At 58.5% G+C, this 57,671-nt stretch carries 42 protein-coding genes and 1 pseudogene (2 of these 43 cut by a window edge); 23 read left to right on the top strand and 20 right to left on the bottom strand.

What is annotated here, in order from left to right; translation table 11 throughout:
• The 4 genes from PQR42_RS33095 to PQR42_RS33080 all read right to left on the bottom strand — a co-directional run.
• Positions 1 to 2,070: the 5' portion of a DUF4214 domain-containing protein gene (locus PQR42_RS33095; RefSeq protein WP_408494672.1), read on the bottom strand. Its footprint begins 1,077 nt before the window's first position; the window shows 2,070 of its 3,147 coding nt (coding positions 1-2,070); its start codon is at positions 2,068 to 2,070; its stop codon lies beyond the left edge, outside the window.
• 1,967 nt (positions 2,071 to 4,037) lie between these two features.
• On the bottom strand, positions 4,038 to 5,435 hold the full coding sequence (locus PQR42_RS33090) for a TolC family outer membrane protein (RefSeq protein WP_408494670.1): 1,398 nt from the start codon (positions 5,433 to 5,435) through the stop codon (positions 4,038 to 4,040).
• Positions 5,436 to 5,508: 73 nt separating this feature from the next.
• Positions 5,509 to 6,873: an HlyD family type I secretion periplasmic adaptor subunit gene (locus PQR42_RS33085; RefSeq protein ID WP_408494668.1), complete on the bottom strand. Its 1,365-nt coding sequence runs from the start codon at positions 6,871 to 6,873 to the stop codon at positions 5,509 to 5,511.
• A 14-nt stretch (positions 6,874 to 6,887) separates the two neighbouring features.
• Complete coding sequence (locus PQR42_RS33080) at positions 6,888 to 8,684, bottom strand: type I secretion system permease/ATPase (RefSeq protein ID WP_408494666.1); 1,797 nt, start codon at positions 8,682 to 8,684, stop codon at positions 6,888 to 6,890.
• A 210-nt stretch (positions 8,685 to 8,894) separates the two neighbouring features.
• On the opposite strand from PQR42_RS33080, the gene PQR42_RS33075 reads away from it, so the two are divergent.
• The 6 genes from PQR42_RS33075 to PQR42_RS33050 are packed head-to-tail and all read left to right on the top strand — an operon-like array spanning position 8,895 to position 16,945.
• Complete coding sequence (locus PQR42_RS33075) at positions 8,895 to 10,100, top strand: glycosyltransferase family 4 protein (protein ID WP_408494664.1); 1,206 nt, start codon at positions 8,895 to 8,897, stop codon at positions 10,098 to 10,100.
• Positions 10,030 to 10,926, top strand: coding sequence for an ABC transporter permease (locus tag PQR42_RS33070; protein WP_408494663.1), 897 nt, complete (start codon positions 10,030 to 10,032; stop codon positions 10,924 to 10,926). Before PQR42_RS33075 ends, PQR42_RS33070 begins: the two co-directional genes overlap by 71 nt.
• 26 nt (positions 10,927 to 10,952) lie before the next feature.
• On the top strand, positions 10,953 to 12,176 hold the full coding sequence (locus PQR42_RS33065) for an ABC transporter ATP-binding protein (RefSeq protein WP_408494661.1): 1,224 nt from the start codon (positions 10,953 to 10,955) through the stop codon (positions 12,174 to 12,176).
• Positions 12,173 to 13,477: a methyltransferase domain-containing protein gene (locus PQR42_RS33060; RefSeq protein WP_408494659.1), complete on the top strand. Its 1,305-nt coding sequence runs from the start codon at positions 12,173 to 12,175 to the stop codon at positions 13,475 to 13,477. Before PQR42_RS33065 ends, PQR42_RS33060 begins: the two co-directional genes overlap by 4 nt.
• A complete protein-coding gene (locus PQR42_RS33055) occupies positions 13,474 to 14,505 on the top strand; it encodes a glycosyltransferase family 4 protein (RefSeq protein WP_408494657.1) in 1,032 nt (343 codons plus the stop codon). Before PQR42_RS33060 ends, PQR42_RS33055 begins: the two co-directional genes overlap by 4 nt.
• A complete protein-coding gene (locus PQR42_RS33050) occupies positions 14,432 to 16,945 on the top strand; it encodes a glycosyltransferase family 4 protein (RefSeq protein ID WP_408494655.1) in 2,514 nt (837 codons plus the stop codon). The genes PQR42_RS33055 and PQR42_RS33050 overlap by 74 nt, the downstream gene beginning before the upstream one ends.
• 59 nt (positions 16,946 to 17,004) lie before the next feature.
• On the opposite strand, the gene PQR42_RS33045 is transcribed toward PQR42_RS33050, so the two are convergent.
• The 4 genes from PQR42_RS33045 to PQR42_RS33030 form a co-directional block, all read right to left on the bottom strand.
• Complete coding sequence (locus PQR42_RS33045; RefSeq protein WP_408494653.1) at positions 17,005 to 17,232, bottom strand: hypothetical protein; 228 nt, start codon at positions 17,230 to 17,232, stop codon at positions 17,005 to 17,007.
• Between the two features lie 71 nt (positions 17,233 to 17,303).
• A complete protein-coding gene (locus tag PQR42_RS33040; protein ID WP_408494651.1) occupies positions 17,304 to 18,620 on the bottom strand; it encodes a tetratricopeptide repeat protein in 1,317 nt (438 codons plus the stop codon).
• A complete protein-coding gene (locus tag PQR42_RS33035) occupies positions 18,607 to 20,472 on the bottom strand; it encodes a CHASE2 domain-containing protein (RefSeq protein WP_408494649.1) in 1,866 nt (621 codons plus the stop codon). Before PQR42_RS33035 ends, PQR42_RS33040 begins: the two co-directional genes overlap by 14 nt.
• Positions 20,460 to 21,734, bottom strand: coding sequence for a FecR family protein (locus PQR42_RS33030; RefSeq protein ID WP_408494647.1), 1,275 nt, complete (start codon positions 21,732 to 21,734; stop codon positions 20,460 to 20,462). The genes PQR42_RS33035 and PQR42_RS33030 overlap by 13 nt, the downstream gene beginning before the upstream one ends.
• A gap of 249 nt (positions 21,735 to 21,983) precedes the next feature.
• Between PQR42_RS33030 and PQR42_RS33025 the strand changes: the two genes are divergently transcribed.
• The 5 genes from PQR42_RS33025 to PQR42_RS33005 all read left to right on the top strand — a co-directional run bounded on the left by PQR42_RS33025 (position 21,984) and on the right by PQR42_RS33005 (position 27,272).
• On the top strand, positions 21,984 to 22,841 hold the full coding sequence (locus tag PQR42_RS33025) for a Crp/Fnr family transcriptional regulator (RefSeq protein ID WP_408494645.1): 858 nt from the start codon (positions 21,984 to 21,986) through the stop codon (positions 22,839 to 22,841).
• Complete coding sequence (locus PQR42_RS33020; protein WP_408494643.1) at positions 22,841 to 24,061, top strand: glycosyltransferase; 1,221 nt, start codon at positions 22,841 to 22,843, stop codon at positions 24,059 to 24,061. The genes PQR42_RS33025 and PQR42_RS33020 overlap by 1 nt, the downstream gene beginning before the upstream one ends.
• The gene (locus PQR42_RS33015; RefSeq protein ID WP_408494641.1) at positions 24,061 to 25,632 is read left to right on the top strand and encodes a mannose-1-phosphate guanylyltransferase/mannose-6-phosphate isomerase; all 1,572 of its coding nucleotides are present in this window, start codon (positions 24,061 to 24,063) and stop codon (positions 25,630 to 25,632) included. The genes PQR42_RS33020 and PQR42_RS33015 overlap by 1 nt, the downstream gene beginning before the upstream one ends.
• A 189-nt stretch (positions 25,633 to 25,821) precedes the next feature.
• Positions 25,822 to 26,574 (top strand): hypothetical protein, encoded by a 753-nt coding sequence (locus PQR42_RS33010; RefSeq protein ID WP_408494639.1) that lies wholly within the window; start codon positions 25,822 to 25,824, stop codon positions 26,572 to 26,574.
• A gap of 44 nt (positions 26,575 to 26,618) precedes the next feature.
• A complete protein-coding gene (locus PQR42_RS33005; protein ID WP_408494637.1) occupies positions 26,619 to 27,272 on the top strand; it encodes a hypothetical protein in 654 nt (217 codons plus the stop codon).
• Between the two features lie 250 nt (positions 27,273 to 27,522).
• On the opposite strand, the gene PQR42_RS33000 is transcribed toward PQR42_RS33005, so the two are convergent.
• From PQR42_RS33000 to PQR42_RS32975, 6 genes are all read right to left on the bottom strand, one after another.
• Positions 27,523 to 28,755, bottom strand: a complete 1,233-nt coding sequence (locus PQR42_RS33000) for a porin (RefSeq protein ID WP_408494635.1) — start codon at positions 28,753 to 28,755, stop codon at positions 27,523 to 27,525.
• A gap of 176 nt (positions 28,756 to 28,931) precedes the next feature.
• Positions 28,932 to 30,149, bottom strand: coding sequence for a tricarballylate utilization 4Fe-4S protein TcuB (gene tcuB / locus PQR42_RS32995; RefSeq protein ID WP_408494633.1), 1,218 nt, complete (start codon positions 30,147 to 30,149; stop codon positions 28,932 to 28,934).
• Entirely contained in the window at positions 30,136 to 31,563 is a 1,428-nt protein-coding gene (gene tcuA, locus PQR42_RS32990; RefSeq protein ID WP_408494631.1) for an FAD-dependent tricarballylate dehydrogenase TcuA, read from the bottom strand. Before tcuA ends, tcuB begins: the two co-directional genes overlap by 14 nt.
• A gap of 78 nt (positions 31,564 to 31,641) precedes the next feature.
• Complete coding sequence (locus PQR42_RS32985; protein WP_408494629.1) at positions 31,642 to 32,568, bottom strand: LysR family transcriptional regulator; 927 nt, start codon at positions 32,566 to 32,568, stop codon at positions 31,642 to 31,644.
• Between the two features lie 290 nt (positions 32,569 to 32,858).
• Entirely contained in the window at positions 32,859 to 34,226 is a 1,368-nt protein-coding gene (locus PQR42_RS32980; protein WP_408494627.1) for an MFS transporter, read from the bottom strand.
• Between the two features lie 331 nt (positions 34,227 to 34,557).
• On the bottom strand, positions 34,558 to 35,466 hold the full coding sequence (locus PQR42_RS32975; RefSeq protein WP_408494625.1) for a polysaccharide deacetylase family protein: 909 nt from the start codon (positions 35,464 to 35,466) through the stop codon (positions 34,558 to 34,560).
• 132 nt (positions 35,467 to 35,598) lie between these two features.
• Between PQR42_RS32975 and PQR42_RS32970 the strand changes: the two genes are divergently transcribed.
• The 9 genes from PQR42_RS32970 (at position 35,599) to PQR42_RS32930 (ending at position 45,179) form a co-directional block, all read left to right on the top strand.
• Positions 35,599 to 36,471, top strand: a complete 873-nt coding sequence (locus PQR42_RS32970) for an FAD binding domain-containing protein (RefSeq protein ID WP_408494623.1) — start codon at positions 35,599 to 35,601, stop codon at positions 36,469 to 36,471.
• 17 nt (positions 36,472 to 36,488) lie between these two features.
• Positions 36,489 to 36,974: a (2Fe-2S)-binding protein gene (locus tag PQR42_RS32965; RefSeq protein ID WP_408494621.1), complete on the top strand. Its 486-nt coding sequence runs from the start codon at positions 36,489 to 36,491 to the stop codon at positions 36,972 to 36,974.
• Positions 36,971 to 39,394 (top strand): xanthine dehydrogenase family protein molybdopterin-binding subunit, encoded by a 2,424-nt coding sequence (locus PQR42_RS32960; RefSeq protein WP_408494619.1) that lies wholly within the window; start codon positions 36,971 to 36,973, stop codon positions 39,392 to 39,394. Before PQR42_RS32965 ends, PQR42_RS32960 begins: the two co-directional genes overlap by 4 nt.
• Positions 39,391 to 40,218 (top strand): SRPBCC family protein, encoded by an 828-nt coding sequence (locus PQR42_RS32955; RefSeq protein ID WP_408494617.1) that lies wholly within the window; start codon positions 39,391 to 39,393, stop codon positions 40,216 to 40,218. Before PQR42_RS32960 ends, PQR42_RS32955 begins: the two co-directional genes overlap by 4 nt.
• Positions 40,219 to 40,287: 69 nt before the next feature.
• Positions 40,288 to 41,931, top strand: a complete 1,644-nt coding sequence (locus PQR42_RS32950) for a class I adenylate-forming enzyme family protein (RefSeq protein WP_408494615.1) — start codon at positions 40,288 to 40,290, stop codon at positions 41,929 to 41,931.
• Complete coding sequence (locus PQR42_RS32945) at positions 41,931 to 42,371, top strand: PaaI family thioesterase (protein ID WP_408494613.1); 441 nt, start codon at positions 41,931 to 41,933, stop codon at positions 42,369 to 42,371. Before PQR42_RS32950 ends, PQR42_RS32945 begins: the two co-directional genes overlap by 1 nt.
• Positions 42,372 to 42,389: 18 nt before the next feature.
• Entirely contained in the window at positions 42,390 to 43,385 is a 996-nt protein-coding gene (locus PQR42_RS32940; RefSeq protein WP_408494611.1) for an NADPH:quinone oxidoreductase family protein, read from the top strand.
• Positions 43,386 to 43,517: 132 nt separating this feature from the next.
• On the top strand, positions 43,518 to 44,429 hold the full coding sequence (locus PQR42_RS32935) for a helix-turn-helix domain-containing protein (RefSeq protein ID WP_408494609.1): 912 nt from the start codon (positions 43,518 to 43,520) through the stop codon (positions 44,427 to 44,429).
• A 51-nt stretch (positions 44,430 to 44,480) separates the two neighbouring features.
• On the top strand, positions 44,481 to 45,179 hold the full coding sequence (locus PQR42_RS32930) for a class II aldolase/adducin family protein (protein WP_408494607.1): 699 nt from the start codon (positions 44,481 to 44,483) through the stop codon (positions 45,177 to 45,179).
• 148 nt (positions 45,180 to 45,327) lie between these two features.
• Here the strand turns inward: PQR42_RS32930 and PQR42_RS45795 are convergent.
• From PQR42_RS45795 to PQR42_RS32910, 5 genes and pseudogenes are all read right to left on the bottom strand, one after another.
• Positions 45,328 to 45,453: pseudogene (locus PQR42_RS45795) on the bottom strand (IS30 family transposase); the annotation flags it as partial.
• 446 nt (positions 45,454 to 45,899) lie between these two features.
• The gene (locus tag PQR42_RS32925; RefSeq protein ID WP_408494606.1) at positions 45,900 to 47,447 is read right to left on the bottom strand and encodes a methyl-accepting chemotaxis protein; all 1,548 of its coding nucleotides are present in this window, start codon (positions 47,445 to 47,447) and stop codon (positions 45,900 to 45,902) included.
• A gap of 276 nt (positions 47,448 to 47,723) precedes the next feature.
• Positions 47,724 to 49,991, bottom strand: a complete 2,268-nt coding sequence (locus PQR42_RS32920; RefSeq protein WP_408494604.1) for a xanthine dehydrogenase family protein molybdopterin-binding subunit — start codon at positions 49,989 to 49,991, stop codon at positions 47,724 to 47,726.
• Positions 49,988 to 52,822, bottom strand: a complete 2,835-nt coding sequence (locus tag PQR42_RS32915) for a cytochrome c (protein ID WP_408494602.1) — start codon at positions 52,820 to 52,822, stop codon at positions 49,988 to 49,990. The genes PQR42_RS32920 and PQR42_RS32915 overlap by 4 nt, the downstream gene beginning before the upstream one ends.
• Complete coding sequence (locus PQR42_RS32910; protein WP_408494600.1) at positions 52,815 to 53,294, bottom strand: (2Fe-2S)-binding protein; 480 nt, start codon at positions 53,292 to 53,294, stop codon at positions 52,815 to 52,817. The genes PQR42_RS32915 and PQR42_RS32910 overlap by 8 nt, the downstream gene beginning before the upstream one ends.
• A 184-nt stretch (positions 53,295 to 53,478) precedes the next feature.
• Between PQR42_RS32910 and PQR42_RS32905 the strand changes: the two genes are divergently transcribed.
• The 3 genes from PQR42_RS32905 (at position 53,479) to PQR42_RS32895 (ending at position 57,121) form a co-directional block, all read left to right on the top strand.
• Entirely contained in the window at positions 53,479 to 54,396 is a 918-nt protein-coding gene (locus tag PQR42_RS32905) for a LysR substrate-binding domain-containing protein (protein ID WP_408494598.1), read from the top strand.
• Between the two features lie 65 nt (positions 54,397 to 54,461).
• Positions 54,462 to 55,748, top strand: a complete 1,287-nt coding sequence (locus PQR42_RS32900; protein ID WP_408494596.1) for an amidase — start codon at positions 54,462 to 54,464, stop codon at positions 55,746 to 55,748.
• A gap of 350 nt (positions 55,749 to 56,098) precedes the next feature.
• On the top strand, positions 56,099 to 57,121 hold the full coding sequence (locus tag PQR42_RS32895; protein ID WP_408494594.1) for an XdhC family protein: 1,023 nt from the start codon (positions 56,099 to 56,101) through the stop codon (positions 57,119 to 57,121).
• 139 nt (positions 57,122 to 57,260) lie between these two features.
• Here the strand turns inward: PQR42_RS32895 and PQR42_RS32890 are convergent, their stop codons facing one another.
• Positions 57,261 to 57,671, bottom strand: partial view of an isochorismatase family protein gene (locus PQR42_RS32890; RefSeq protein ID WP_408494733.1) — the 3' portion only. 249 nt of this gene lie beyond the right edge of the window; the window shows 411 of its 660 coding nt (coding positions 250-660); the start codon falls outside the window, past its right edge — the gene reads right to left on this strand; the stop codon is at positions 57,261 to 57,263.

Below are 57,671 nucleotides of genomic sequence, written 5' to 3'. Positions count from 1 at the left end.
GATGACGTCGGCTGCAGCGGAGCCGTTCACAACGAGGGCACCCGTTTGTCCGCCCGTCGTGATAACAGCGCCTGCCGTGTCAGCAGACACGTCAATCAACGTAACCTTCGATGCGCCGGAAGCCGACGCGTCGATGTTGATAGCGTAGCTGCCCGTCGCGACAACCGACTTGACGGACGGGGTCGCCGACGCCGCGAACGAAACCGAGTCGATAGTGCCGAGCGCGGTGCCTGACGAGTAAATCGACTGAAGACCGCTGTTAGCAGCCACATTCAACGTTTCGAAGCCGTCAACCGTCAGGGCCGTAGCGTTGATAACCGTCGCAGCGTTTGCCGGCAGTGCATTTTGCAAGGTCAGGCCGAGAACGTCGGACGTACCGCTCGAATCTTTCAACGCGAACGTTGCGGTCGCGTCGCTTTGCAGGACCTGGACGTTGGCAGCTTGGCCAGCAGTCATTTTGGAGAAACCAGCGCCGCTAGCGTTTGCCTGCAGCGTGGTGATGCCAGCAACGACAGACGCATCCTGAGTACCTGCAACAGCGTTTTGCAGCACTTCGAAGTTGACGAAGTCAGCGCCGGTCGCGCTGGTCAATGCTGCAGTAGACACGATCAACGTGTCTGTACCAGCACCGCCATCAATAGCGCCAGCAGCAACGGTGTTGGTGAATGCGCCGGTAACGGTAATGGTATCGGCACCTGCACCGCCCTTCAGGGTGAAGCCAGTAGGCGCTGCAGTATTCAGCGTTGCCGTGATGCCGCCCACCGTCAGGCCAGAAGCATCGACCGACTTGATGGTGTTTTCCAGTGCAGCGGTGCCCAGCTTGACCGACGATGCGGCGCCCGAAACCGCTACCGTAGCGCCGGAGGCAAAGTTGCTTGCGCCTGTACCCAGGTCGAGGTTCGAAGCTGCATTGATAGTCAATGCAGTCACGCCCGCCGCGCCCGTGCCCTTAAGGTCAAGGCTCTTAATCGCATTGGCTGCGCCGGTGCTATTAATCACCAGGCTCGTTTCGTTTGCCGTACCAGCGCTTTCATTCAGAACGACAGCGCTGTTCGTGCCGACAACACCATTCGCGAGGTTCAGGGTTGCAGTACCCTTCGAGCCAGCGGCCGCTGCGTAGCCGAAGTTGAGCGTGCCGTTGGCAACCGTACCATTACCGATAATGCCGGCGCTAGCGCCCGAACCCAGGTTGGTAACGACGAGGTCACCCGTACCTTGGTTCGAGTTGACGGCCGTCAAACCAGTGACTTTCGATGCGTCGAGATTCGATGCCGTGGTCGTCGCAGCAGTGTTGCGGATGTTAACCGTCTGAATACCGGAGATTTGAGCACCTGCGGTAGCGTCAGCCGTCGCGGCGGTGTTCGTAACGTTCAACACGTTACCCTTGCCGCTACCCTGGATGACGTCAGCCGACGTCAGCGTGTCGGTATTAGCGTTGGCGCCTGCGGCGGAGAAGCCGTTGATAGCGATATTGCCCGCCGGCGCAAGGGTATCCGCACCCGTAGTGAGCGTGAATGTCTGCGCGACCGTGCCCGTACCGATGTTCGCGATCGTCGTCGACAGAGCTGCGGTTGCCGTAGCTTGCGAAGTCGAGTCGACAACCGATGCGACTGCTGCGCGAGCGTTGCTCACTGCTGCGTTGCCCGAGTAAGCGACTTGACCAGCAACCGACTGGCTCAGCGCTGCGGTGAACGAATCAGCGTAGCCCAGCTTTGCAGTCAGTTCAGTTGCGTCCGTACCGGTTGCGCCGTTGTAGATGTTCAGAGCGACTGAAGCGAGCGTGAATTGACCGCTGACGATGCCATTCACGTAGAAGTTCAGGCCGGTCACGTCAGCAGCACGACCGAACAGCGTTTGATAGATTGCGTTGACTTGCGCGGCCGTGCTCGAGCCGCCATAGAGAGCGGTCGACTCAGCCGAGTTACCGAACGCGTTGATGATCGAATTCAGGTTGCCGTTCGCAGCGGTCAGCTGGTTAACCCAGTATTGCTGACCTGCCGGGTCAGCGGGGCGGCCGTAGTAGGCCAGATATGCTTGTTGTACTTGTTCGGCGTAGGACAATGCGGCCATTTGAACATTCCCAAGAAAAGTTTATCTAAATCACACGTGTGACGCGTCGGCAATTCCATGCTGTGGCAGGAGCCGACTTGCCTGCTACTGGCAATAAGTCCCTAGACCACGGCACCGACAACGCATTGCGGATTTTCCATATCCCGCGCATGCAATGTGTGATGTGGCTCACAAACTCGCAAATACCCAATAAAAGTTGCGCACACAACGTATGAAATAGATCAGCGAACGATTCAGGCGAGGAAATGCAGTCTTCCGGATGGGCCGCACGCCTGAAGAGATAGAGTTGGCAGGGGAAACAAGGCGGCAGAAAAACAGGAGCGCTACCAGTCTGATATGAGTAGATCGGTGCGGTGCTAGAGGGCTCTGACGGTCTAACCGCAGATCAAGCCGACGGGGGGTGCTGCTATGGCCGCTTGTATCCGACAAGGGAGGCAACAATAATGCATCGTGTCACGACAAGGTGTGACGGCTATCACATTTTGGGTGTCTTTGAAATTCTCTCCGCGTCAGCGCATTACTCGGGATCGGCGGGCGCCTTAACATTACTTCGGTCGCCGATGAAGAGAAACAATCTGTCGCCTCGTTCCAGATACCAGCAGCCGACGGGCAACGAGGATGGCTAAGAGACAGCAAAGGCGCATTGGTGCCGGCACTTCGCTTCGGATGTGCACGTCGGGAGCATCCGTCGCAGTATTCTTTATGGTCAAGCGGTTGCACGCCAACGGACAGCACAGCGATTTCATGGTGCGGAAATAAAAAAAACCCACGTGTTGTGTACGTGGGCGCAAAACCTCCGTCCTGCCGAGAGTGCAGACAGGCGACCATCACTACGGTCAGCCGCCATTGAGGTAATCCGAGGCCTTCCGGTTGACCGACCGGGGTGAACGCGGGCCAAAAGGCCCGGGTTCAGTGTTCATAGTAATTCAATGACCCTTTATTCTTTGTGATAGATATCACAGATTGAAGAATTTGCTAGAGACGAAGTCGAAAGGCTCTCACCCGCGGCGAAGTTAACTGCCATGCAAAGCTGAAAAAATGCGCCAGTTACATGCGTCCAGAAGACGTTCCGGGAACGCGATGTGGTCGTCGCAAAGCGATTTAAGGGGAAAGCTGGAAGCCGACGAATGCTGCGTGGCGCAAAGAGCGGCCGCTTAATAAATTCACCTGCGCGACTAGTTACCGACGAGGCCGTAGGCGCCGAGGAGAAAGTGGCTAGGCAGTCCGGATGAGTCTTGCTCCCGAGCGTCTGGCCCAGACGTCGGATCTGCCAGAACCTGTGAGCCGGCTTCGAGCCCATGCTCCTCTAGCACCCAACTGGCGTTGGAGTGTTCCAGTGTACCGGTGAGTTCCCGGACCAGATCCACTATCCGCTCGCATTGCAACAGGTAATGTCGCGTGCTCGATGAGCGGACGCTATCACCTGACTGGCCAGCCACGGAGAACGACAGGCGCACATGGCCCGGCACCGAGGCCGGCTCAATGGTCCAGCCGACAATGCAGCATTGCGGACCGCATCGCTTGCGTGTCGCTCTTTCCTTGGTCTTCGAATGAGATGCCATAGGTCTATTTCAATGAGTGTGCGCAGCAGCAAGCTGACCAACCGCTTAGCTGATGCGCAAGAGGTCTCCTAATTTAGAGCAGATGCCGAAGGAAGACTGTGCGGGCACGCACAATTTCAAGTTAAATGGCAGCGGCTGTCGGCTCAGTAATGCGGCAATGCAAGGTTCCTTGCCGAGGAGGGCGCTTGCATCCGACTGGGGGCTGTAGAAGACGTCGCCTGAGCAGATGAGCCGATAGGCGGCCGGGGAGACCACATCGCCGCAGATCCAGTACACCTGCCGGTGGTGAGTGCGCCGACTCAACAGGCGACTGTCATGCGGTGCCGTCGAGGCATGCCGCACCGGCGAGGCGGTGCCAGAATTCAGCCCAACCCGCGGAAAACTGAGCTGGCAGGGTGTCGATGTTTAGTGTATGAGCGGCATTGACCTTGTAACATTCGCAATCTGGGCAGATGGAACGAACCACTGCGCGATTTCATACAGATCCTGTGGCGTCAGTGTCCCTGCCGCACGTTTGAGTTGCAGTTCGGCCAGCAGGTACTGATAGCGCGCGCGCGCCAGATCCCGCTTGGCCTGATAGAGCTGCTGTGTCGCTGTCAGTACGTCCAGGTTCGTGCGCATGCCGGCCTGCACACTTTTTTGCGTAGCCGTAATCTGCAGGGTGGCGGACTCCACTGCACTCTTGAGCGCATCGATGCGTGTCAGGCTGCTGACGCACACGTTGTACTGCTTGCGTACGTCCAGTAACACCTTGTCGGTTTTGTCCTGCAACTCGAGCTCCGCCCGCTCATAGTTAGCCTGAGCCTGTTGCGACGAGGCCTGCACAAGGCCGCCTGAATACAGCGGTATCGTCACTTCCACGCCGATCGCCTTGGTCAGATAGCGCTGGCCGATGGTCTCCACTGTATTGGACTGGTTCTTGCCGATACTGGCGACCAGATCGACGCGCGGATAAAAGCCCGCCCTTACAATTTTCACCTGTTGCCGCGCGGCCTCCAGAGAGTGCCGTCCGGCGATCAGCTGGGCGTTATTCGCAAGAGCAATATCCCGCCATTCGTCGAAGCTAACGGGCGACGGCAGCGTCGGCCGATAGTTATCCTTCAGCCGGTCAAGACCGGCGATGTCGAGCGAAGCCGGCAGGCCGGTCATTGCTTCGAGTGTATGCGCTGCATTGTCGACAGCGTCGCGCGCGTCGGCTACGTCTGCCTGTGCGAGTTCTGACTTCGACTTCGTCTCCAGGATGTCCGTGCGCGTGCCTTCGCCGTTCCGGAACATCGCCTGGTTGCCGGCGAACTGTTCGTCAAACGCCTTTTTCTGGGCCGTTGCGAGTGATAGCTGCTCCTGTGCAAAGACGGTATCCGTATAGGCGCCCAGCACGCGTACGAGCAGTTCCTGCTTGCGGTCATCGAAGGTCGCATCGCCAGCGAGAGCTGTTGCTTTGCCGTAACGGTAACGCGCTACGCCTTCGAAGTTGATCAGGGATTGCCGCAGTGAAACACCCTCGGAATACGCCCCATAGACCTGGTGGACCGAAACGTCGCCCTGTGGCTGTCCAAAATACGTCGTACCGGTCACATCGCGGTACCTGGAGTAGTTCGCCGACACGTTCGGTAGCAGATATGAGCGGCCAATCGCAACGTTGGCATCATCGGCCTCTTTCTGCTTTGCCGCTGCTGCGAACACCGGATCGTGACCTAGCGCAGCGTCATAGACCTCTGCCAGACCGAGCGCGTGCGCCGTGCACGGTGCGATCAGCGCTGCACTGAACGATATTGCAAGCGCGATAGCATGCAGTTGGGGCACCGTACGGATAATCCGGCGTGAACAGGTGGAGATCGACCTGCGTCCCCTCATGGTTATAAGCACACGTTGCACGTCAGTCCTCCGTCAACGCGGTGTGCGAGCGATCGATGAGCGGCTTGAGCAGATAGCTGAGCATGGAGCGCTGGCCGGCATTGACGAACATCTCAACAGGCATCCCGGGCCTCACGTTCAGATTCCGCAGCAGTTTCATGCCCTGCGGCGTAACCTTCGCGCGAACCCGGTAGTACGGTGCGCCCGTATGGTCATCCACCAGACGGTCTGCCGATACAAAGGTGAGGACGCCCGGTATCTTCGGCGTACTGTTCTGGTTGAAGGCGGTAAACATCATGTCGACCGGCAGACCCTTGTGAACCTTGTCGATCAGGTTGACCTGCAACTGGCCTTCCACTTCGAGCGGCTCGCCGCTGGGCACCACCTCCATCAGCTTCGCGCCTGCTGCGACCGTGCCGCCGTTGGTGAACACGTTCACGCCCACGACCGTTCCGTCGACCGGGGAACGGACCTCGGTGTTGGTGAGTTCGAACTCGCTTTCAGCGAGACGGCTTTTCAGGGCCTCGGTGTCGCGCTGCACCTCGCTGAGCTGGGTGCGGACATCTCTCATGTAGTCTTCCTGCATCTGCGCGATGTGCAGGCGTGCTTCGGCCATCTGGCTTGCCAGCTGTCCAGTGGTGCCGGCCTGTCTGGAGATGTCGCTATTGAGTGCAGCCTCCTGGCGTTCAAGGTCCTGAAGCTTGCTGCGCGGCACATACCCCTCGCTCGTGAGCTGCCGCACACCGGCCAGCTGGTCCTGCAGCGTCTTGCGTTCTGCCAGTTGCTGTACCTGGGAGTCGCTCTGGCCTGCCAGCTGGGCGCGATAGCCCGCAATGTTTTCCACCAGCGCGCCGACAGACGCTTGCAGTGCCAGCCGGCGTGTGATCAGCAGTTGCCGTTGCAGCCTGACGTCATCTTCGGCCTCTTCGTCATGCGCTGCGACACGATCCATCAGCTCGGGCGGAAACGATATTTCTTTCGCGTTCGTCGCTTCCGCGACGAGGCGTGCCTTCGTTGCGAGCTCTGTCAGGTATTGCGAACGGACGGTGGCGGCCTGGGACCTCGTCTGAACGTCGTTCATCCTGACGAGCACCTGGCCTGCCTTCACTTCATCACCGTCCTGCACGAGAATCTCGCGGATGATGCCGCCCGTCGGATGCTGGATTGTCTTGCGGTTGCCGGTCACGACCACCGTACCCTGAACCGCAGTTCCCTTGCTGAGGGGAGCGAAGGACGCCCATAGCAGCGAACCTACGATGCCCACCAGGACGACTGTCCAGCCGAGTTTCACGTATCGCGATTCGTCGACATCAACCACCGGCGGCAATGCAGTGCCGAGCACCTCGACGGCGGGCACCGCCGCCTTCTTGCTTTGAAAATTGAACATGGAAACCCTGCAGATCAGACGGTTGCCTCCGCCGTGTCAGCGGCGGACGGCTGGTGATGTTCGGGCTGGGTCGGTCCCGCGGCGGCAGGTTGTGCAGCTGCCGTCTGGGCAGCAGCCGTGTGTGCCGGAGCGTTCTGCAACGCGGCCAGCACGTGTGCAGTCGGGCCGTACATCCTGAGCTGACCCTCCACCAGGAGCAGCAGCTTGGTGGTCGCCGCAATGATGCTCGTGCGATGGGTGATCAGGACAACTGTCTTGCCCGCGGCCTGCAGACGCTCGATCGCCTGCTTCAGTGCTGCCTCGCCCGTCTCGTCCAGATTCGAGTTCGGCTCATCGAGTACGATAAAAGACGGGTCGCCGTATAACGCGCGGGCCAGTCCGATACGCTGTTTCTGGCCGCCGGACAGTCCGGCTCCCCGGTCACCCACCAGCGTGTCATAGCCCTGTGGCAAACGCAGGATCATCTCGTGAACGGCCGCGAGCTTTGCCGCTTCGATGACCTTGTCAGATTCAATCTGGCCAAAGCGCGCAATGTTTTCGGCGATTGAGCCGCCAAACAGTTCGATGTCCTGCGGCAGGTAACCGATGTGCGGGCCCAGCTGGTCCTTGTCCCACTGGTAGATGTCGGCTCCGTCAAGTCGCACCGTTCCGACAGCTGCGGGCCATACGCCCACCATGAGCCGCGCGAGTGTGGACTTGCCGGAGGCGCTCGGCCCGATTACGCCCACGATGTCGCCCGCGTCGATATTGAACGACAGGCCGTGCACCACAGGCAGACGTGAGCCCGGTGCCGCGGCGCTCACTGCCTCGAGCGTCAGACGACCTGCCGGGGGCGGCAGACTCATGCCGATACGGCGCACCGGGTTGTTCTCAAGCAGCTCGACGAGGCGGTCATATGCACTTCTCGCGCCACTCCACTGACGCCAGACGGAGATCACCATTTCCAGCGGGCCCAGGACCTTGCCCATCAGGATCGAGCCGGCGATCATCATGCCCGGGGACACCTTGCCTTCAATCGCGAGCAGGGCGCCCAGTCCTAGAATCAGCGACTGCAGCGACAGCCGGACAAATTTGGTGACATTGCCGACCATCGCGGCTTTCTCGCTGGCTTCCGCCTGCCGGGCCAGAAACCCGGCGTTCAGTATCGACCAGCGCGACATCAGGTTGGGCAGCATGCCCATGGCTTCGATGACTTCGGCGTTTCGCAGGTTCGCGGTCGCGAGCGAACTCGAGCGGATCGACAGCGCGGTTGCTTCGGCCAGCGGACGGCGCGAGACCCGTTCGTTGGCAATAGCGAGCGCGATGAGAATGACGGATCCCACCAGCGAAAACACGCCGAGCCAGACGTTGAACAGGAAAATGACTGCCAGGTAGATGGGAAACCACGGCGCGTCAAAGAACGCGAACAGTGCGTTGCCCGTCACGAACTGCCGGATCGTGGTCAGATCGTTGAGCGACTGGCCTGCATTGACGCCCTGCTGCTTGAGGTTCGTCTCAAACGCCGCCGTGTACACGCGGCTGTTCAGATGCATGTCGAGCTTGCCGCCCACCCGTATCACGATGAAACTGCGTACGTACTCAAGCACGCTCGAGAACGCATACATGCCCAGCATCATCAGCGTGAGCATCGCGAGTGTGACGCCATTGCGGCTGGGCAGAACACGGTCGTAGACCTGCAGCATGTAGAGCGACGGCACGAGCATCAGCACGTTGATGAGCATGCTGAAGGTCCCCACCGTGCGGAACACACGACGGTAACCCAGCAGCGCCTGAATGATTTCGTTCGACGGTACCCGGACTTTCTTGGTCATTTGCTGTTGCCGCGCTGGCTGATCGCGACACCTCCCGACTGGTCTGCAATTCTGATCTGTTAGCTATTCGACACCGCAGCGTCGGCCCCTTGCGAAGGCGCTCATTCTGATCCATCGAGCCCGGCAAAAATGTGACGGCTGTCACATCAATTCAGGAAAACAAGCCCGATACTTGCGCTGCTTCCAGAATCCCCTCTTTGCAGGCAGCAGATGCTCCAAAATCATAATTCTGACGCGCAGCTCAATATCGCAATGGGAGGGCGTGCCTTGCTTACGCCTCTAACCGGTATTGGGCAATACGCGTCCCATCTCGCCCGCGAATTTGTTCAACGGGGCCATCAGGTGCGGTTTTTCTATGGAACGCACTGGTCTACATCGCGTGAGAAGGGTGCCGTTACATCCTCCGCCGGGGGGGCAGGGGCAAGGTCATGGCGTACGGTGGCCGCGGGGAGCGCCAAGCGCTTTGCGCGCCGGTTCGTTCCCGGCATCTACCGTTTCATGCCGCATGTCGAACAGTACCGCTTTGATTCAGGAATAAGGCGGCAGCGTGTCCCGCAGGTCTATCACGATCCGAACTTCATTCCGTTCCGGTTTCGCGGCCCCACGGTTATTACTGCACATGACGTATCCTGGGTACGCTATCCCGAGTACCATCCGGCACATCGCCTCGCGCTCTTGCGTGCCAACTTTCCGCGCGCTCTCGAGCAGTCCGACAGAATTATCGTGGTATCGGATTTTGTGCGCGATGAACTACAGGCCTGTTTTCCAGTCCCCCGCGATAAAATCAGGGTCGTGCATAACGGTGTCTCGACGCGCTTCCGGCCGCATTCTTCCGATGCGACCTCCGACGTGATGGCACGGTACGGCCTCGTGCATGGCCACTACTTCGCTGCAGTGGGCACGCTCGAGCCGCGCAAGAACCTTCATACTGCGCTCGCAGCACATGCGCGCCTGCCAGTCTCGGTGCGTTGCAAATTCCCGCTGACTCTCATTGGCGTGGAGGGATGGCTGACTGACTCCCTTCACCTCGCGCTGGAGCATGGCCTGCGCGAGGGTTCTGTACGCAGGCTGGGCTATGTATCCGACGATGACATCCCGGTCCTGACTGCGGGCGCACTTGCGATGGTATATCCGTCGGTCTATGAGGGTTTTGGACTACCGGTGGTAGAAGCAATGGCATCCGGCGTCCCGGTGCTGTGTTCGACGGCCCGCGCTTTGCAGGAAGTGGCGGGCGATGCAGCTATCATGCGCGACGCAGCCGATGTCGAGGGCTTTACTGAAGCCATGCAGGCTCTCATCGACGACAGCGCGTTGCGCGAACGGCTGATCTCGGCTGGAAGCGCCCGTGCGCGCAGCTTCAGCTGGCAGCGTACTGCCGACGAAACCCTCGCCGTCTATCGCCAGATCGTCGCCTGAGAACTTCAGACGGGACAGGCGTATGCCCACTTTCAATCTGTTCATGCATACATTAAGAACCAATCTTGCGCATGTGCTGCTCCTCTCGCGCCAGGATCTCATTGACCGGCACCGCGAAAACGCGCTCGGCGCCGCGTGGCTGCTGATACAGCCTTTGACGTTTGTCGTGCTGTTCAGTACCGTGTTTTCCCGCTTCATGCGCACACGGATTGGCGCGGACGCGGATCCCTATCTGTATACGGTTTATCTGATTGGCGGGCTTCTCACATGGAATCTCTTCGCTAACCTGCTGAACCGGCTGACGCCTGTTTACGGCTCAAAGGCGCACCTGATCCGTAAAATCAGCGTCGACCTATGGGTCATGCCGCTTCATATCGTGCTCGCCGAGTGGGCTGTCTACGGCATCACCATGGGTTTTTTCGCCGTCTTCCTGATGATTATCGGTCACCCGATCGGTGTGCAATGGCTGGCACTGCCCGTCATCGCGCTGTTGCTAAGCGCGTTCGCGTACGGGGTTGGCATCATCCTCGGTACCCTCGACGTTTTTATTCCTGACATCAAGAACGTCCTTAACATACTCCTGCAGTTCGGGTTCTGGCTGACACCGGTGGTCTATCTCGCCTCGATCCTGCCGCCTTGGGCCGCAAAGGCGATGCACCTGAGCCCGATCTTCTGGGCCATCGATGCCGTGCACGGCATCATCGTGTGGCATCAGTATCCGCCAGCAAAGGAGCTAATCGGACTCGCTCTGGCCGCGTGCATCAGTCTGCTCGCGAGCCGCCTGCTGCTGGACCGGCTGCAATCGGATTTGAGGGATACGCTGTGACAGGTCGTGTGCAGAGAGGTTCGCCGGTGCTGGAGGTCCAACGGCTATCGAAGCGCTTCAAGATCTACAACCGGACCGCTGACCGCCTTCTAGAAGGCCTTTTCGGAAAGGCGCGGCATCGCGTGCATGTTGCACTTGATGACATTTCGTTTTCGCTCGGTCAGGGCGAGGCGATTGGCGTGCTGGGACAAAACGGTGCGGGCAAGTCCACGCTACTCAAACTGGTGAGCGGTGTGCTGATGCCCGATGCTGGAACGATCGAACGCCGTGGACGCATCGCCGGCCTGCTGGAGCTGGGCACCGGTTTCGACGGCAGTCTGTCGGGTCGCGAAAACATTGCCGTGAACGCAAGACTGATTGGCATGACCAGCGCGGAGATAGAGGAACGATTCGACGCGATCGTTGCTTTTTCCGAGCTGGCCGGCTTCATTGACGCGCCGTTGCGGACCTATTCGTCCGGAATGATCATGCGGCTCGGGTTTGCAGTGGCCATTCACGCGGACCCCGTCTGCTTTATTGTCGACGAGGCACTGGCAGTGGGCGATGCACGCTTCCAGCAGAAATGTCTGAAGCGCATCCGCGAGTTCCGCGATAAGGGTGGCTCAATCCTATACGTGTCTCACGACATCAATTCGGTAAAGCTGCTCTGCGACCGGGCGATTCTGCTCTCGGAGGGCACCATCGCGTACGACGGGTTGCCTGACGAGGCCGCGCAGATCTACTACAGACTGATTGCCGGCATCGATGACGACGCGCCGCAGAAGGAGGAGTCCACGCCCGATTCGTACGGCGCGTTGCGCACGCGCATCCGGAGCGTGGTGCTGTCAAACCGGCTTGGTCCCGCAATGCGCTTTGCATCGGGCGAAGAGATCACTATTGGACTCGAATGCGAGTCAAAACAGACTGCCGCGCTATCCGTCGGGATTCTCATTCGCGACCGCTTTGGTCAGGACGTCTTCGGCACCAATACCGCCCTGCTGCGCGAGGCGGCACACTTTTCGGCTGGCGACCGTGTAAATTGCCACTTCTCGCTGCCGTTGAATTTCGCCCCTGGCAAATATACGGTGACCGTCGCACTGCATTCCGACGATACCCATATTCATGACTGCCAGCACTGGTGGGATGCCGCCGCGGCGTTCGAGATTGCCGGCTTCAGCAACGTGCCCTTTTCCGGACTGTGCTATGTGCCAGTCCGTTTTGAGCAATCCCCGGTACGGGACTTCGTAGAACCCACGTTACAAGAACCATGACCAACGCGGTACTCCAAGATCTGATTGCGCGTGTCAAGGCCGAGGCGGCCGCGCATGCCTCCACTGATGACACAGGCACCACGCTCGCCCCGGATCGTCCGGTCACCGCCTCCGAGCCGGTTCCCGGTGCCGCCGACCTTGCAGGGCGGAATACCATCGAACACCTGCTCGTTGCTGACAACGCGGAGTTTGTGGACGGCGCGTATCGGCTCCTGCTAGCGCGTGAAGCTGATGCAACAGGTCGCACCAATTATGTGGAGCAGCTTGCGCGCGGAATTAGCCGGCTCGTCGTGCTGGCGAGGCTGCGCATGTGTCCGGAGGGGCGCCGCGTTGCAGTGCCGGTGTTGGGGTTAAGTGCCGTCATTGCCGTCGCGGCAGCAGACTGGCTGATGCGACGCGTGGGCCTGGGAGGGCTGGCCCGGCGTGCCGGGCGATATGCTGATGGATTCTATGCGCGCTATGTGCTGAGGCGTTCACTGCCCGCATGGCGGGCCCGCTTTGAAAACACCGTCGGGGTCGTGCTGCGACACGGCCGGCAGGTCGAACAGCTATCGCGGCGCTTGCTCGATTTGCGCGAGGAGCTCATACCGAGGCCCGCAGTGTCGCCAGAAACCATCGACGCCTATTACCTTGCGTTCGAGGATGCCAATCGTGGCACCCGCGAAAGTGTGCTTGCAAAACTCGCCATCTATCAAGACTGGCTTGCGACGGGCGTGCCACGAGCAGATGGCCTGACGCATGAGATCGTGGATATCGGCTGTGGTCGCGGTGAATGGCTGACCTATGTCAGGCAGAACGGCCGCGACGCGATTGGCATTGATGCCAACCGCGTGATGGTCGATGCCTGCTTCGCACAGGGACTGAACGTGCGGTGCACGGACGCACTTACCTTTCTGCGCAGCCTGCCCACAGGCTCGGTCGCCGCCGTTACCGGCTTTCATATCATCGAGCATCTGCCGTTTGACTATCTGTTCGCGCTCGTGCAGGAGAGCTACCGTGTGCTGGTGGAGGGCGGCTCGGTCCTGTTCGAGACACCCAATCCGGAAAACGTGCTGGTAGGCAGCCACACCTTCTATCACGACTTCACGCACCGCAACCCTATCACACCAAGCGCGATCTCGTTCCTGCTGACGTATCACCGCTTTGAGGCGATTGACGTCATTCGAAGCAGCCCTTACCCGGAAGAGGCGAAGGTGCCGGGCAACGATCCCCTTACCGAGCGCGTCAACGGGCATTTGTGCGGTCCGCAGGACTTCGCAGTACTGGGACGCAAGAGAGCAGCAGAAGGGGGCGAAGCGTGAAGATTCTCGTGACGGCCAACCTTGTGCCGTTCATGCACGGGGGCGCTTCCTACCACATCGCCGGTGTGGTGCGAGCGTTACAGCAGGCAGGACATGATGTCGAGCTGTTACGCCTGCCGTTTCGGTTCTCGCCCGAACAGGACATTGTGCGGGCCATGGAACACGCAGCGTCACTTGATTTCGTGCGCCCCAACGGCGTGACGATCGATCAGGTCATCAGCTTGCAGTTCCCAAGCTATGGGGTCGTCCATCCCGATCACCGGGTATGGGTGATGCACCAGCACCGCGCTGTCTACGAACTGTACGACGCCGCGGAGGCCTCCGCGGAACTTACCCGGCTGCGCGGACAGGTGACCGCGTTCGACAATGCGGCACTCTCACGTGCGAATCGCGTGTTCGCCAATTCCCGGCGCGTCGCTGCACGGCTGTCCGATTTCAACCGGATTACCGCGACGCCGCTCTATCATCCGCCGGCGCAGGCTGAGTCATTCCGGCGCGAAGCCGCTCTGCCCTACGTGTTCTTTCCCAGCCGTCTAGAAACTCTCAAGCGTCAGTCGCTACTGATCGAAGCGGCGCAGCGCATGCGCTCGTCGCTGAAGATCGTGCTTGCTGGCGACGGTGGCCAGCGCGAAGCGCTTGCGGCGCTGATCCAGCGCCACGGTGTCGGCGATCGCGTAGCGCTGATCGGCCATGTGACTGAAGCGGAAAAGCGCGCCTTTTACTCGCGCGCGCTGGCCGTTGCGTTTCCGGCTTTCGACGAAGACTACGGATACATCACGCTGGAAGCGATGCTGTCCTCAAAGCCTGTCATCACGTGCACCGACTCGGGCGGCCCGCTTGAGTTCGTTAGCCATGGTGAAACAGGCTGGGTGGAACGACCAGACGCTGACGCACTGGCCAGACGCCTGGACTGGCTCGCGGAGCATCCACGCGAAGCCGCCGAAGCGGGGCTTCGTGGCCGCGAAGCTTACCGGGCGGCGGATATCTCGTGGCATCACGTCGTCGATGCGCTTACCCAACCTCTTTGACCGGTTTTTCATGAGAATTGCCATTGTTGCGCCGAGCCCGGTGCCGTTTGTGATCGGGGGCGCCGAGAACCTGTGGTGGGGGCTGCTCGAGGCGTTTAACGCGCGTCCGGGGAACCAGGCGGACCTGCTTAAGGTTCCGAGCCCCGAGCGAAGCATGGGCGAGCTGCTGGCCAGCTATCGCCACTTCTCGCAGCTCGACCTTGATCATTTCGACCTGGTCATCAGCACCAAGTATCCGGCATGGGCAATCCGGCACCGCAATCACGTCGTGTATCTTCAGCATACGCTGCGCGGACTCTACGACTGTTACCCGCCTGGCATGCCCACGCACTTCGATCAGGGCGACCTGCTCGCGCTCGGCATTCCGGCGCGGATCGTGAGCGCGCTCGCGAACTACCGCGCAGCCGATCTCGAGTTCAAGGATCTGCTCGATGCACTCGACGCCGCCTGGCAGCGCTCGCCGCAGGCACCGTGCTGGGCCTTTCCCGGGCCCGTGACACGCGCGGCTATCCGTCTGCTTGACGCAGTTGCGATGCGGCCGGACAAGATCGTGCGCTACGCTGCGATTTCCCGGGTTGTCGCGGCGCGCGAGGGCTATTTCCCGCCCGGTGTGAAGGTTGCGGTCCATCACCATCCGACCGGTCTCAAAGGTCTTGCATCCGGACCACAGCAGACTCTTTTCAGCGCAAGCCGTCTTGACCAGGCGAAGCGGATCGATCTGCTCATCAAGGCGTATATGCAGAGCGGGGTCGACGTGCCGTTCCGCATTGCTGGCAGCGGCCCCGATGAAGCACGGCTGCGTGAGGCAGCGGCCGGCCACAGCGGCATACACTTCCTCGGGCGCGTTCCTGACGCCGTGCTGGCGCAGGAGTACGCACGGGCCGTGTGCGTGCCGTTCGTGCCACGTGACGAAGACTACGGCCTGATCACGCTGGAAGCGATGCTTTCGGCAAAACCGGTCCTGACCACAACGGATTCCGGCGGTCCGCTCGAACTGATCGAGCATGAGCGCTCGGGACTGATCGTCGAGCCAGATGTCGCCGCGCTGGCGGGCGCAATGCGACGCATCTGCACTGATTTGCCCCGGGCACTGGAAATGGGCCTGGCGGGCCGTGCGCGCGCGGCCCACCTCGACTGGGGCAGCCTGTGCGATGCATTGCTTGCGGCCGGGCGGCAACCCGTAGCAGCCAACGATTCCGTTAATGCAGCGGGTGCCGTGAGGCAGGCGGCGCCCAGCGTCGTGACCCGGCAGGCAAAGCCCATTCTCGGCGTCATTAATACCTTCCCCATCGCGCCGGTAGTCAGTGGCGGCAAACTCCGCCTGCAGGGGCTTTATTCGCGTGTTGCCGACCAGTTTCAGGTGCAGTTCGTCAATCTGGCGCCCTCACATCTATGCGGCGTGCGCAGGCTTGCCACTGATTTCAGCGAGGAACTGGTGCCAAAGTCCCAAGCGTTCACCGAGGCCGCGCAACTGCTGGAGCACACGCTGGGTGCTTCCGTTGAAGATCTGGCAGCGGCACTGCATCCGGACACCGCACCTCAGTGGCTCGACGCCATTTACGCGCTGGCACGGCGTGCAAACCTGATTGTGTGCTCCCATCCCTATTCCATGCCGGCGTTGCGTAAAGTTTCGTCGCGGGCTTTCGTATATGAGGCGCACAACGTCGAGGCCGATCTCAAGGCAGATATTTACGGCCCGCATCGATGGGCGATCGACCAGGTGTCGGCGCTCGAACGGCGCGCCGTGCGGGAGGCGTCTCTCGTAACCGCCTGCTCGACTCAGGACCGCGAGCGCATGACTAAACTCTATGGCGTAGCAGACGACGCAAAGCTGATTGTCGTGCCCAACGGGATCGATGTCGCCGCGACGCCTTTGCGTGCGGCCGCGCAGACACAGGACCGCCGCTCGGCGCTGCGCGTGGTGCACCCCCTCGCGCTCTTCATGGGTAGCGCTCACGGTCCGAATATCGATGCCGCCCGCCTCGTCGTGGAGGCTGCCGCGGAGCTGCCTTCGGTCCATTTCCTGCTGCTGGGTTCGGTCTGCCACGCCATGGAAGCATGGGAACGGCCCGCGAACGTTGGCCTTCTGGGTGTCGTGAGTGATGCTGAGAAGGCCACCTGGCTTGCGATTTGCGACCTGGGCCTGAACCCGGTCATTTCAGGATCAGGGACCAATCTGAAACTACTCGAATATGCAGCGGTCGGGCTGCCTGTGGTAAGTACGGAGTTTGGTGCTCGCGGCCTGGGTTACTGTGCCGGACAGGACTATGTGTTGGCGGAAGCGCACGCTTTCGCACAAGGCATCAATGCGATGCTGCAGCTGACGCAGGCAGAACGCGATCGCATGATGCGCAACGCGCGACGGCGCGTCGAAACGCACGGAGACTGGGCAGCGATTGCCGCAACCTACTCGCAGGCGCTCACGCAGATTCTCGGATAAGCACTAAGAACAGGGCCAGTCGGGACCGTCGTTACCCGTTCGGTCCAGGGCGCTGCTTCTTACAGCAGATAATGGCTGAGCGGCAGCAGCGCGTCCGACTGGCCGATCACCGTGAGTTCCACGGTGGGTGCGGGACCTGCGGATTGCGCCGGCGCTGCGTGGGTGACCTCGTGCAGCAGGCTGTCGACCGAGTCATACGAGTGATGCAGAGAACCTTGCCATTCCAGGCAGACAGACCGGTCTTCGGCGGCCGCTGGCGTTTGCGAAACACTGATCGAGCTTTTCATGGAATGGATGTGACGGCGGAAGTGACGATAGGGTTGCCGCTATTCTAGCGATTCATGCAGCGATTGTCGCGTCAGTACTTCCAGGAAAGACCAAGCGAGCCGTTGTACACGGTATATGCGAACAGTGAGATGGAACTGGAAACACGTTGAGCTGACATCTGCGCATAAAGGGACCAGCCGGCCGTCACGGGGTAAGTGTAACGTAGCGCCGCTACGCGGATTGTCTGCTGCTGGTTGAGACTGCCGAAGAACACGGGGTCGTAGGCGGCGGAGTCATTCAACGTCCGTTGCTGCAATATGGCTTCCAACTGACCATGGCGGTCCATGTCGTAGTCCAGTGACAGCCATGCCGAATAACCGCGCTGCATGCCACCCGGGCGACCGCCATGTGGCCTGTCCCAGGCAGGACCGAAAAAGAACTGCATCGATGTGCGCTCGCCCACGTGTACCTGGAAGGCGGCACGCACGGCGAAGTACATGGCATCGTAGAGCGAATTGCCAGGATAGGCGGAGTCCACGACCGTCAGGTCCAGTCCGCCACGCATGAGCAAAGGGTGCCACGCCGCCGGTGGCAGCCAGAAGCCTCCGTGCCATGCCAGATCACGTTGATAGATGTGCGTGCCGAGCCATAGCACGTTCGTCGTGAACTGGTTATCCATCTCACCATGCATGAAGCTTGTTCTGTCAGTTACTCCAATGGTCACCGCGCGCTGGTCGAAGTTGTGCAGACTGCGGTAATGGCGGTCGGAAAGTCCGCCTATCAGTTCCAGGCCGGGCACAACTGGAATGGGGAACTCGCCCTGAATGGCCGATTCGATGTACTGGTCCCTGTGAGGCAGGCTTTCGGGTGCCAGGGTCAGGGAGTTTAGTGGAGCGCCCGGTGCGAAGGTCACGATCGGATCAGAGGGGCCGAAGTTCGCATTTGATGTCACGCCGGCCCCGACGCTCACTGCGAGCTGCGGCCGCAATTCGACCGATGTGCAGGTGTTCGCCCTGTAGTAAAGGATGAGTTTCCCGATGGCGGGTGGCACCTCATATTGTGCTTCGAGGCGGGCGAGCGTCCGGAGGGACAGGGCTCGTTCCCCTAACTCGCAGTACAGGATGGCAATATCGAGCAGGGCGCCCGCCTGGCGCGGATCGCGCTGCGCGAGTTCGTTAAGTAACGCGAGTGCGCGCATTCGATGGCCCTCGCTGATCGCGGCCTGCGCCTGAGCCTGCAGGTCTTCGTTGATGATCTGCTCAAAAGCGTTCCGCGGCGTTTGGGCTACGGCATACATCGGAAGGATCAGCAGGGCAGTCAGGTGAATTGCGCTCACTGCCAGCCTGAAGGCTGCGCTCCTCACGCGGCCCGACAGCAGCGCAGCACAGCGCTGCCTAGTAAGCTGCATGAGGCTTCCCTTCGTTCAGCGTATAGAGCTGCTCAGCCGCATCGCGTCCGCGCAGTGTTGCCTGAGCGCATGCCTGCAGGCGATGACGTCTCGCCTGCCGTGCCGTTTCCTGCCCGATCAGCAAACTGGTTTCCAGGGTCCGGGCGTACTCCTGAAGTCGCGACGCTACATTGACCGTATCGCCAATTGCGGTATAGGACTTGCGAAAGGTCGAGCCGATTTCACCAACCACAGCCGACCCACTATTGACCCCTATGCGCACGCGGATCGTCCTGCCCTCAAAAATGGGCAGTGCACTGCGGTTAAGCACGTCCAGTTCGCGCAGCATCGCCAGTGTGCAATCGAGTGCACGATCGGCATGGTCCGGCTGAGCAAGTGGTGCCCCCCAGAACGCCATCAACGCGTCGCCCATGTACTTGTCCAGCGTGCCTTGCGACTTGTGTACACAATCCGTCAGCGTGCTCAGGATGACATCGGTCATCGCGGCGAGCTCTTCTGGAGGCATCTGCTCGGCAAGGCGCGTGAAACCTTCAATATCGACAAAGAGGACTGAGATCTGCCGGCGCTCCGGTTTGAACGTGGCGAGCCCTCGCTGCCGGATAATTTCGCGCAGGACCGTCGGCGGCAGGTAACGACTGAAGCGACGTTCAAACGAGCGTATTGCCGCCTGCGAAAAGATCCATTCAACGGGCGCCTGAACAAACAGGAATGCTGTGGCGGGAACCAGCGGCAACGCCGCCAGGCTTGCAGGCACCAAGCGCGTCGAAAGGAGCAGCGCAAGCCATAACGATGTCGCCGCGACCAGTGCAACCAGCGCGATGCTCGCGCGTTGTGTGCGGAACAAGGCGGCAAATGCAACAATTGAACAGGCGGTCCACACCATCGGAAGCCATGCAGATGGCAGCGTGGCACCTTTGCCTGATTCAAGATCCAGCATTTCGCCAAGCAGTTCCGCGTGCACGACGACCGCAGGCAACCAGGGATCGATGGGGGACGCGACGTGGTCTGTCAGTCCAAGCGCCGACGAGCCGACCAGCACGTAACGTTTCGCGAGCAGCGCGGAGGGCGCCGTCTGGGCGAGCACATCGTAAGCCGATACCACGTCGAGTGACTGGACTGAATGTCTGAACTGCACGTGCATCAATCCATGCGAGTCCACGGGCAGGCTGCGGATCGGCACCCCGGGAGACTCGCCGTCGGCACGACAATGCATCAATTGCCACGCAAGCATGGGATAGGCAGCATTCGCGTATTCGATAAGGGGGGCGATGGACCGTACAACGCCGTCCAGACTGGCGTGCGGGGTAACGTGTCCCACACAGACGTCGGCGGCGTCAAAGAAGTTGCCCACATAGCCTGAGGCCACCGGTGCGTGCGCCGTGTCCGTGCCGGCGGCGAGCGCGCCCCCCAGGTGACCCGCATGAGGGGCATTTGCGCTGCCGGACAGGGCGAAAGCCTGAGCAAAAACGAGCGGAAACCGGTGCGCGACGGAGAGTAGCGCGTGATCGCCCTCGGGCGATCCGGCCTCAGGGAACATCACGTCGAGGCCGACAGCTTTCGCGTGATACTGCACGAACAGATTCTCTGCCAGCTGCGCGATGAGAGCACGCGGCCATGGCCACGGCCCGAGGACTTCCAGCGAGTGCTCGTCGATGTCGACGAGCGCGATGCGCGGATCCGGCCGGGCACTCAGCAATTGCACCTGCTGCCAGTCGTCAATCGCGTACCCGAGCCAGCGGTAAGGCTGGGGCAACCAGACGCCGCTCGCCAGCAGGCACGCGGTCAATGAAACCAATCCGAATATTGTGAGGCGGATGCGGTCGAGCGTAATCAGGCCTGCTATCGGGACCACTGGGTGGCTCCAACCGCAATATTTTTACCGTCAAGAGTCTGCAGGAACAGATAGCCGGCTTGCGTTGCATTCCTGCCTGCGAGCGCGCCCAGAACGGCGGCCTGCGAGCCATAGTCACTGCGCAGCTTACCGTCGGGGCCGACGCTACCTTGTGCCGACACCGCGTAGTTCATGCCGTTCGCACTGAGGCTAAGGCTCGTCTGGAAGGTACTGGCGCCGAAGTTGACTGACAGGAACGGATTGCTGATCTGCGCCTGCGTAGCTGCCCCGGTTGCAGTGTTCATCACGTAGGCGCTGGACGCCTGAAGTTCAAATGTAAAGGTGCCGAACGCGGGCATCACCATGTCCGTCTGCGGGGTACGTGTCATGGCGAACGGGGTAAGCAGTCCCAACTGGTCGCTGCCCTGCTGGAGCAGCGCAGCCAATGTCGTATCCCTCGGTGCCGACGCGAGCGGCGCAAAGCGCCCCCAGAAGATTTGTTGTGACTCGGGTGGTTGCACCGGGGCCGGAACCGGCACAGGGGAAGGTGCGACGGGCGGGGGTGCCGGCGTGGGTGCCGATGGGGCGGCAGGCGCTGTCAGTGGAAAATTAAGTTCTGCCGGCGCAACACCGGGATTGACCGGTTGCGTCGTCGCCGCCCGTGCGCTGTTTTCCTCATTCTTCAGTGCTGCGGCCGCCTGCCCAGGTATCAAGCCCGGGCGCGCCGAGTCAACCACAACCGGGTGGGCGCTCCCACGGTAGACCTGCAGCACCGCGTTGGGCTGGCCGGCGAACAGTTGTGCTGCAGTCGGCCCTTCGCACGGGCCGGTGCCCGTAGCTGCGCAACTGGCACCCAGCGGCGTCATCACAATGCCACCGCTGCGCACGTCGGCGCGTGTCACGTTGGCGTCGGTAAACACCGTGAAATCGGTGCCTCGCACGCCTAGCGCAGCAACAGGCGTATTCATGCGGTAGTGGTCCCGGGCCGCCTGGGCGCCGGCGCCAGATATTTCCCTCACCACGCCCTTATGCAGCGACACTTTGATCACTGTCTTTCTGGGTTCTGCAGGATCGTATTCGTACCGGTCGAACGTTAGCGACGAATCGGGCCGTACGCTGACGAAGCCGTGATCGACCGTTGTAATGTACACATAGCCGTCAACTCCGGTCTCGACCGTATCACCCTGTGCAATGGCGGCGCCCCGGGAAAGAGGCACACAGTCTGCCTGAGCGTGTTGCGCACACGCCTGGCCGATCACGACAACTGCATTGCCGAGCGTCACAGGCTGTGCATTGGCAGCCCCGTACAAGAAGAAAGTTGCTCCCACAACGAATCGTAGTGCGGCGACTGGCCCCATCGTCATGCATTTTTGCATCTACTTTTTTTCCCCGATATCTGCAAGGCAGTGCGGTCCATTATTCCTGCAATGATTAGCCATATTTTGGCTGGAAGATGTGACGGTCGTCACAGATATCCGCGCAAAGTGCGCCTATCTTCTCTGCGTGTCACAGCCGGGGAAAGCATTCGAGAGATGTCGACAGAACATGTAACTACCAACACGGGCCCGCCGAAGGCTATCGATCTACTGAAACAGCAGAAACTGCTACGTAACGTTGCAGATGAAGTCATTGAAGAGACGAGCCGCCATATCCGCTACCGCCGCTTCAGCAAACGGGAGTTCGTCGTCCATAAGGGCGATGCGGGTTCGTCCCTGCTGATGCTGATGTCTGGCCGCCTGCAGGTCATCGCGCTGTCTGAAGACGGCAGGGAGGTCGGGCTGAACTTTGTTGAGCCAGGCGACTACTTTGGCGAGCTGTCCATTATCGACGGCGGACCCCGCTCCGCATCGATCGTCGCGACGGCCGAATCGGTTGTGGGGTTTCTGCCAAAAGCTGAAGCCCAAGCACTGTTTTTCCGAAATCCTGCAGTTGTCGAGGCCCTATTGCAACGGTTGTGCCGCACCATCCGCCAGGCCTCCAATTACCGGTCGATGCTGGGCCTCACCCGTGCGTATTCGAGAGTGTATTCGGTGCTTGAAGCCTCGATGCGAAAGAGCGCCGGGGACCTGCTGACGATCGAGAACCTGCCAAACCAACAGGCCATAGCGATCATGGCCAACGTGAGCCGGGAAACGGTGTCGCGAGCCATCCGCTCGCTTATCGACGGACAGGTAATCGAGCGTGACTATCGGCGCCTGATCGTCCGTAATGCGGCATTGCTTACGAAGCTTGCAAGAGGGGAGGCCGAACTGCAGTTGCGCGCCAAAGCGATAAGCGAACGCACCGGCGCCGAGCAGCCGCCCCTGCACGGAAGCGCGGAGGCTGTTGTAGACAGCAGCAACCGGCTCGAAAAATTCAGGCGTCCGACAGACGCCTTTGAGGCAGACTGATGCGCGTTTTACACTTTTACCGGACCTATCTGCCGGACACGATTGGCGGGGCAGAGCAGTCGATCTACCATTTGTGCCGCGCTGGTGCGGACGTGGGAATCAGGAACACCTTGTTGACCTTGACGGCCGAGCGGGGAGGGGACCGCTTTCTGAGCATGCCAGGTCATGAAGTCGAGCGCGTCAGGAGCCGCTTCAAGGTCGCGTCGGTCGAACTGTCGTGGCGCGCGGTGCGGCGCTTTCGTGAGCTTAGCGAAGAGGCGGATATCCTGCATCTGCATTTTCCCTGGCCGATGGCAGACATCGCGTATCTCGCTGCGCGCACGCGCAAGCCGACGGTGGTTACCTATCACGCGGACATTCGGCGGCAACCGCGGCTGCTTGCCATGTATCGGCCGCTCATGCATCGCTTTCTCGGTAGCGTTGATCGCATTGTGGCGACGTCGCCGCAATACGCGGCTACCAGTGAGGTGCTGAAGCTCTATCCGGAAAAAGTCGAAGTGGTGCCGCTGGGTCTCACGTCGGGCTACTACCCCGTGCCCGATGATGCGCTGATGCGTAGCTGGCGCGAGCGCATCGGCGGCCCGTTTTTCCTGTTTGTCGGCGTCTTCCGTTATTACAAGGGACTGCCAGTCCTGATTGAGGCGATCCGGCAAACCGGTTATCCCCTCGTACTGGTGGGCGACGGTCCCCTAACAGACGAAATCCGTGCGCTGGTAGCCCAGTGCGGCGCAAGCAGTGTCCACTTCGCCGGCCGCGTCTCTGAAGTCGACAAGGTGGCGCTCATCCGGCTCAGTCGTGCGTTAGTCATGCCGTCGTCCAATCGTGCAGAAGCATTTGGCATGTCGCTGCTCGAAGCTGCGATGATGGGCAAGCCGATGATCACGTGCGAGATTGGCACGGGCACCAGCTTCGTGAACGCCCATGGAAAAACCGGACTGGTGGTTGCTCCGGATAGTCCCGCTGAACTAGCGCAAGCGATGCACGACCTTTGGGGAGATTCACTGCTGCGCGAACGCATGGGACGGTGCGCAGCACTGCGCTTTGAAGACCTCTTTACCGCCCATCGCACCGCGGCTGCATACCGTCTGATTTATCAGACAATGATTGACGAACGCAATTCAGACAGACGCACAGTGATGCCCATGGAGCCGCCGCGTAACGGGCGTATTGCGGCAGCCCCTTCGTCTGCACATCCCCATGCGGCACTGGAGAAGCAATAATGGACATGACGCTCCCGCGTTTCGGCGAGTCGCAACGGCGGTCGGTGGAAGATGGCCCCGCTGCAGCGCCCAGCCACACGCCGCTGATCCTCCCGGTAGTCCTGGCAGGTGGCTCCGGCACGCGGCTATGGCCGCTCTCCCGTGAGGGACACCCGAAGCAGATGATCGGGTTGCTGGGCGACGGTTCACTACTGGCTCACTCAGTGATGCGGCTCGATTGCCTGGCAACCGCTGCAGCGCATCAGGGACTGCTGATCTGCGCAGAGGAACACCGCTTCCTTGCCGCCGACGAGTTGAAGGCGAGTTCGCGGGACTGGCAGATGATAGTCGAACCGGTTAGCCGCAACACCGCGCCCGCACTCACGCTCGCCGCGCTTGCAGCCCGCCGTGGCAGTGACGATCCGGTGTTGCTAGTGACGCCTGCCGATCATGCGATAGCAGACGTGCCCGCGTTCGAACGGGCTGTCCGTGCGGCAGCGCGAATTGCCCAGTCTGGACAGATCGTGACGCTGGGCGTCGTGCCAGACCGTGCGGAATGCGGCTACGGCTATATTGAGCTGGGTGATCCCATCAGCACCGAACCGGCAAGCGGCGCGCGCGCCCTTCAGCGCTTCATCGAAAAGCCCGATCAGGACGTGGCGGTGGCGTTCGTGGAAGGCAAGCGGCACTGGTGGAACAGCGGCATTTTCGTGATGCGCGCATCGGTGTGGTTGCGCGCAATCGACGCGTTGCGGCCCGACATTGCACAAGCGTGCGCGGCCGCGTTCCGGCACGAGGACGGCGATCTGAAGGCAATGCGGATAGCGCGGGACGCATTTGCGACCTGTCCGTCGGAGTCCATCGACTATGCGGTCATGGAGCGCCTCGAAGAAATCGGCCTCGCCGCCGCGGTCGTGCCGCTGAACGCAGGCTGGTCAGATGTGGGTTCCTGGGATGCGGTGTGGAGCGCCTTGCCCCAGGACGAATCGGGTAATGTCGCGCGGGGTGATGTTGTGCTCAAAGACTCCTCCGGCACCTACGTCCATTCGGAAGGCCGGCTCGTCGCCTGCATCGGTGCCAGGGACCTGATTGTCGTGGAAACCGCCGATGCGGTACTCGTTGCGGACAGGCATCATGCCCAGGACGTCAAGGCGGTCGTCCGACACCTTAAGGATCGCGGCAGCAGTGAAGCGAAGCATCACCTTAAGGTTCACCGGCCATGGGGCCTTTACGAATCGATCGAACACGGCCCACGCTTCCAGGTCAAGCGTATTGTGGTCACGCCGGGCGCAGCCCTCTCCCTGCAGCTTCACTATCACCGTGCCGAGCACTGGATCGTGGTCAGCGGTACTGCGCGCGTGACCCGTGGTGAAGAGACGTTCCTACTCGCGGAAAACGAATCGACCTATGTACCATTGGGCGTCAAACACCGGCTGGAAAACGTCGGACGGGTCCCACTCGAGATGATCGAGGTTCAGTGTGGCAGCTACCTCGGCGAGGACGACATCGTCCGTTTCGACGATCACTACGGTCGCGACGTAAGTGCGGCGAATATATCGGAAACTCGCGCGTCCACAGCAGCGGAAGGTTGATCTGAAATTCGGGGAGCGCCGACGTGTCGTTGAGGTAACGCAGTGGTTTGTACCGGGAGATCATCTAGCCGTTGTGCGAGAGCGTGCAAAAGGTGGGGAGGCTCCTCATCAGGGCCGCTTGTGTTTTCGGTGGTGGCGCCGGTTTCGTTTGAGGTAGGCTGATCGGTCTCGCAACGGTGGGAACAAGCCATGCGGTTGATCATCGAAGCAAGATTGGTCGACGGGGACAGTGACACGGTCGAGGAGGGCGACGGAATTCTGTCCGTCGTTGAGCGCCCTGATTGCAGTCTTGCGGACCCGGGCCTGTCTCTCGCGGAAGGGCGGTCGCTGCTGGCGAAGGTGCACACCGAACTTCTTTCGAAACAGGTACAGCGGTGGCTCGCAAGCCAGACCCATTGTGAGAGCTGCGGTGCAGCCTTGAGGCACAAAGACAGCCGCTCGACGATGCTGCGCACCGTCTACGGCAAAGTGACCGTGAAGAGTCCGTGGCTGTGGTCGTGCGCGTGTCAAGGGACTGCGCGGACGGAGCAGCGTGTGGTGCACCCCTTGTCGAAAGCGCTAACCAGACGCGTCACGCCGGAGCTGGAATACCTTCAGGCGAAGTGGGCAGCTCATTTGCCCTACCGGCAGGCGACGAACATGCTGAAGGAAGTGCTGCCGCTGGACAAGGGCATCTCATCGAGTGGCATCCGGGATCGGATTCTTGACCTTGGAGAACAGCTCGACGCTGATATAGAGCGTGACATCGCGCACCTCCCCCAGTCTGTTGCAGACGAACAGGTTCGCGAATGCTGTCATGTCGCCGCCGTGAGCGTCGACTCGGCGTGGCTACGCAATTGCGACCCCGGGCGAGACCATGGCCGCCACGTGAACATCGTCGTGGGACGGGCTACGTTCACTGACGGTCCCCCAAACTGTATGCATATGTGCACAGGGAAGTGACCTCGGCTGCAGCGCGACCCGATCAGTTCCTCAGCCGGAACGGTGTGGCGAGCGACGAACGGGTGACCGTGATCAGCGACGATGCCGGTGAATTTGGGAAGACGGTCGAGGGCAGTCAGTTGGCCCGCGGCCGGATCCTCGACTGGTTTCACATCGCGATGAAGTTCAAGGCGGCGGAGCGCTCCGTGTTCGGCAGCAAGATGATTGACTCGATGGAACGGGAGTCAGTGGAAACCGAAATCACCCACGCCCAATGGCTGGTCTGGCATGGCAAGGGCAGCAAAGCGTTGGAGCGGATCAAGGCACTGGACAGTCGGCTGCTGTCGAGGGAAGGATACGAATTCAATACGTTGTGGTGGAATCTGAACACTGTCTCCAGTTACCTCAAGAACAACGCGCGCACGTTGGTCAACTACGGCGCCCGGCATCGCAAGGGCCTGCCGATCAGCAGCAGCATCGCCGAGTCTGCGGTGAACCAGGTTGTCAGTTACCGTATGGCCAGGAAACGCCAGATGCGGTGGACAGACGAAGGAGCGCACTGCGTGGCACAGGTCAGGGTTGCGGTGTTGAACGGGGAATTCTCCCCCCGTCGCATCTCGGCGTTCAAGATTGCCGCCTCGCGTTGCGGCGGTCAAGCGCGAAGCAGCGCCGAGGCAAAAGCATACTTCGACAGTTTGGTCGGCGCCTGTAGCAGGTGATCGCGGCTGGATCCTTTTGAAATCGTGCAGATCGTCAGCCGTAGGACGCGAGTCATGACGATTAACTTGAGCGCAGCGGCGCACGGAAGCCGGCCGTGGCTCCTATTCCCCCGCCCGTGGATCCGCCTTTCCCCAATGACCTCGAGTAGGTGGAAGCAAGCTAACTTCAGACTCGATCTGCTTGGCGGACCGCCCCGTTAGGCGAGGCGAAATATCGCCCCGCGTGCTTCGCCTCTAGGCACAACTCAGATTAGAAGCGGTGAATAATGCCGAGCGCAGCAGCGAACATACTGCGCGAGGAGGAGGGCGCCGAGTTGAACCCGTCACCGATAGCCGGTGTCGCATCGATTTGACGGTTGACAGGGCCGGCGGCCGTGAAAGTCGGCGTTCCCAGAGTGCGACCTGTGGAGCGTTGATACGCTTCGAGCAGGTACAGGCCCGTCCGTTTGGACAGCGAGTAATACTGCGAAAGATTGAACTGATGATACGTAGCCGCTTGATCGATGCCGTTCGCTTTGCTCGTCCATGTGTAGCTATACCCTGCTCCAAGATCCCAAGCTGAGGTTGGCTTCCAGTGCAGCACACTGCCGACCGTGTTGAAAACAGCTTCATCCGTGAACTTGGAGTTGATGCCTGGAATGTATTGGACGTTGCTATATGTCGCCGAGATATCCCAGGCATCGTTGAACGTGTAGCCTAGAGCGACCGCGAAGCGCTGTTGGGCTTGTGCGCCTTGATACCCATTGGTGACTGCCGAGACACCCGACTGTCCGCCGGAATTTGTGGTTGATTCGGCGCCCCACGGTCCACCCCCGTTCGTTGAATTGTTCGTGCGCATGAACGCGACGGCTCCGCCAACGGGTCCCTGAGCGTATTGCAGCGCCGCTGACCACGTCGAGCCCTGATATGCGCTTCCCGGGACACCAGCAAGCGAGTATGAGCCGCTCGCCGTCACGCCGTATATCTTCGGGGACGTAAACGCAATGGAATTATTGGACCTATAGCCCGTATCCAGTGAATCGACGTCTCCTGGGTGCGCACCAAATGAGCCCGTGAGCAAATTGGTGGGGCTGTAAGGCGACAAAAGCGTGAAGTAGGAAGTGTACTGCCGACCGAGAGTAAGCGTACCGTAATTCGGATTGGTGAGTCCAATCCACGCTTGGCGACCAAACAATGCATTGGTATATTGCTGGGCGCCTGTATTCAGGTTGAATCCCGACTCCAACTGAAAGATGGCTTTATTGCCACCGCCTAGGTCCTCGGAGCCCTTAAGACCGAATCGGTTGCCAGCCCAAACGCCGGGAAGCAGTTTGATATTTGAACGACCACCAGAGGTCGATCCTAGAGATGTTTGGCTGCTTTGATACGTGATCGTGTCATCAAGAACCCCGTACAAGGTAACACTGTTTTGCGGGAACACTGGCGCAGAAAACGCAAGTCCGGCTGCGGCGAAAAGGTTGCGGCGAATGCTTATTGCAGTCACTGGGTCGTCCTCCATTGTTTTTTAGGTGTGGTGTGACTTAAATCGTCGAAAAGCCTTGGGCGTGCGAAGCCTTTTCGGCTGGCGTTCTTGGCCAGCCGATCTGACGAGTTTTTCTTGATGGTCAACCGAACGGAAAATCGCTGACCAACCAGGAGACGTTTTGCTGTAGCAGCGCGTCAATCGGACTTCAATTGCAGATTGGTTGGTTGTCGTTTTTCAATCGCGTGCTTGAGTAGAGCCGCCGAGCGAAAAATACCATGAGCAAATTTTCCGTAAGGCAGCGTCAAGAACAAGCCCATGACCACGCCCAAGTGCAGTGCGAGCATCAGCGTCATCGCACCAGTGTCTCGCAGTGCAAGGAGGAGCAGACCAGTAACGCTCGTCAGTAGAAGGAGTGCGATGAACCCTCGATCCATTGGGCGTTGGGCAACGTCACCTTGGCATGGATCTCGCCGCAGGTTCAGCCAAAGCAGCCCTGATGGCCCAATCAGGAGTCCAATGCCGCCAAGTGTACCAAGCACGACTGGGAGGCTGTAGAGTGGGTACGGTGCGTGGTAATCGAGTAGGTAGTGATAGAGCGTCGCAACGCCGGTCGCAGCGAAGCACAGCATGAACCCATAGAATGTGAAGTGATGGAAGCGCCGACGCAAAAGAGAAAATGCATCGTTTTCGTTGTTGCAGCCCTTGCCGTGGCCGCCGCCGAGATACTTCAATCGCAATACGTCGTGAGCCGTTTCAGCAATAGCAGAACCGGACGCTGTGCCTGGGCTTACGCCTCGCCAAAAACGTGTGATGCCGACGCCGAGTGCAAAGATCGCAAACAAGAACACAGTCCCAAACATCAGCGCGAGTAGGTTATGGGGGAACACTGCGTAGAAGTTGCCGCCCAATTGGCGGTTGAACGCATGGCCGGTTAGACTTGTGGCAAGCATTAAGAACGCGGCGAGCGCTCCACCGAGTGCAAGTGCCAACGTCAGACCGTTATTGCGATAAAGCTTGCCGAAGGATGCGGGAAATGCAAAATCGCTATACGTGTCCATGCGTACCTTTGCCATCGCCTGGGGCACGTTCACAGCGAACTCGTGCGGAGGGGCGTACTGGCATGCATGGAGACACGCGCCACAGTTGTGGCATAGATTGGCGAGGTAGTGAACGTCTGCTTGGCTAAAAGCAAGCCTCCTTCCCATGGCAGGGAAAACGGCGCAGAACCCTTCGCAGTAGCGACACGCGTTGCAAATCTGCATCACGCGGGCGACCTCTGCTTCGTTGGCTCCGCATTCGCCCGCAAGAATTTCGTTCTTTGCCTGGAAACGTAGTGGCTGCGCGCCGGAATGCGCGGGTCGCCCCGCTGCTTGGACCGAAGCCGCGTGGATCAAATCATCAAGCGATTGCATGCTGTACTCCCGTATTCATATCTTGCTGCAGTCGTTGTGCCGCGCGCGCCGCATATTCGCCGGCAATACGGCCGAAGGCCGTTCCGATCGACATGCCGACACCCGCTGTATAGCCCTTTCCGAGTACATTACCTGCCATCATTTCGCCAGCCACGAACAGATTTTCACTGGGACGATCGTTGAAGCGTAGGGCAGCGGTCTCATCGACCTTGAGGCCGAGGTAAGTGAATGTGATACCGGGGCGCAAGGCATAGGCGTAGAAGGGCGGGGTATCGATTGGTCGAGCCCAGTGGGTCTTCGTCGGCGCAAGGCCTTCAGTGTGACAATCGTCCAGCACGGTGTGGTCGAACCTGCCGACTCGACAAGAAGCGTTGTATTCCGCAAGCGTACGAACGAATTGTTCTTCGTCTACGCCAATCTTGCGTGCCAGTTCATCAAGGGACGACGCCTGGACACCTGGGAAAACGGGAGGCATAAAGCGGCCGATCGCTTTGGCGTCGATGATTGAATAGGCGATCTGGCCCGGTTGCATCGCGGTGAGGCGGCCCCAGATGGCGTAACGCTTCGGCCAGAAATCCTCACCCTCATCGTAAAACCGCTTTGCCTCCCGATTGACCACGACACCTAGAGACACGCAGTCGATCCGCGTGCAAATGCCTCCGTCGTAAAGGGGGGCACGAGCGTCGATTGCTACGCAATGACCTTGAGACGGGTCTCCGATGATGTCGGCACCCGCGTTCATCATGAACTTGAGAAGAACGCCCTGATTGAACCGCGTACCGCGAATCAAAATCTGCTCACCTGGCCATTCGCCTCGCTCGTTTTGGCCCCATACCTCTCTCAGCCACTCGCGATTTGATTCAAAACCTCCGCACGCCAATACACAGGTTCTGGCTTCGATGCGCTTTCCGTGCACGTAGGCAGCGATGAAACGGCCTTTGTCACCGAGTTCCAGCGAATCAACGGGGCTTTCATAGCGAATCTGTACACCGAGTTCTTCCGCGCTGCGGTAGTAGGCGTTGACGAGGGCCTTTCCGCCGCCCATGAAGAACGCATTGGTACGCGAGAGGTGCAGCGTTCCCGACAATGGTGGCTGGAAGTTGACGCCATGTTTGCGCATCCAAGTACGGCATGTCGAAGAGTGACGGATCACAAGACGCGCAAGGTGCTCGTTTGTGATGCCGCCAGTTACCTTCAATAGGTCTTGCCAGAACTCCTCTTCCGGGTAGGCATCGACCAACACGTCTTGTGGAGCGTCGTGCATGCAACGGAGATTACGTGTGTGCTGCGAGTTACCGCCTCGCCATTCACGCGGCGCTGCTTCTAACATGAGGACGCTTGATCCGGCCTCCCGTGCTGTCAGCGCTGCACATAGGGCGGCGTTTCCACCACCGATTACCAAAACATCAATCATTGTCAGGTTCCCATGTACTGAAAGGACACTCTAGATGGTTGCGAGTTGACACGCCATCCTTGCAATAAAAAGGGGGCTTCACGATTTGTGAAGGGTAGCTCCCGGCCAGTTACCGAGCTCGACTTGTTCACCTGCAACTTGGGCTAGCAGCACGCGTGCGGCCAGCGCGGCGGGTGAGAGCTCGTCGTCGGACAGACTAACTAGTAAATTCGGGCGACGAAGGAATCGATCGTTAATTAGCCGAATGTCTAGTGGCATTCCGGCTAGGCGGACCGTAGCCGCCCCAGGCTGGATGGTTGCGCCGAAACCTTCTTGAACGAGTGTCATCAACACGCTGAGACCGTCCACCTCGACAGCCACCTCGGGTCTCAGTTGAGCCCGCGCGAAGCCGCTGTCAACTAATACACGCAGTCCGTGCGAAGGTCTTGGCAATACGAGAGCCATGTTATGAAGGTCGCAGAGGGACACCGATGTGCCGGCCGAAAGGCCGTGCATATCTGGCCTTGAAATAAAAAAAAGTCGCTCGTCCAAGAGAGGCAGCACGCTCCAACGATGCGCAACGTCGGAGCCGAATACGATCGCTAGATCGAGCTGCCGAGCGTTCAGCATATTAGAGAGATGTCCTGACAATGCTTCGACGATATGAACTCGCACACCTGGATAGCGTTCACGCAGCGCGCGGAGAAAGGGGACAGCGATTACCGCTGCCGTCGTGCTAGCAAAGCCAATGCTTACATGACCCGTTAAACGCGCTTCTCGCGCCGAGTGAACCGCGTTGTCAGCATGGCGCACTGCAAGCTGTGCTTGGCGTAGAAAAGCAATTCCTGCATCCGTTGGCACGACGCCGGCCGTGGTTCGTGTCAGGAGCCGTGTCGACAGCTCGCCTTCGAGCCGACTGATCTGTTGGCTAAGCGCGGATGTCACTAGGCCCAGTTCAGAGGCAGCTCGTCCGAGCCCTCCATGCTCCACCACCTTGATGAAATACCGAAGTTGTCGCAGTTCCATGAAACGAATTCAAAGCTTAAATGCGCGGTCGCGCCTTCGTGATAAGCAAGGGTGTGAGCAGGTGAAGGCGCAGCCGAGCGTGAGAGGGTCGAGTAATGGAACTTTCGCGCGACGAGCAAGGAGCCCTACAGCATTCGGTTGCGAAGCCCGCGGATCGTTGAAGGGCGTGGGTGTAATAGAACGAACCGTCGCGATCCTTAATTCATAGCGACCCGTCGCGAATGCAACATTTGCGACGTGAATCATTGCATTCGCTGACGGTGTGTCGCGTGAAATTGGATCGTATGTATTCAATTACCGGTTTTCAGCTTGTGCTCCCGAAGTGCAGATCTCGGAATGCCGAGAACGATAGCGAGACCTCCGAGGACGGTTAGCGCGGCGATGAAGATAAAGCCAGCGGCCATCGAGTGCGTGTGTGTCTTTGCCCACCCGAGAAGAATCGGAGCCAACACAGCGCCAATTTGTCCCAGACTGCTGGTTGCAGCGATCCCTACGCTAGCGGACCGGGACGGAAAGTACGCGGGCGGAATCGTCCAGAAGATCGTGCTGCCGCCATAGTACGCAACGCCTACCAAGGACAAACAAAGCAGTGCGAGGCCCAAGTTCCCTGCCACATGCGGAAGGCACAGCAACGCAACTGCGCCACATGAGACGGTGAAAAAGTAGTGCCACCGCCGTTCAAGTTTGCGATCTGAGTGTCGAGCAATCACCAACATCCCAAGTGCGCCGAGGCCAAACGGGATCGCCGACAGTGTGGCGACAGTTCCGATATCGGGATTGGCAATATTGTGGATAATCGTCGGCGTCCAATAATTCAGAACGGTTCCCAAAACAGGGATCACCGTGTAACCGACGACTGCCAAATAAAGCCGTGGATCTCGGAACACGCTGAGGAAATCGCTGATCCCATGATCATGTCCCGGCTTACTCGACTCGCCTAAGTGAAGATTCGTTTGAATTAACTCTTTTTCCGAGGCCGTGAGCCATTTTGCGTCTTTCGGACTGTCGTCGAGGTAAAACAGCGCGACAATTCCAAGCACAATTGCCGGCAAACCTTCGATGAAGAAAAGCCATTGCCAATTTCGGAAACCAAGCAAGCCGGACGTGTGGGTCAAAATCAGTCCCGCTAACGGCCCACCGATTACTCCAGCCACGGCCATCGCAAGCAGAAAGCGCGACATCACGCGTGCACGGCGACTTGAGGGGAACCAGAAGGTAAGGTAAAGAATCAAGCCCGGATAGAAGCCGGCCTCAGCTACGCCTAGGACGAACCGTGCAACGTAAAACTCCGTCGGCGTTCGAACAAGAAAAGTCAGGCACGAAATCGCTCCCCAAAGGAGCATGATCCTCGCCAACGTTTTGCGCGCCCCGATTCTCGTCAAAAGCAAGTTGCTTGGGATTTCGAATATCACATAGCCAAAGATGAAAAGACCTACGCCTAAGCCGTATGCCGCCTCGCTCAGGCCGATGTCAGTAGCCAACGGAATCTTGGCGAACCCAACGTTGATGCGGTCAATGTAGTTGACCATCCAGCAAATGAATAAAAATGGGATCAACCGCCGCGTAACCTTTTTGTACGTTGCGTCCACTTCATGCAACGAGTTGGACGGAACAGGCTTCGCTTCACCGTGGCTAATGCCCGACGCCGGTACATTCATTGTCTCCTCCGACAGTTCTCGAGGCCTAACGTGTCGCTAGGCCTTTTTTGGTTATTGCTCGCTTCTGTGCTCTCAACGAGAGCTGCAGCACGGTCCCAAGGTAGCGACACGCTGTGCTGACCCCGAGTGAACCTAGTCTACGTCCACCGTACCGTTTTGTGAACACGTTTCAAAAAAAATACTGTCGCGATGTTCCTCGGCTCGTCAGTCGTCCCCTTCGAGCGAACGAGCCCTTGGAAGCATGGGGCGGATAAGTGAACAGAACGACACGCAACAGCGGCCGCTGCTGCGGGCTTTTAGGCGGCGATGTCGTCGACTGTTTTAAGTGCTTTCAGCTCTGGGCCGGTTGGTGAAGTACTTCCGCCGGCAGGCTGTTACAGTGGTCATAAATCGCACCGGGGCGCGTGAACCAAACTTGATCCCTTTTGGGATGGTTGACGATGTGTGCGAGTGCGCGCCTTAACGCGCGCAGCCGATACGGCTGCCCAACGATCATCGCATGAAGCGCTAGGCTGCAGACCAACGGTTGCTTCTCGCTTTGCTCAAGCATCTCTTCAAACTGGTCGATGATCGCCTGGGTGAAGTCATCAGGGCTCTGTTGCCGCACGAGCATCTGCGGCGAGTCGTTCAATTCGAAGGGGTAGGGTATCGACATGATCCGCCCTTTGCGGGTGCGCATCCAAACTGGCTGATCGTCTGCCGGCCAGTCCATGACGAACTTAAAGCCAGCCTCCTGAAGCAGATCCGGCGTAACTGCACTCACCGCCATCCAGGGAGCCATCCAGCCTTTTGGTATTTCGCCCCAGTTCTCGGCAATTGAGTCTCGGACCTCCTGAATGAAGCGCCGCTCGTCCTCTTCCCACATATGCCCATGCCGCTCGGCATTCGTTCGCCCGTGAGCGATGACCTCGTCTTGGCGCGACTTGATGCGCTGCAATATCTGCGGCGCATATTCAAACAGCGAGGTGTTGATTAGGTGCGACGCCGGCAGCGACAACTCATCGAGCAGATCAAAAACCCGCCACACCCCAACCCGATTACCGTAGTCGCACCAAGCAAAGGCGCGTTGGTCAGGTGCGGGAAGAGGCGTCGACAGCGAGTGGATCAACCCGCTTCCAAAGGCGAAATGCTCGATGTTCAGACCAATATAGAACGCCAAGCGTTTTCCTTGTGGCCAGGCGTAGTGTGGTCGTTCGTTGATTGCGCTGTAAGGATAACGATGGTGGTGAGGAAGAGTCACGATGTCTCCGGGTAAACACTAGGAAGCCGGCACGCTGGCTACTGAAAAAAGGCCGGGGTCAACAAAGTATACCCCGGTGTTCCAAAAATGGATAAAATACCAATTCAATGACACGATTACAGTGGAGCCTCAATGAAGCCGGGAAGTTTTGTCCTTTATGAGCCGTCGTCGGTCGAGCAGGCGGCCGTAATGCTTGCAGACGTCGCAGAACATGACGGCAGAATCATCGCTGGCGGTCAGACCCTCGTACCTGCCATGGCGATGCGTTTCGCCCAACCGGCATATCTCATTGACATCAACTCTATCGCCGCGCTGAAGAGACTTGTGATCGAGCGAGACCAGTTGGTAATTGGCGCCTGCGTGCGGCATGCCGCATTCCACGAACCCGTGACCGACGGACCTCTAGGGCATCTGCTAAGCACTGTCGTCCGCCACATCGCGCACCTGCCTATTCGGAACCGGGGCACATTCTGTGGAAGCATCGCTAACGCTGACCCAGCCTCGGAATGGTGTCTCGTTAGCGTTGCGCTAGACGCCACACTTGTCGCTCAAAGCGTGTCAGGGATAAGGGAAATTAGCGCCTCCTCGTTCTTTCTGGGCTTCATGACGACGGCATTGAACCCTGACGAATTGCTTGTATCCGCAAACCTTCCGCTCCTGGAGACGGACACTCGATTCGGCTTTCACGAGGTGAGTCGAAGGGCCGGCGACTTTGCGCAAGCGATGGCCCTTGCAGTGTTTCGGTTGGACGGCCCGACGCTACGTAATGTGCGGATCGCCCTGGGCGGTGTTGAAACGGTACCGAAACGGCTCGCAGCCGTCGAAGAGCTACTCGAGGGACAAGCTTTCGATTCGGGCCTGCTCGAGCGTGCAGCGCAAATCGCTAGTGAGGCTGTAGAGCCAGTGGATACCACCGGCGAGGACATTCGCTATCGACGGCGCCTGGTTCGCACTGTTGTGATTCGGGCAGTCAAGGCGGCCTTGGCCAATACAGCTAGTGAATAATCGGACATCCAAACGCCATGGACAAAATTGATATTGTTCTCGCTGTAAATGGACAACCTTATGACGTCAGGGTCGAGTACCGCAGAACCCTCGCCGATACGCTTCGCGATGAATGTGGGCTCACCGGCACACATTTAGGATGTGAGCATGGAGTGTGCGGTGCTTGCACGGTATTAGTAGACGGCCAGCCTGTGCGGTCTTGTCTCATGTTTGCCGTGCAGGCCCAAGGGAAGAAAATCGAGACTGTCGAAGGCTTGGCACATGAAGGAAAGATGCATCCTCTACAGGAAGCATTCATCCAACAGCACGCTCTCCAATGTGGATTTTGTACGCCGGGATTTTTGATGCTCGCTCGTGGAATCCTCGAACAAAACCCAAGCCTCAGCGATGATGAGATCGTTGAGGCTCTGTCCTCGAACCTGTGTCGCTGCACCGGCTACAGAAATATCATTGCAGCCGTCAAACAAGCGCGAGATGCGATGTTGGAGGCGAACACGAAATGAGTATTTCTACACCGGCTGAAAGACGGAATACTGTAGCGGATCCGACGGAGCGTGAGACCTCTGAATTTGTCGCTGAAGAGGCCGTGATTGGGCGATCGGTTACCCGTCTTGAGGACCCACCGCTTGTAAAAGGCGAGGGAAATTTCGCGGCAGACATCAACTTCCCGAAACAACTGCACATGCGAGTTATTCGCTCGCAGGTGGCGCACGGAAAACTGATTGCGGTCAATCTCGACGCCGTTCGTCGCGTGTCCGGCGTAGTAGCGGCTTGGAGCGGAGTAGATGTGTCGGAAATTCCGCCGATCCCCTTCCGCGCGACGAAAGTTAAAGGACTTGAACCTTATTGCCAACCCATTCTCGCGCAAGAAAGAGTGCGTTATGTGGGCGAGCCAGTGGCCGTGGTTTTCGCTGTTGATCCATACATCGCGGAAGATGCCGGTGCTCTTGCCGAAGTAACCATTGACGAGCTCTCGCCGGTGATGGACGCGCGCGATGAACCCGGGGAGTTTCTTCCCGGACTGGATACCGAACCGACTGTAATCCGCAAAGGTTACGGCGACGTTGACAGCGCCTTTGATCAAGCTTGGGCGACCGTCTGCCTCGATCTGTCTGTCGGACGACATAGTGGTGTTCCTCTGGAGTGTCGTGGAGCGATTGCGAGATACGACGCTGGACGTGACATTCTCGAGATGTACGGCGCAGCCAAGAAGTCGCATTGGAATCGCGACGAAATGGCCAAAATGCTTGGTCGGTCGCCGAGTAGCATGCATCTTTACGAGGGGCATGTCGGTGGTGGTTTCGGCGTCCGTGGCGAGTTGTACCCCGAAGACGTGCTGGTGTGCCTTGCAGCGTTGCGTTTGCGCAAACCGATTAAATGGATTGAGGACCGACGCGAGAACCTTGTTGCCACAAATCACTCCCGTGAACAGTATCACGCCATTCGCGCGGCTATTGCCGAAGACGGAAGGATTCTGGCGATAGAAAATGAGTTCTATCACAGCCAAGGCGGTTATGTCCGGACTCACGGCCCTCGAGTGGCTGATATGTCGGCTGGTTTGCTCTTGGGGCCATATCGAGTCCCCGCATATCGTGTAACGGCGCATTACCGGCTGACGAACAAGACCCCTGCTGCGACCTATCGTGCTCCGGGTCGGTACGAGACCACGTTCGTGCGGGAGCGGCTGATGGACGCAATAGCACATCGAGCTGGAATCACTACCACCGAGGTTCGGCGGAGGAATCTCATTGCCAGCGACGAAATGCCGTACACCCGCCCTTTGGACGCGCTGGGGGTGGACGTGATTCTCGATTCCGGCGATTACGAAGGCCTGTTAGACAAGACGCTCGAATGGGTCCAGTGGGACGATCTGCAAAAGCAGGTTAAGGAACGTCGAAGCAATGGGGAAAAAGTTGGACTCGGGATTGCGATGTTCGTCGAGAAATCGGGACTGGGACCCTCTGACCTGGTGCGACTTACCGTTGATTCTACCGGTAGCCTGGAGCTGGTTACGGGCGCTGGCTCGGTTGGCCAGGGCATGGAGACCGCATTAGCGCAAATATGTGCGCACGAACTCGGGGTTGACTACGATCGTGTTCGAGTAGTCAAAGGGCGCACTGACCAGATCGAGTTTGGAAACGGGGCGCATGCTTCTCGTGTAACCGTGATGTCCGGTTCTGCTACGCAGATTGCCGCGCGGAAGATTCGAGACAAGGCTCTGCAGATCGCTGAGCTGCAGTTGGGCGTCGCGAAAAAAGATCTCACGATTCGTCACGGCGTTGTGGTTTGCAAGAACGCCGACAGCAAGGCATCAATGTCGCTTGCCGAGATAGCAAGGTACCTCCATCCAAGCCAACGAACGAGCGATGGACATCCACCCGGGCTCTCGGCAGAAGGGTGGTTCTATAGCGATCACATGAATTACCCGTACGGCATACACGTCGCGCAGGTGCGTTTGGATGAAGGCACGGGTGCCGTAAACGTCGAGCGGTATTTCATCTCTTACGACGTGGGTCGAGCCGTAAACCCCAAGATGATCGAAGGGCAGATTGTTGGGGGGCTTGCCCAGGGCTTAGGAGGCGCGCTGTATGAGCAGTTCACGTATGACAGCAGTGGTCAGCCTCTTTCGGTTTCCTTCGCCGATTACATCATGGTTACTGCGCACGAGATGCCTGATGTAAAGGTCTTGATTACCGAGGACGCACCAAGCCCCCTAAACCCTCTCGGGTTAAAGGGTGCGGGTGAGGGAGGGACGAACGGTGCAGGTGCGGCAATCGCGGCGGCAGTTGACGATGCGTTGGAGATGCCAGGTGCCGTTGTCGCCCTCCCAGTCCTTCCGAAGACTGTACTCAATTACATCGATGAATCTTCGGAGTCGGTGAAACTGTCTCCGCATGCTCAGAAAGGCAAAGACCCGCAATGAATTTCGCCAATAACTTCGAGGTATCGCTGCCGCCCGAACAGGCATGGAGACTCCTAATGGACGTGCAGGCCATCATGCCATGCATGCCCGGCGCAGAGATTGCCGAGGTAGTCGATGAGAAAAACTTCAAGGTCAAAGTGGCAGTTCGACTTGGCCCTGTAGCGCTGGTGTTCCTCTGTGACGTCGCGTTCGTTGACGTGGATGATAGCGCACGAGTTGCAAAAGCAAAGGCGAGCGGAGCTGATGCAAAAGGGCGCGGAACAGCGCAAGCCGCCATTGATTTTAGGTGCCAGCCTTCCGAGAAGGGTTCGCAAATTTTCATCAAAACGGATCTGTCTTTGTCTGGTGCGGTGGCGCAGTACGGTCGTGGCGTTGGCCTTATCCAGAATGTCGCCAACCAAATCGTTAGCCAATTCTCGCGCAACTTGGAAGCCCGTATCTCGCAGCTCAAGGAACACGGGGCAATAGGTGAGACGCTTGACGAGGAACAACAGCCGCAAGCCGGGGCAGCGGGCGAACGATCGTCCGCGCCGTCCCTCTTGGTGAAGCCTGCTCCGTCGCCAGCCACCGGTGCCAACTCCCTTGCTGACTATGCTCAGGGTTTCCGTGAGGGTTACAGCGCAGGATTTTCGGCGGGCCACGTTGCAGGTCTCGAGGCGGCGAATGAGTTGGCCGGGTACAAGCGGACTACGTTAGCACCGGCGGGTAAGGGCAAGTCAGTCCCTCCTCCTTTTCCGCCGGCGAGACCGATAGGTGGCGTATCTCTTGTCTGCTCCTCGCTGTGGGCCACCATGCGTGGATGGTTTTCGCGTAATTCGGCCTGAGCGTGTATTGCGATATTTTTGAATAATTTTTGGGGTAGGGAGGCTGTAGTGACGGCACGACAAAACACTATGTTGACAACGCTGAGCGCTGACCAGGTCGAGTATTTTTATGCCACTGGGCACTGGCGCGAGGAGACCATCTACGATTACGCGCGTCAAAACGCTCAAGCGCGTCCCGGTAGCTATGCAATTCGCGATAAGGTCCGTCGGCTGACATACGCTGAGTTGGTCGGCCTCGCAGACGCTCTTGCTGCGAAGCTGGAGCAGGCAGGCGTACGGGCCGGACAGCGCGTAGGGTTATGGACGTCGAGTCGAGTTGAGACGGCGGTCGCTTGGCTAGCATGCTCTCGCAATCGATATGTGTGCTGTCCGTCGCTTCATCGCGATCACACGGTCAGTGACGTGACAAAGCTCCTTGAGCGGGTTGGCGCAGCGGCGTTTATTGGCGAAGCAAGATGGGGGGCCGACGCGGAACGGCACGACGTATTTAAGGAGATCGCCTCGCAAGAGGGAATGAAGGTGATTGTTCGACTTGATGCGGATGCCGGACCCGATGTTTTCGGCGACCAAGTGCCGTCGAGCGAGCCCTGGAATGACCCCAACCGCGTTGTGTATCTCGCCTTCACATCGGGGACAACCGGTGAGCCAAAGGGCGTCTTGCATAGCGACAATACCCTGTTGGCGAACGCTCGCGCGATCGCTGCTGATTGGAAATTTGGTCCGGAATCGGTTCTTTATACCATGAGTCCATTGAGTCATAACCTTGGGCTTGGTGCAATGATCGCAGCGTTCGCATCTGGCGGCGAATTGGTCGTTCATGACTTGCCCCGCGGCGCAAGTCTGCTTGAACGCCTAGAAGAGACGAGGGCGACGTTCCTGTTCGGAGTGCCTACTCACGCAATTGACTTGTTGTCAGAGCTTCGTGCGCGCGGTGGATCGGACCGAATTGGTTGCCTCGAGGGTTTCCGAGTGTCGGGCGCCTCCGCGCCGCCAGAGGTAGTGGCCGACCTGCTCGCACATGGAGTCACTCCACAGAGCGGTTATGGAATGACTGAAGCGTGCTCGCATCACTACACGCTCCCGACAGACAGCGCGGAGCGGATCATTAATTCGTCCGGGCGCGCATGCCCGGGATACGAAGTGAAGATCTTCTCAAATGACGATCCGAATCGAGAGCTACCCGCCGGCGAGATTGGGCAGATCGGTGGGCGGGGAGCAAGCTTGATGCTGGGGTACTTTGACAACCAGAAAGCGACCGAGAACTCATTCAATGCGCAGGGATGGTTCATGACCGGAGACCTTGGCAGGATGGACGCAGACGGTTACCTGGTAATTACCGGCCGAAAGAAAGATCTCATTATTCGTGGTGGTCACAATATCTATCCTTCGAAGATTGAGAATCTCGCGTTGAGTCATCCAGGGGTCGCACGCGCGGCGGCAGTTCCAGTGCCCGACGCAAGGCTGGGGGAAAAGGTTTGCCTCGTTGTGATGGAGAAGCCAAAGTCAAACGTCTCATGGGACGACATCTCGGCGCATCTGGACGAGAACGGTCTCTCTCGATATGACATGCCCGAATACTTTGTCATTGTCGATGAGATTCCGCTTACGGCAAGTGGCAAGGTGTTCAAACTCGGTATCACCAACGACTTGAAAGAAGGGCGGTTGGTCGCACAACCTGTCCGCTTTCGGTCGGCTTTCACGGTCCAGTCGTAATGCAGACAAGTGAAACGGGAAAAACGGCCGAGCTATGGAATGAGCGTTTGCGACACGAGTTGGCGCACCCACCCTTTCATGCGATCTTCAAGCCTGAAGCTGTGGGGGTAGACCCTTCTTCCGGTGCTATTCGAATACGTGTTCCGTACCAAGAGCATTTCAGTGCGTCTGTCGAGAATCCCTTCGTTCACGGCGGAGTGGTTGCTACGTTGATTGATATTTCGGCCCATGCAGCAGTGGCGGTCCAGACGGGTCGCACCTCGCCGACTATTGATCTTCGTATCGACTTTCTTCGGCCAGTCCCGGCAGCGGAAATCTATGCGACGGCGCGGCCTCTCAGGATCGGACGGACCGTTGCGAGGGTTGACGTTGAGGTTACCAATGCTGAGGGGACGGTATTTGCGGCTGGAAGAGGTACGTTCAGTACGTCTGGAAACTAGGCTATAAGGAGAATTTCCATGAAGGCAGCTGTCATAAGGGACTTCGGTCCCGTCGAAAAACTGGAAGTGCAAGAGTTCGCGGATCCGATCCCTGCCGCTGGGGAAGTCGTGATCGACGTACACGCCACAGCCGTAAATTTCGTCGACCTGCTAGTGATCAGTGGCAAGTACCAATTTCTGCCGCCCCGCCCATTTGTTCCCGGGAAGCTGCCAGTTGGGGTAGTTAGCGCTGTTGGAGACGGTGTCGACAAGGTCCGTCCGGGTGACCGAGTGCTAACCCTTGCCGAGCACGGAGGATATGCCGAAAAGGCGCTCGCGAAGGAAGGGGACTGTTTCAAGTTACCTGACGACATGTCTTTCGTCGACGCGGCGAGCATGGCACTAGCTTACGACACAGCTTGGTTTGCGCTTTGTGAAAGAGCTCGAGCGAAATTGGGCGAGACAGTGTTGGTGCTCGGTGCATCTGGGGGGGTGGGGTTGGCGGCGATTCAGCTGGCAAAAGCGTACGGGCTCAGGGTAATCGCTGGGATTTCTGATTCTTCAAAGACACAACTGGTTGTAGAGGCCGGCGCGGACGCGTGCGTGGATCTCTCCGTGGCAGACCTTCAGAATGGATTGCGTGAGCAGGTCTACGCGCTGACTGATGGCAAAGGCGCGGACATCGTACTCGATCCGCTTGGTGACAAATTCTTTGATGCAGCGATCCGTGCGGTCGCCTGGTGCGGTCGTCTGGTGATAATCGGCTTTGCAGCGGGCAATATCCCGACTCTCAAAGTGAACTACCTGCTGTTGAAAAACATCGAGGTTAGTGGAATCCAAGTCAGTGACTATCGGAAGCGTGCACCCGAGAAGATGGCTCACTGTATCGCCGAGATCTTCCGCTTGTACTCCGACGGAAAGTTGGTCCAGGCCCCAGTGTCTCGGTATCAACTGGACGACGTTTCCAAAGCGCTCGTAGACCTGCGCGACCGACGGGTCCCCGGCCGACTCATTCTCGAACCCAGTGAAGCGTAGTTCATAGTACCAAATCAGGCCGCGAAATCCCAAATTTGGCTCGTTGTAGCATATTCTGTACAATGTGATAGTTCGTGAACAGCGCAGTCGTTGGCCAGGCAAGCTGCCTGGCCACTCTTTTTGGGGCCTTCTATGCCATCGCAATATGAGGAAATCGGCCAGCGCGTGAAAGCGTTTCGGTTAGCGTCCGGCTTCAGTGCCGAGGAAGTGGCACAACGGATCGGCATATCTCGCACGGCGCTATATCGGGTCGAAAAGGGTGAAATCGCAAAGATTGACACACTTGAGCGACTGTCCGAGCTACTTGAAGTATCCCTGCCCACTCTTCTAGGGGTGGGCATCGAATACATGGCTTCCGCGGTCAGCTACTTCGAGCGTACGCGTCAGCTTGAGGAAAAAGCAGACCAGATTATCGTTCTTGCTGGACCTGTGTCGTTCTTGCTTGCATCGAATCGATTCGAGCAGGCCTTGGATGGTCTACTTCGTGAATCAATACCGGACGATGTGGCTAATAGGGGCAAATACCTGGGTGACGTCGACAAAATCATGGAGATTTTGCACGAACGCAAGCGGACGTATATGCGACGGCGTCCGAACATTGTGAATCTGATCTCGGCCGATCAGATTTCTAGATTTCTCAGTACGGGGCTTCTCGGTCGCCGCGATCTGCCGGAAGACGTCCGTCGCGAGAGGCACGAATTGGCTCGCGGCGAAATGGAGCACCTGGCCGCGCTACTCGATGCGGACGATCTTGGTATGCAAATCGGACTGGTGACGGACACCCTTCCTTTGGCCGGTTTTCAGATATTCAGGCAGGCTGATCTGAAATACCTGACGATCAGTCCTTTCCGGTTGGGTGAGCAGCCTAATATCCGGGTAGGTGTCGCAATGCTGACTTCTGCTCCCGAAGCGCTGAAGCTCCACGAGAAGATCGTGAAGGAGTCTTGGAAAACGGCGATGAAAGGTGCAGATGCGGCTGACTATCTTCGAAACCTTCTGGAAACGGACACTACGGAAGCGGATCGTATGCCCTCGAAGTCGTAACTGGACAATGGATTGTCGCCATCCGCCATTTAGGGTAAGGGAGATGGGTTTATGAATTCGAAGACTGAAGAATTTGTGCGGGAATTAGTTCTCGCCAATAAGATATTGGCGAGCGAAGAAGTTATGGACGCGTTTGGCCACGTAAGTGTTCGGCATCCCGACCGCCCAGATCGTTTTTTCCTAGCCGCTGCGAAAGCCCCTGAGTTAGTCGAGAGTATTGACGTTATGGAACACGATCTCGATGGCGCGCCAATTGATCCTGCGGGAAGGCATCCGTACGCGGAGCGATATATACATAGCGAAATCTATCGCCTGCGACCAGATGTTAATGCGATTTGCCACCATCACAATCGTTCGATAATGCCTTTCTGTATCTCCGGGTCACCGCTGCTTCCGGTCTACCAACATGGTGCTTTGATCGGTGCACAGGTTCCAATGTGGGACAGTAGAGAAGAGTTCGGTGATACAAACTTGCTGGTGTCGAACGCAGAGCAGGGGCGGTCACTCGCTCGAGCGCTCGGTACTGGCAACTGCGTTTTGATGCGCCACCACGGTGCGACGGTAGTAGGTTTGGACTTGCGAGAGCTCGTATTTCGTTCGGTAGCCATGTGTCAAAATGCAGAGTTCCAGTACCGAGCGTTGGCAATTGGACTGGTCGCTGGACTTACCAAAGGCGAGTCATCGCTGGCTGCTAAGGTTCCCCAAGGTGTGTTCAACCGCGCTTGGGATTTGTGGGCGAATCGCATTTAGCAGGTCGTTGAAATACCTCGTCGAACGGTCATCCCGAATGAGGGGGCGAACGTTGAACCTGATGTCATTACGAGAGCGAGATGGAACGGATGCGCGGCAGCGATAGTTTTACCAAGGGCGGTTTCAAGGGTGAAGCGCAACAGCGGGATTAATGTTTAGAGCCTTGAGGATGACTTGCCGAAGCAAGGGTCGCGGCGAAGACCTCGAATGGGGAATGGAAGGCGTGAGTGGCGCGCGGCCGGCTATTCAGACTGTCGGCAATGGGCGAACGGTCCCAGTTTCTCTTGGCATCTTGACGCAATGTGCTCTTGGAAACGGCGCTACGCCCGCAAGCCTGTCGCGCCGTTGAGATCCCTCGACCTCGAACATAAATACCGGCCCGCTTCCAGTCGTACTGTGTTTGACAACGCGCCGACGCAGGCCGTTGCCTCATCGTTGGGTGGTCCCATCAAGCCGGCTCGCCGCCACACGTAAGGACGTCATGGCCTAAGCGCGCTTATACGAAGGTGCTCGGTCACCCGCTCACTGCGCAGCGAGCGGGAAGGGCCGTGTTTTCCCGGCGATTGCGCAAGGTGCACGCCCGCACAACGCAGTGCGCACGGTGCCGTTAGGTGAAGCGGGCTGAAGGCTTGGACGGGTGCGCAGCTCACCTCGGGTTCTGACGGCGGATCGCCCGTTACCCGCGTCCGAAGGATATCTTGGTGATATCCGCTCTGGAACTCACGCAAGCCTGAATGCTTCAACGGCGTTCTGAAGTTCGTGCGCCCGCATTTCGAGTGCGCCGGCCGCGGCGGCAGCCTCTTCCACCAGGGCCGCATTCTGTTGCGTCAAGTGGTCAATCTCCCCGACCGCGCGATTGACCTGGTTGATGCCGCCGCTCTGCTGACCAGTCGCGCTGGCGATCTCTGACATAAGAGCCCGAACCCGCGAAACAGCTTCCGTGATGCCACGCATCGTTTCTCCAGCGCCGGCGACCGCGTTCGAACCTGCGCTTACCTTGCCATGTGACGTTTCTATCGAGACACGGATCTCTTTCGCTGCAACTGCGCATCGCTGGGCAAGCGATCTGACTTCGGAAGCCACCACCGCAAAGCCTCGTCCCTGTACGCCTGCTCTGGCAGCCTCCACGGAGGCGTTCAAGGCAAGAATGTTGGTCTGGAAGGCTATGTCCTCGATCACGTTGATGATCTCCGAAACCCGTTGGGATTCCTGTTTTATCTCACCCATCGTGCTCATAACCTTTTCGACTACGCTTCTGCCGCCATTCGCAATGGCAACCGCCTGTTCTGCGAGTTCGTCGGCTACCTGGGCACTATCCGCCGTACTTCTTACGGTCGACGTCAACTCCTCCATGCTGGCAGCTGTCTCTTCGAGCGAGGCTGCCTGAGCAGATGTGCGTTCGGAAAGATCGGTGTTACCCATTGCGATCTCCTGCGAGGACTGCCGTATCGACTGGGTGCAGTCTCGTACGTTGGTCACGATATGTGCAAGGTTGCCTTGCATGTGTGCCATCATGCGCAGCAGGCTCGTGGTGTCGCCACGACGTACTTCAATATGCCCGCTCAGGTCACCGCCTGCGATGCGCGAAGCCACGCCGAGGGCATACGCCGGCTCGCTACCGAGGCTTCGCGACAGCGCACGCATCATCAGGAACAGTACGCATGAGACGGTCATGCCAATTCCCACGACCATGGATAGAAATTTGACCAGATTGTTGCGAAATTCGCGCTGCACGTCGTCCAGAAACACGCCGGAGCTGATGTACCAGCCCCACTGCCTTACTGGTGCGACATAGCTAGTTTTCTCAGCGCTTTTTCCATTGGGGAGGGTGCCGGCGTAGTTGACGAGACCGCCACCCGCATTGCCGGTTTTGATGAAGTCCTGGTAAAACAGCTTGCCGTCAGGATCCCTTCTGTTGCCCACGCTCTGGCCCAGAAGATTCTTCAGGGCCGGGTTACCGATCATGAGAATCACGGGCGTGGCGTCAAAGACGGTCAGATATCCGTCCTTTCCGAAACGCATGGCCGCGACTGTCGCAAGCGTCTCGCGCTGCGCGTCTTGCTTGGTCATTAACCCCGCTTCGACTCGCCTGACATAGCCGTCAGTAATGCCGGCCGCAGCCTGCACGATACCCTGAACGCCGGACTCGCGCTCCGCGAGCATCATATCGCGCGTCTGAACGGCGGACCATATCGCTAGCACGATCAGCCCGAACCACATCAGGGACAGGACCAGCCACAGCTTTGCATTCATGGTCATGCGAACCATCTTATTGTCTCCTCGCGGACGTCGCGGCATGAATAGCCGCGAGAGAGCCCAGTCGTCATCGTCAGGGGCAGCTTCATCCTGCCTGATACCCCGCATGTTCACTTCTTTCAGTGCGTTTTGGCGCGCGCCTAGCATCATCGTCAGACCTTCGCCTCCGCAGGATCCGGGCGCTCGAGCGGGCGGGTACGGATACATGTGGCTACCCGATCCATTGCGGACCATGGGTCGTCACTCACCCTGCGAACGGCGTCGGTCGCTGCTGGGCCGGTTGTGAGATCAAAATGCCGCCTGAAGCCACTTCTCGGCATCCCGCTTTTTCGTGTCGCGCGCATTTAGAGCCGCTCGCATCCGCGGGGCATCGAATGGCACCGATCGCATACGGCATCCTGTAGCGTCGAAAATCGCATTGGCGATTGCCGCTGCACTGGGAACCGATGCGGACTCCCCGGCACCGAGGGGGGGGGTGGTGGAAGGCATCACGAGTGTCTCGATCTCCGGCAATTCGCAGAATTTTATGATCGGATATGAACCCCATTCCCGTGAGACAACACCCTTGCTGTTGAAGCGCACCTGCTCATACAGGCATCGGCTCACAGACTGGATCACGTTCCCGTGGATCTGATGGCGCACGCCGGCGGGATTAACCACAAGGCCGCAGTCGTAACCGACCCAGACCTTTGCGATCCGGACCATCCCGTTCCGGGTGTCGACCTCGACATCGCACACCCATGCACAATAGGCGGACCCTACCCCTGGAAAAGTGCCATGCACATACTGGTGTTGTGCAAAACCTCGCCCTTTCAGTATGTGCGGTCTGGCCGGATCATTGCGCTCAAACGTGCGCTGGGTGGACGATTCCCATCCCGCTTCCCTCGCTAGCGTTTGTGTGAGCGCGCGTGCACGATCATCTTCCATGAAGCGCAGTCGGAACGCCACCGGATCCTGTCGGTGTTTGAATGCCAGTTCGTCGATGAACGATTCATGGCTGAACACGTTTGGAAGCGCTGAGACACCGCGCATCCATGCGGCGCGAACGATTGGCGCCATATCTTCGACCACGATGCGTGCATCACTGCAGCGATATTGCGGCACTGCGGTACGGTCGCCCTTGTGTTCAACGATCGGATCGGGGGGCATCTTGCCGGTTTGCATCAGCGCCAGAACCGGTGCGTTGTTCGATGGATACCGGTTGGTAAATTCGTATGCGAGTGTGGCCTGTTCTCCGTATGACGTAACGCCTCCGCGAACATCCATGACCTGGCTCGTCCCTTTGGGTTCCCACGCATGCTCTTCGTCGCGCATCAGTTGAACCCTGACGGGCGCTCCGACCTCGAATGAGAGAAGGGCGGCTTCAGCTGCCGCATCATCAGCACAGTTGCGTCCATAGCAGCCAGAGGCTTCCATGCGGACGATGCGCACCGATTCTGCTGGCATGTCCAGCAGGGCCATAATGTCGGCGTGGAGAAAGTGTGGATTTTGCGAGCCGCTCCAGACGGTGATTTTGCCAGCGTTATAGCTCGCGACTGCGCATGACGGCCCGATCGATCCGTGCATTTGGTACGGCCAGACATAGGTTGCAGCATGAACTTCGGGGCAGGCGCGTAGGGCTGCCCCAGTTTCTCTGAGTTCCTTCAGGACTCGCGGTTTTGACGGGTTCGCCCGGACTGCCGCCTCGGGATTCCTGAGATCCGGTAAATCCGGCGGCTGTCGCCACTGGACCTTCAACTCTCGTGCCGCCCTGATTGCGTGCTCCTCGCGTTTGGTCACAACGGCGACAAAATCTCCCCGAACGACAACTGCGACGACGCCAGGAATCTTCGCGATTGAACTCTTGTCTACGGACAGCAGACTCGTTCCCAGCATCGACCCAGAGTCGCGGCCACGGTACGGCGGCCGAACGATACGACCGTGCAGCATTCCGGGTAGTCGCATATCGTGTACATAAGTCAACTGACCAGTGACCTTCTTCGGGATGTCCACACGGGGGACTGGCTTGCCCACTATCCGATAGTCCCGAGGATCTTTGACGGGTGCCGATGTATCGATGTCGAGGTTGAAGGACTGGCCTCGAAGCAGTTCAGCATAGGTGACGCTTCGGCCAGTTCTCGATGAAGTGATTCGTCCGTTAACGACATTGAGGTCGCATAAATCGGCGCTCAAGAATTCTGCCGCTTTGCGAAGGAGAAACTGACGAGCTTGAGCCGCTGCTCTGCGCATCGGGACAGCCGCCGACTGTATCGAAGCGCTCGCCGTCGTCGGACCTTGATCCGGGGTGCGGTCTGTATCACCCAGCACCATCTTGACGCGCTCCAGATTTACGTCGAGTTCTTCAGCGACGATCTGTGCGAAAGCTGTCTGGATTCCCGTGCCGAGATCCACGTGTCCATTCGAGGCTATTACGTCGCCGTCTGCCGTAATGGCAATGTACGTATCAACGCGGCCGCGCGACACGAGGTTGACGGCGTGCCGAGGCGGTGGCTCCCCGACAGCATTCAATCGCTCGCGCGAAACAGGAGGCGATTCGAGTTCGTTTCCGTTGTTCATTGGGTCTCCGCTAAAACATTGGAGTGAGCGTTATGCCGAAGTTGCGCCACCCGCTCCTTGACGTCGCTCCACGCGGGCGCTCCGTGACCGAATTCAACTCTTAGGTATGTCACAAGCTCAGTGATTTGGTCGTCGTCCAAGCTTTCGGCAAATCCGGGCATGTATCCCAAGTCTCGCGTCGCGGGATCGGATATCCCGTTCAGGATCACATGGATCAGGTTGTCTGGATATCTGCTTGTGATGCTAGTGTTGAGGCCTAAAAGAGGCTTCACGCCGTACATCTGGGTCCCATGCGTTGCGTCATGACACGCCGCGCAAGCTCCCTGGTAGATACTCCGGCCTGGCATCAAATGGACGTCAGCTTGATCGGTCGTTGGCGTGCTCAAGGAACTATCGGTCGCTGCTTTCGACGGCTCCCGCGCTTCCTGCGCCGTTGCTTGGCCTTTCTGGTGTGTTAGGTAAAAGGCCATCGCGCGAATGTCGCTGTCAGGCAATTCCTGAAGACCTGTTATCACTGGTGCCATCGGACCTGCCGCAACACCATGTCGGGCCGAGAAACCCGTCCGAAGGTATTCAAACATATCAGTTTCCGTCCACGGCAGCGGCGCCGTGGAAAACGCGTTCAACGCGGGTGCTTCCCAGTTATCTACTCTAGCCCCGCCTAGAAAGCTAGCCAGTCCCGGCTTCTCTGCCCCAAACGTGTTACGTGGTGTATGGCAAGCCCCGCAATGCCCAGCACCCTGGACGAGGTACGCCCCCCGATTCCAGACCGGAGAGTACTGCTGATCCGGGGCGAAGGGCTTATCTTCGTGAAACAACAAATTCCACGAGGCCATGAGCGGTCGAATGTTGTATGGAAACGAAAGCTTTGTTGTCTTGTTTTCGGATGGGAGAGGCGGCTGTGACATCAGATAGGCATAAAGCGCCTGCATGTCCGTATCGGAGAATTTGGCGAAAGACGTATAGGGGAAAGCAGGGTAAAGATGGCGCCCATCCTTACTTATCCCGTGGCGCATTGCCCGGTCGAAAGCGGCAAACGACCAACGGCCGATGCCGGTCTCCGGATCCGGCGTGATGTTAGTTGAGTAGATCTTCCCGAAAGGGGTGTCGAGCGCTAAGCCGCCAGCATTTGGCTTGCCGCCGGGCGCGGTGTGGCAAACGACGCAGTCACTCGCTGCTGCAATCAGCCTACCCCGTTCTATCGCCTGCGCAGAATAAAGCGACAAGTCGGGTGTGGTCGACGGGATCGACGCATGCCATGGAGAGCACATCGCTACGACCCCTGTCACGGCGGAAATTGCAGCACCGATCCATGCAATCCCACGTTTGGTCCGCTTTTCTTGTCTCGCTAGTAGCGATTCCCGAAGTACGCTTCCGGTGAACGGAGGCTCGCGAAGGCGTACGCCCGTTGCATCGAAGATAGCGTTCGCCACGGCAGCCGCAGCAGGCAGCGTCATTGCTTGGCTGATTGACAGTGAGTCAAGGGTCACGCGCTCGATTGAAGTCGGTCCCGCGACGTCGACCGATTGCGCAACGGAGTTAAGTTGCGATTCACCTAAAGCGTCAGAATGCCACTCGTCAAATGACTGAGGCGTCGGCAAAAGTTGATGGGCGGCGTTTGCAATTTGACGATTCAGCGCGTCGTCGACAGCCTCAGCGGCTTCAGTTCCCTTAATATTGTGTCCTACAGTGATGCGGTCAATCGACACGCGACCATCAGACGCGTCAACCGAAAGATCCACAACCCACGCGGACCATGCCCTCTTTGGAACGTCTTCGGAAAAGTCCAATGTGCTCGCGTAGGCGAATCCTCGCCCCTTTCCGCTGAACGATGTGGTGGTCGGTTTAACGGTCCAGTTTGCTCGACTCACGACCTCCGCTATAACATCACGGCCTGTGTTGTCGGACAAGTTGCGAAGGCGCCAATCGACTGGATCTGCTCCTTCTGACCGCGCAAGCTCATCAACGAATGACTCTCGCGCGAACGCGGAAGCGACTGCTGCCGCCCGTCCACTCGTCGTTCCATGCCAAACGCGTGCTCCCTCGACAGGTCGAACGTCGAAGTTTCCATCGTAGATTATGTGATCGCTCGCACTGCCGGAAACACCCTGTGTGGAGGCCGTATTACTGGACGCGGTAAGGACCGTCCTATTGGACTGGACGGGCGTTGAGAGAACAAAGTTCGGATTGACGTACCACCCACCCGGAGCGGCGGAGCCGCGAGAAGAGTAAGTAACTTCAAAGTTATTACTGGATCGCCGACGATTCGTGCGGACGCTAATCGGGACGGAAACATAGCGGGCCAGGGTTGCAGCGTCGATCGAAGCCTCGAAGTCGTCGTCATACGCGTAGAGAGCAGACTGCCTCAGCTCTATCAAACTTTCATCGAGGCCAAGAAGTTCGGACACTTCGCGTCGGAGCTTAAATCGCTGTTCACAGCCGGTCCAGATTACGAGCCGCTCGCCATTCCAGTGAGCAACCGGACCGTCGTACTCTTCGACGGAAGATTCCGAAGTTGAAGGCCAGCGGTAAATGAACTCTCTTTCGACCGGCGGCCGGCTTCCCTGGAGAATTTGCGCGCTCTCTGGCCAACTGATTTTCAGTGATCTCACTACTTTGTCGCGAATTTCCGCAGTGGACGCAACGATCCCAAGCACGCCGGCTTCGTTGACGAGTCGATACGAGGATGAGATGAACGCGAGCTCGCTTTCGTCGATCACGGGCGTGCGGAAGCTATCGAATTGAGCGCGATCCCGATCGGAATTTTGTCGGCGCAAGACGATACCGCTCCACACCGGCTCCTGCACCGAAGAATTATCGAGTTTATTCATGCTCTTGACCGGTCTGGAGGCGCTCGGCAGCGAGGGCAACGGCTTCGACAATCTCAACGTGCGTTCCGCAGCGACAGAGGTTGTACTGCAACGCCTTGCAGATTTCATCGCGTGTGAGGCGCGGATTTTTTGAGACTGCTGCTTGCGCCGTCATGATCATGCCGTTGATGCAGTAGCCGCACTGGGCTGCTTGGGCATCGATGAACGCTTGTTGCATGAATCCAGGGCTTGACGCCATTCCCAGTCCCTCGAGAGTTAGAACTTGGCGGCCGACTGCAGCACCTGCGGGAATGACGCAAGACCTCGCAGGAACGCCGTCTAATAGGACGGTGCATGCTCCGCACTCGCCGAGACCGCATCCATACTTGGGGCCGTTGAGTTTGAGATCGTTGCGCAGGACGTAAAGAAGGGGAGTGGTCTCGTCTATGTCGAGGCTATAGAGGGCCTGGTTGACGGTCAGTTCGATTTGCATAGAATTTTTCAGCCGTGTCCCAGTCCATGATGGACGCAGGCCTTGTATCCTGGTACGTCGGAGAGATTGATCTTCAAAGGCTAAAGCTACGACTATATGCAAAGACCGTCAAACGATTTAATCTACGTTTGACCAGACTTTTTTTCATCCGAAGATGCAACCGTCTCAGCTCCCTTTGACGTCCTTGCGCGCGCTAGAAGCCTCGGCTCGACTCCTCAGCTTCAAGGCGGCTGCGGCCGAGCTTAACGTCACGCCGACCGCTGTAAGCCATCAGATTCAGTATCTTGAAGGTCTGCTTGGCGTACAGCTCTTCGAACGGGTGCACCGCGGTCTCGTGCTGACGCCAGCAGGGGCCGCCTGTCGTCCGTACCTCCAAGCCGGGTTCGAAAGCCTCTGCCACGGGGTCCAAGTGCTGCAACGCTACCCCGAGGACCGCGAGATCTTAGTGAGCGCCCCTCCCTCGTTCACCACGCGACTATTGATGCCGACAACGCATCAATATCTGGCCCTGCATCCAGATGTCGATCTCAACATCACGACGCGAATGAGAACACCGATGGGCTCCAAGTTACACATGGAGGACGATTCGAAGACGCTTCTTAAATGGGCGGAGAATACCGATTTGGTGATCGTTTACGGCCAAGGCGAGCATCCCGATCTGGAAGCAGAGGAGCTTCTACCTCTGTCGATCTCGCTTCTTTGCAGCCCCTCCTTGCTCTCAGAGGGCCGCGCCCTTGCTACGGTAGATGATGTGTTCAACTTTCGGTGGCTCCACGATGAGAGAGGGACAAGGTACGGACAATCCTCCTTTTGGAGTCTTTGGCTGTCCGCCGCCGGGCTTAAGGTCGACGACCCGGGCCATGGCATCCGGTTCACGCACGCATCACTCGCAATTGACGCTGCCGTGGACGGCGCCGGTCTTCTCGTGACGACACCCGCCCTTTGTGTTCCGGAGCTCCAGGCAGGGCGCCTGGTCTCGCCATTCTCGCTGACGGTCGACTTGGGCCTTTCCTATGTCGTTCTCAACCGTCGCTCGGTGCGACCTGCGGTCCAAGAGTTCAAGCGCTGGCTGATCCGGCGGTTTCGCGAGGCTACCTGGTAGAAACCCGCATATTTTATGTTCCAAAAATGGAATACGTTCGCATTTTAGTATGAGACGTCCTTTCCATGGTTTGGAGCGATGAAGTGAACGACTGTTTAAGAGACGAGGCGAAAGCTCAGGTTGCGCACGGAAATGCGGGCGAAGGGGTCGGGGGAACAGTCGCTCACTCTCTCGGGGTGATTTCTCGCAATGACGGGAAGCTTAGAGCATGGTCCCACGTGGCTGCGTTCGCCGAGTGCGACGAGCTTTTATCGAATGTCCATGCAGGTCCGTTGACGGGAACGCCGTTTGGCGTAAAGGACGTGATTGATGTAGCCGGGATGCCAACCCGTTGTGGTTCGCAGGCGACTTCCGATCGCCCCGCGGCGTTCGATGCGTGTAGCGTCGCATTGTTGAGACGCGCAGGCGCTGTTCCGATCGGAAAGACTGTGACAGCGGAATATGCTTTTCGAGAGCCGGGACCAACGTGCAACCCGCACGATAGGACTCACACTCCCGGCGGTTCTTCGAGTGGCTCTGCCGCGGCTGTTGCAGCGAAGATGGTGCCGCTGGCATTAGGCACGCAGACGGGTGGGTCCATGATCAGGCCCGCAGCGTACTGTGGAGTAGTCGGCTTCAAGCCGTCGTTCGGTGCGGTATTCCGGGACGGGTTAAAGGTGACTTGCGAGTCCCTCGATGTCATCGGGTGGTATGCGGATTCGCTAGAACTGGCCGCCACCGTGCTGGAAGTGCTAACGCCGTTCAAGAAACACGAGGTTGACTTAAGGTCGAGGCCGCTACGTATTGCAATCGTGGAGAGTAATCCCGAGCATGAACTGGAACCAACGGGACTGCGCGCATTACGTGAAGCAGCTGAGAGGCTAAGAGGCAGCGGGATTGTGTGTGCGACGGCCGAATCGTTCGACGGTTCAACAGAGCTGAACGAGGTACACCGATCGATCATGGAATACGAACTTGCCCGCAGCCTTGTTCCGGTCGTCTGGCGAAACCGTGAGCAGCTCAGTCCCACGCTGGCATCGGCTATTGACCGAGGGCTCGCAATCCCCGATGAGATTTACCTCGAGAGGAGGGCCCGACAGGAGTTCTTGCGTTCAGACTGGGATCGTATGTTTGGCGATGCCGATCTGATCCTCACTCCGAGTGCGCCTGGAACTTCTCCGAAGGGTCTCGCGAGTACCGGATCCTCAGCGTTCAATAAAGTCTGGTCGGTGCTCGGATGGCCATGTATTCATCTTCCAACCGGCACGGCCGACAATGGTCTTCCAATAGGTGTGCAGTTGGTCGGCAAGTTTAGGTCGGACGGTCATCTGCTCGGTGCCGCCAAAGCGCTGCACGAAATTTTGAGGGCTTAGGGACGTTATTAGAGGAGTGCCACAGCGCGACTTGTAGCGAAGCACCGCTTAACGACGTGAGGATCGCTTGCTGCGAAGCCGCCTGTAGACGGCCAGTACCCGCGACTGCACTGTCTCCGTCAAATGCTGCCGATATGCGACGACATGACGGCCACCCGTCGTCGCCCGCCGATGCCGCGGTCAAGCGCCAACGATTCGATTCTGGTAAAGCAGCTCAATGTTTGTCCATTGCATCTTGGCGTCAGCCTAAAGCCGTCTTTCCGTGCCGGTTGCACATATTCGGAGACTCAAACAGCGAGCGCGTTTCGAGTCCCTAGAAAATCGTAATGGAAGGGTAGTTGGAGTGTTAGATGGATAGCGTGGATCTAGAGGTATTGAAAGCTTGCGTTCATTGGCTTAGCAATGGACGTCGCGCATTACTTGTCACAATCGTCAAGACGTGGGGCTCGTCGCCGCGCCCTGAAGGCGCATTGCTGGTCGTGCGAGATGACGGTGCGGTTGTAGGGTCTGTCTCTGGCGGCTGTATTGAAGACGATATCGTGGAAAGAGTTCGTCAGCGCGGTATCGAGCAAAAGACGCCAGAAGTAGTCACCTACGGCATAGCGGCCGAGGAGGCCCATCGTTTCGGCTTGCCATGCGGTGGAACAATCCAGTTAGTGTTAGAACCTCTGAGCGAAAAAAGTCGGATAACGGAACTTTGCGGCGCCATCGAGCAAGGGCGGCTGATCACGCGGACTGTCGACATGGCGACCGGAGAGGCAGTATTGTCGCTCGCGCAGGCGACGGACGGCATTTCCTTCGACGGCAATCGGCTGAAAGCGATCTACGGACCGAAGTATCGAATGTTGGTGATAGGGGCCGGACAGCTATCCCGCTATTTTTGCCAGATGGCCATCGGACTCGATTACCACGTGACGGTTTGTGACCCACGCGTTGAATATGCAGAGGAGTGGGATGTAGCTGGCGCAACAATTGTGCGAACCATGCCCGATGACACAGTGCTCGAAATGAAACTAGATGAACGGTGCGCGGTCATTGCCCTTACTCACGACCCAAAACTCGACGACCTTGCGTTGATGGAGGCGCTAAAGACTCGCGCCTTTTACGTGGGTGCGATCGGCTCACGCCGAAACAACGCATCGCGACGGGAACGACTCAAGGAGTTCGACCTTAGCGACCAACAGCTCTCACGTCTGCGCGGGCCGGCGGGCGTCTATATTGGCAGTCGCACTCCACCCGAGATCGCCGTATCAATCCTTGCGGAGATCACCGCAATGAAGAACGGCGTGGTGCTGCCGACAGACCTTCAGGTGGAAGCCGCGAAAACGGCCCGGGACATTGAGAGCGACACTCAGACGAGCTGCCGACTATGACCGCTGGTCCGGTGTCGAACCTCGCAAACTTGGTAGCGGTCGAAAACCTATCGCTAGCGGATTCAACAAAACGCTTTCTCGAGGACTGTGCTAGGCCTACGTCGGGTACGAGAAAGGTTCGTGCCGCTTTGGACTTTTCCTAGCGGACCGTGCGACGCAAAGCGTCCATCTGTTCTATCTGTTTAGACGAGATCATGCGTACGCCGTGGGCGGTCATCTCCACTTCATACAAAGCATTCTTCGAAGAAGATCGCGCTTTGCATGCATCAACAATGACATAGACATTGAAGCCCTCCTGGATCGCATCAAGGGCTGAATGCCGGACGCATCCGTACAAAGAAAGACCGGCCAAGAACACCCGTCTTACTTCCAGACCACGCAGATAGCTAGCTAGTCCTGTCCTCGTTAGGCCGTCGTTCTCAGTAAATGCTGAGAATGAGTCAACATCCGCTCGATAGCCTTTGTAAAGCTTAAGTACCGCGCGATCTTGGTTAAGGTCCGGCGGAAGTTCTGCGCCGAATCCCCCACGAATGCAATGATCCGCGAACAC

Source organism: Paraburkholderia sediminicola (assembly GCF_046027355.1).
Lineage (GTDB): Bacteria > Pseudomonadota > Gammaproteobacteria > Burkholderiales > Burkholderiaceae > Paraburkholderia > Paraburkholderia sediminicola_B.
Note: the sequence above shows the minus strand (reverse complement) of the source record. Positions and strands in the feature narration are given on the sequence as shown.

What these genes read in the sequence shown, in the direction of transcription:
- PQR42_RS32935 (WP_408494609.1), top strand. Translation starts at nt 43,518, where the DNA reads ATGCCATCGCAATATGAGGAAATCGGCCAGCGCGTGAAAGCGTTTCGG.
- PQR42_RS32910 (WP_408494600.1), bottom strand. Translation starts at nt 53,294, where the DNA reads ATGCAAATCGAACTGACCGTCAACCAGGCCCTCTATAGCCTCGACATA.
- PQR42_RS32960 (WP_408494619.1), top strand. Translation starts at nt 36,971, where the DNA reads ATGAGTATTTCTACACCGGCTGAAAGACGGAATACTGTAGCGGATCCG.
- PQR42_RS33020 (WP_408494643.1), top strand. Translation starts at nt 22,841, where the DNA reads ATGCGCGTTTTACACTTTTACCGGACCTATCTGCCGGACACGATTGGC.
- PQR42_RS32900 (WP_408494596.1), top strand. Translation starts at nt 54,462, where the DNA reads ATGGTTTGGAGCGATGAAGTGAACGACTGTTTAAGAGACGAGGCGAAA.
- PQR42_RS32980 (WP_408494627.1), bottom strand. Translation starts at nt 34,226, where the DNA reads ATGAATGTACCGGCGTCGGGCATTAGCCACGGTGAAGCGAAGCCTGTT.
- PQR42_RS33080 (WP_408494666.1), bottom strand. Translation starts at nt 8,684, where the DNA reads ATGACCAAGAAAGTCCGGGTACCGTCGAACGAAATCATTCAGGCGCTG.
- PQR42_RS33010 (WP_408494639.1), top strand. Translation starts at nt 25,822, where the DNA reads ATGCGGTTGATCATCGAAGCAAGATTGGTCGACGGGGACAGTGACACG.
- PQR42_RS33015 (WP_408494641.1), top strand. Translation starts at nt 24,061, where the DNA reads ATGGACATGACGCTCCCGCGTTTCGGCGAGTCGCAACGGCGGTCGGTG.
- PQR42_RS32955 (WP_408494617.1), top strand. Translation starts at nt 39,391, where the DNA reads ATGAATTTCGCCAATAACTTCGAGGTATCGCTGCCGCCCGAACAGGCA.
- PQR42_RS33025 (WP_408494645.1), top strand. Translation starts at nt 21,984, where the DNA reads ATGTCGACAGAACATGTAACTACCAACACGGGCCCGCCGAAGGCTATC.
- PQR42_RS32940 (WP_408494611.1), top strand. Translation starts at nt 42,390, where the DNA reads ATGAAGGCAGCTGTCATAAGGGACTTCGGTCCCGTCGAAAAACTGGAA.
- PQR42_RS33060 (WP_408494659.1), top strand. Translation starts at nt 12,173, where the DNA reads ATGACCAACGCGGTACTCCAAGATCTGATTGCGCGTGTCAAGGCCGAG.
- PQR42_RS33045 (WP_408494653.1), bottom strand. Translation starts at nt 17,232, where the DNA reads ATGAAAAGCTCGATCAGTGTTTCGCAAACGCCAGCGGCCGCCGAAGAC.
- PQR42_RS32970 (WP_408494623.1), top strand. Translation starts at nt 35,599, where the DNA reads ATGAAGCCGGGAAGTTTTGTCCTTTATGAGCCGTCGTCGGTCGAGCAG.
- PQR42_RS32945 (WP_408494613.1), top strand. Translation starts at nt 41,931, where the DNA reads ATGCAGACAAGTGAAACGGGAAAAACGGCCGAGCTATGGAATGAGCGT.
- tcuB (WP_408494633.1), bottom strand. Translation starts at nt 30,149, where the DNA reads ATGCAATCGCTTGATGATTTGATCCACGCGGCTTCGGTCCAAGCAGCG.
- PQR42_RS33040 (WP_408494651.1), bottom strand. Translation starts at nt 18,620, where the DNA reads ATGCAGCTTACTAGGCAGCGCTGTGCTGCGCTGCTGTCGGGCCGCGTG.
- PQR42_RS32950 (WP_408494615.1), top strand. Translation starts at nt 40,288, where the DNA reads ATGTTGACAACGCTGAGCGCTGACCAGGTCGAGTATTTTTATGCCACT.
- PQR42_RS32920 (WP_408494604.1), bottom strand. Translation starts at nt 49,991, where the DNA reads ATGAACAACGGAAACGAACTCGAATCGCCTCCTGTTTCGCGCGAGCGA.
- PQR42_RS32985 (WP_408494629.1), bottom strand. Translation starts at nt 32,568, where the DNA reads ATGGAACTGCGACAACTTCGGTATTTCATCAAGGTGGTGGAGCATGGA.
- PQR42_RS32930 (WP_408494607.1), top strand. Translation starts at nt 44,481, where the DNA reads ATGAATTCGAAGACTGAAGAATTTGTGCGGGAATTAGTTCTCGCCAAT.
- PQR42_RS32965 (WP_408494621.1), top strand. Translation starts at nt 36,489, where the DNA reads ATGGACAAAATTGATATTGTTCTCGCTGTAAATGGACAACCTTATGAC.
- tcuA (WP_408494631.1), bottom strand. Translation starts at nt 31,563, where the DNA reads ATGATTGATGTTTTGGTAATCGGTGGTGGAAACGCCGCCCTATGTGCA.
- PQR42_RS32915 (WP_408494602.1), bottom strand. Translation starts at nt 52,822, where the DNA reads ATGAATAAACTCGATAATTCTTCGGTGCAGGAGCCGGTGTGGAGCGGT.
- PQR42_RS32925 (WP_408494606.1), bottom strand. Translation starts at nt 47,447, where the DNA reads ATGGTTCGCATGACCATGAATGCAAAGCTGTGGCTGGTCCTGTCCCTG.
- PQR42_RS32895 (WP_408494594.1), top strand. Translation starts at nt 56,099, where the DNA reads ATGGATAGCGTGGATCTAGAGGTATTGAAAGCTTGCGTTCATTGGCTT.
- PQR42_RS33075 (WP_408494664.1), top strand. Translation starts at nt 8,895, where the DNA reads ATGCTCCAAAATCATAATTCTGACGCGCAGCTCAATATCGCAATGGGA.
- PQR42_RS33085 (WP_408494668.1), bottom strand. Translation starts at nt 6,873, where the DNA reads ATGTTCAATTTTCAAAGCAAGAAGGCGGCGGTGCCCGCCGTCGAGGTG.